The sequence below is a fragment of the Niallia sp. M35 genome, from assembly GCF_050971705.1.
Lineage (GTDB): Bacteria > Bacillota > Bacilli > Bacillales > Cytobacillaceae > Niallia > Niallia circulans_A.
In genome coordinates this window covers 57,672-115,342 of record NZ_JBPCEP010000012.1, presented here as the reverse complement: position 1 = coordinate 115,342, position 57,671 = coordinate 57,672, and the positions used below count along the sequence as shown (strand labels likewise).

At 34.7% G+C, this 57,671-nt stretch carries 57 protein-coding genes (2 of these 57 cut by a window edge); 15 read left to right on the top strand and 42 right to left on the bottom strand.

Annotated elements, in window-relative coordinates; all coding sequences use genetic code 11:
• From NiCM35_RS17625 to NiCM35_RS17550, 16 genes are all read right to left on the bottom strand, one after another.
• On the bottom strand, positions 1-972 hold the 5' portion of the coding sequence (locus tag NiCM35_RS17625; protein WP_123258876.1) for a Ger(x)C family spore germination protein. It extends 225 nt beyond the left edge of the window; 972 of the gene's 1,197 nt are visible here — the first part of the coding sequence; it begins with the start codon at positions 970-972; its stop codon lies off the left edge, out of view.
• Complete coding sequence (locus tag NiCM35_RS17620; RefSeq protein WP_433780323.1) at positions 969-2,561, bottom strand: spore germination protein; 1,593 nt, start codon at positions 2,559-2,561, stop codon at positions 969-971. Before NiCM35_RS17620 ends, NiCM35_RS17625 begins: the two co-directional genes overlap by 4 nt.
• Positions 2,558-3,676 carry a GerAB/ArcD/ProY family transporter gene (locus NiCM35_RS17615; protein ID WP_123258874.1) on the bottom strand — a complete coding sequence of 373 codons (1,119 nt, stop codon included), beginning with the start codon at positions 3,674-3,676 and terminating at the stop codon, positions 2,558-2,560. The genes NiCM35_RS17620 and NiCM35_RS17615 overlap by 4 nt, the downstream gene beginning before the upstream one ends.
• Before the next feature lie 61 nt (positions 3,677-3,737).
• The gene (locus tag NiCM35_RS17610; protein WP_123258873.1) at positions 3,738-4,871 is read right to left on the bottom strand and encodes a GerAB/ArcD/ProY family transporter; all 1,134 of its coding nucleotides are present in this window, start codon (positions 4,869-4,871) and stop codon (positions 3,738-3,740) included.
• A 105-nt stretch (positions 4,872-4,976) separates the two neighbouring features.
• Positions 4,977-5,216 (bottom strand): hypothetical protein, encoded by a 240-nt coding sequence (locus NiCM35_RS17605; protein ID WP_095330663.1) that lies wholly within the window; start codon positions 5,214-5,216, stop codon positions 4,977-4,979.
• Positions 5,217-5,369: 153 nt separating this feature from the next.
• Complete coding sequence (locus NiCM35_RS17600; protein ID WP_095330661.1) at positions 5,370-6,527, bottom strand: DEAD/DEAH box helicase; 1,158 nt, start codon at positions 6,525-6,527, stop codon at positions 5,370-5,372.
• Positions 6,528-6,742: 215 nt separating this feature from the next.
• Positions 6,743-7,411 (bottom strand): GTP pyrophosphokinase, encoded by a 669-nt coding sequence (locus tag NiCM35_RS17595; protein ID WP_433780381.1) that lies wholly within the window; start codon positions 7,409-7,411, stop codon positions 6,743-6,745.
• Between the two features lie 371 nt (positions 7,412-7,782).
• Positions 7,783-9,612, bottom strand: a complete 1,830-nt coding sequence (locus tag NiCM35_RS17590; RefSeq protein WP_433780319.1) for an ABC transporter ATP-binding protein — start codon at positions 9,610-9,612, stop codon at positions 7,783-7,785.
• Positions 9,575-11,332: an ABC transporter ATP-binding protein gene (locus tag NiCM35_RS17585; RefSeq protein WP_433780318.1), complete on the bottom strand. Its 1,758-nt coding sequence runs from the start codon at positions 11,330-11,332 to the stop codon at positions 9,575-9,577. The genes NiCM35_RS17590 and NiCM35_RS17585 overlap by 38 nt, the downstream gene beginning before the upstream one ends.
• A 301-nt stretch (positions 11,333-11,633) precedes the next feature.
• Positions 11,634-13,253, bottom strand: a complete 1,620-nt coding sequence (locus NiCM35_RS17580; protein ID WP_433780316.1) for an ABC transporter substrate-binding protein — start codon at positions 13,251-13,253, stop codon at positions 11,634-11,636.
• 51 nt (positions 13,254-13,304) lie between these two features.
• Positions 13,305-14,228 carry an oligopeptide ABC transporter permease gene (gene opp4C / locus NiCM35_RS17575; RefSeq protein ID WP_047941760.1) on the bottom strand — a complete coding sequence of 308 codons (924 nt, stop codon included), beginning with the start codon at positions 14,226-14,228 and terminating at the stop codon, positions 13,305-13,307.
• A 12-nt stretch (positions 14,229-14,240) separates the two neighbouring features.
• Positions 14,241-15,191: an ABC transporter permease gene (locus NiCM35_RS17570; RefSeq protein WP_095330655.1), complete on the bottom strand. Its 951-nt coding sequence runs from the start codon at positions 15,189-15,191 to the stop codon at positions 14,241-14,243.
• A 15-nt stretch (positions 15,192-15,206) separates the two neighbouring features.
• Positions 15,207-16,220 (bottom strand): ABC transporter ATP-binding protein, encoded by a 1,014-nt coding sequence (locus NiCM35_RS17565; RefSeq protein ID WP_095330653.1) that lies wholly within the window; start codon positions 16,218-16,220, stop codon positions 15,207-15,209.
• Positions 16,217-17,239, bottom strand: a complete 1,023-nt coding sequence (locus tag NiCM35_RS17560; protein WP_275068567.1) for an ABC transporter ATP-binding protein — start codon at positions 17,237-17,239, stop codon at positions 16,217-16,219. Before NiCM35_RS17560 ends, NiCM35_RS17565 begins: the two co-directional genes overlap by 4 nt.
• A gap of 236 nt (positions 17,240-17,475) precedes the next feature.
• Positions 17,476-18,690: a M20 family metallopeptidase gene (locus tag NiCM35_RS17555; protein ID WP_371472895.1), complete on the bottom strand. Its 1,215-nt coding sequence runs from the start codon at positions 18,688-18,690 to the stop codon at positions 17,476-17,478.
• 46 nt (positions 18,691-18,736) lie between these two features.
• Positions 18,737-19,942, bottom strand: coding sequence for an amidohydrolase (locus NiCM35_RS17550; protein WP_433780313.1), 1,206 nt, complete (start codon positions 19,940-19,942; stop codon positions 18,737-18,739).
• A 605-nt stretch (positions 19,943-20,547) separates the two neighbouring features.
• On the opposite strand from NiCM35_RS17550, the gene NiCM35_RS17545 reads away from it, so the two are divergent.
• Positions 20,548-21,309, top strand: coding sequence for a class I SAM-dependent methyltransferase (locus NiCM35_RS17545; RefSeq protein WP_433780311.1), 762 nt, complete (start codon positions 20,548-20,550; stop codon positions 21,307-21,309).
• A gap of 97 nt (positions 21,310-21,406) precedes the next feature.
• On the opposite strand, the gene NiCM35_RS17540 is transcribed toward NiCM35_RS17545, so the two are convergent.
• From NiCM35_RS17540 to NiCM35_RS17525, 4 genes are all read right to left on the bottom strand, one after another.
• A complete protein-coding gene (locus NiCM35_RS17540) occupies positions 21,407-22,129 on the bottom strand; it encodes an amino acid ABC transporter ATP-binding protein (protein WP_433780309.1) in 723 nt (240 codons plus the stop codon).
• Positions 22,126-22,782, bottom strand: a complete 657-nt coding sequence (locus tag NiCM35_RS17535; RefSeq protein WP_172859163.1) for an amino acid ABC transporter permease — start codon at positions 22,780-22,782, stop codon at positions 22,126-22,128. Before NiCM35_RS17535 ends, NiCM35_RS17540 begins: the two co-directional genes overlap by 4 nt.
• A 163-nt stretch (positions 22,783-22,945) precedes the next feature.
• Positions 22,946-23,755, bottom strand: coding sequence for a transporter substrate-binding domain-containing protein (locus NiCM35_RS17530; protein WP_095330644.1), 810 nt, complete (start codon positions 23,753-23,755; stop codon positions 22,946-22,948).
• 230 nt (positions 23,756-23,985) lie between these two features.
• Positions 23,986-25,335, bottom strand: coding sequence for an aspartate kinase (locus NiCM35_RS17525; RefSeq protein ID WP_433780306.1), 1,350 nt, complete (start codon positions 25,333-25,335; stop codon positions 23,986-23,988).
• Between the two features lie 460 nt (positions 25,336-25,795).
• Here NiCM35_RS17525 and NiCM35_RS17520 point away from each other — a divergent pair, with 460 nt between their 5' ends.
• From NiCM35_RS17520 to NiCM35_RS17505, 4 genes are all read left to right on the top strand, one after another.
• Positions 25,796-27,013 (top strand): MFS transporter, encoded by a 1,218-nt coding sequence (locus tag NiCM35_RS17520; protein WP_095330640.1) that lies wholly within the window; start codon positions 25,796-25,798, stop codon positions 27,011-27,013.
• A 91-nt stretch (positions 27,014-27,104) separates the two neighbouring features.
• A complete protein-coding gene (gene brfA, locus NiCM35_RS17515; protein ID WP_095330638.1) occupies positions 27,105-27,314 on the top strand; it encodes a ribosome rescue factor BrfA in 210 nt (69 codons plus the stop codon).
• 268 nt (positions 27,315-27,582) lie between these two features.
• Positions 27,583-28,308, top strand: a complete 726-nt coding sequence (locus NiCM35_RS17510) for an AzlC family ABC transporter permease (protein ID WP_249879256.1) — start codon at positions 27,583-27,585, stop codon at positions 28,306-28,308.
• Positions 28,305-28,631: an AzlD domain-containing protein gene (locus NiCM35_RS17505; RefSeq protein ID WP_303985099.1), complete on the top strand. Its 327-nt coding sequence runs from the start codon at positions 28,305-28,307 to the stop codon at positions 28,629-28,631. Before NiCM35_RS17510 ends, NiCM35_RS17505 begins: the two co-directional genes overlap by 4 nt.
• An 82-nt stretch (positions 28,632-28,713) precedes the next feature.
• Here the strand turns inward: NiCM35_RS17505 and NiCM35_RS17500 are convergent, their stop codons facing one another.
• Entirely contained in the window at positions 28,714-28,845 is a 132-nt protein-coding gene (locus NiCM35_RS17500) for a hypothetical protein (protein ID WP_433780303.1), read from the bottom strand.
• 60 nt (positions 28,846-28,905) lie between these two features.
• Positions 28,906-29,154 (bottom strand): hypothetical protein, encoded by a 249-nt coding sequence (locus NiCM35_RS17495; RefSeq protein WP_433780301.1) that lies wholly within the window; start codon positions 29,152-29,154, stop codon positions 28,906-28,908.
• A gap of 559 nt (positions 29,155-29,713) precedes the next feature.
• Between NiCM35_RS17495 and NiCM35_RS17490 the strand changes: the two genes are divergently transcribed.
• Entirely contained in the window at positions 29,714-31,363 is a 1,650-nt protein-coding gene (locus NiCM35_RS17490; RefSeq protein WP_341123692.1) for a glutamine--tRNA ligase/YqeY domain fusion protein, read from the top strand.
• A gap of 65 nt (positions 31,364-31,428) precedes the next feature.
• Here the strand turns inward: NiCM35_RS17490 and NiCM35_RS17485 are convergent, their stop codons facing one another.
• The 13 genes from NiCM35_RS17485 to NiCM35_RS17425 form a co-directional block, all read right to left on the bottom strand.
• The gene (locus NiCM35_RS17485; RefSeq protein ID WP_433780299.1) at positions 31,429-34,140 is read right to left on the bottom strand and encodes a tetratricopeptide repeat protein; all 2,712 of its coding nucleotides are present in this window, start codon (positions 34,138-34,140) and stop codon (positions 31,429-31,431) included.
• 863 nt (positions 34,141-35,003) lie between these two features.
• Entirely contained in the window at positions 35,004-36,713 is a 1,710-nt protein-coding gene (locus NiCM35_RS17480) for an ABC transporter ATP-binding protein (RefSeq protein ID WP_095330626.1), read from the bottom strand.
• Between the two features lie 81 nt (positions 36,714-36,794).
• Positions 36,795-36,914, bottom strand: coding sequence for a class III lanthipeptide (locus tag NiCM35_RS17475; RefSeq protein WP_204259897.1), 120 nt, complete (start codon positions 36,912-36,914; stop codon positions 36,795-36,797).
• 36 nt (positions 36,915-36,950) lie between these two features.
• A complete protein-coding gene (locus NiCM35_RS17470) occupies positions 36,951-37,070 on the bottom strand; it encodes a class III lanthipeptide (RefSeq protein ID WP_201781389.1) in 120 nt (39 codons plus the stop codon).
• Between the two features lie 36 nt (positions 37,071-37,106).
• Positions 37,107-37,226: a class III lanthipeptide gene (locus tag NiCM35_RS17465; RefSeq protein WP_201781389.1), complete on the bottom strand. Its 120-nt coding sequence runs from the start codon at positions 37,224-37,226 to the stop codon at positions 37,107-37,109.
• Between the two features lie 36 nt (positions 37,227-37,262).
• Entirely contained in the window at positions 37,263-37,382 is a 120-nt protein-coding gene (locus NiCM35_RS17460; RefSeq protein WP_204259898.1) for a class III lanthipeptide, read from the bottom strand.
• A gap of 37 nt (positions 37,383-37,419) precedes the next feature.
• Complete coding sequence (locus tag NiCM35_RS17455) at positions 37,420-37,542, bottom strand: class III lanthipeptide (protein ID WP_206426424.1); 123 nt, start codon at positions 37,540-37,542, stop codon at positions 37,420-37,422.
• A gap of 91 nt (positions 37,543-37,633) precedes the next feature.
• Positions 37,634-40,237, bottom strand: a complete 2,604-nt coding sequence (lanKC, locus tag NiCM35_RS17450) for a class III lanthionine synthetase LanKC (protein ID WP_123260003.1) — start codon at positions 40,235-40,237, stop codon at positions 37,634-37,636.
• Between the two features lie 62 nt (positions 40,238-40,299).
• Positions 40,300-40,437: a class III lanthipeptide gene (locus NiCM35_RS17445; RefSeq protein ID WP_123258863.1), complete on the bottom strand. Its 138-nt coding sequence runs from the start codon at positions 40,435-40,437 to the stop codon at positions 40,300-40,302.
• Positions 40,438-40,458: 21 nt separating this feature from the next.
• Positions 40,459-41,085: a trypsin-like serine peptidase gene (locus NiCM35_RS17440; RefSeq protein WP_433780295.1), complete on the bottom strand. Its 627-nt coding sequence runs from the start codon at positions 41,083-41,085 to the stop codon at positions 40,459-40,461.
• A gap of 354 nt (positions 41,086-41,439) precedes the next feature.
• A complete protein-coding gene (locus NiCM35_RS17435) occupies positions 41,440-42,060 on the bottom strand; it encodes an NDxxF motif lipoprotein (RefSeq protein WP_095333333.1) in 621 nt (206 codons plus the stop codon).
• On the bottom strand, positions 42,057-42,632 hold the full coding sequence (locus NiCM35_RS17430) for an HAAS signaling domain-containing protein (protein ID WP_095333336.1): 576 nt from the start codon (positions 42,630-42,632) through the stop codon (positions 42,057-42,059). Before NiCM35_RS17430 ends, NiCM35_RS17435 begins: the two co-directional genes overlap by 4 nt.
• Positions 42,610-42,939 carry a PadR family transcriptional regulator gene (locus tag NiCM35_RS17425; protein ID WP_047941782.1) on the bottom strand — a complete coding sequence of 110 codons (330 nt, stop codon included), beginning with the start codon at positions 42,937-42,939 and terminating at the stop codon, positions 42,610-42,612. Before NiCM35_RS17425 ends, NiCM35_RS17430 begins: the two co-directional genes overlap by 23 nt.
• 596 nt (positions 42,940-43,535) lie before the next feature.
• On the opposite strand from NiCM35_RS17425, the gene NiCM35_RS17420 reads away from it, so the two are divergent.
• The 4 genes from NiCM35_RS17420 to NiCM35_RS17405 are packed head-to-tail and all read left to right on the top strand — an operon-like array spanning position 43,536 to position 46,275.
• On the top strand, positions 43,536-44,801 hold the full coding sequence (locus NiCM35_RS17420) for a sensor histidine kinase (RefSeq protein WP_171509286.1): 1,266 nt from the start codon (positions 43,536-43,538) through the stop codon (positions 44,799-44,801).
• A 3-nt stretch (positions 44,802-44,804) separates the two neighbouring features.
• Positions 44,805-45,422, top strand: a complete 618-nt coding sequence (locus NiCM35_RS17415; RefSeq protein WP_095333340.1) for an accessory gene regulator ArgB-like protein — start codon at positions 44,805-44,807, stop codon at positions 45,420-45,422.
• Complete coding sequence (locus NiCM35_RS17410; RefSeq protein ID WP_095333342.1) at positions 45,419-45,556, top strand: cyclic lactone autoinducer peptide; 138 nt, start codon at positions 45,419-45,421, stop codon at positions 45,554-45,556. The genes NiCM35_RS17415 and NiCM35_RS17410 overlap by 4 nt, the downstream gene beginning before the upstream one ends.
• 2 nt (positions 45,557-45,558) lie before the next feature.
• Positions 45,559-46,275 (top strand): LytR/AlgR family response regulator transcription factor, encoded by a 717-nt coding sequence (locus NiCM35_RS17405; protein ID WP_095333344.1) that lies wholly within the window; start codon positions 45,559-45,561, stop codon positions 46,273-46,275.
• Between the two features lie 160 nt (positions 46,276-46,435).
• Here NiCM35_RS17405 and NiCM35_RS17400 read toward each other — a convergent pair whose 3' ends face one another.
• The 3 genes from NiCM35_RS17400 to pdxR form a co-directional block, all read right to left on the bottom strand.
• On the bottom strand, positions 46,436-46,624 hold the full coding sequence (locus NiCM35_RS17400) for a hypothetical protein (protein ID WP_095333346.1): 189 nt from the start codon (positions 46,622-46,624) through the stop codon (positions 46,436-46,438).
• A gap of 177 nt (positions 46,625-46,801) precedes the next feature.
• Entirely contained in the window at positions 46,802-47,842 is a 1,041-nt protein-coding gene (locus NiCM35_RS17395; protein WP_095333348.1) for a SepM family pheromone-processing serine protease, read from the bottom strand.
• A 102-nt stretch (positions 47,843-47,944) separates the two neighbouring features.
• The gene (gene pdxR, locus NiCM35_RS17390; protein ID WP_123258860.1) at positions 47,945-49,339 is read right to left on the bottom strand and encodes a MocR-like pyridoxine biosynthesis transcription factor PdxR; all 1,395 of its coding nucleotides are present in this window, start codon (positions 49,337-49,339) and stop codon (positions 47,945-47,947) included.
• 99 nt (positions 49,340-49,438) lie between these two features.
• Here pdxR and NiCM35_RS17385 point away from each other — a divergent pair, with 99 nt between their 5' ends.
• The 3 genes from NiCM35_RS17385 (at position 49,439) to NiCM35_RS17375 (ending at position 52,671) form a co-directional block, all read left to right on the top strand.
• Positions 49,439-50,146 carry an aspartate/glutamate racemase family protein gene (locus NiCM35_RS17385; protein WP_095333353.1) on the top strand — a complete coding sequence of 236 codons (708 nt, stop codon included), beginning with the start codon at positions 49,439-49,441 and terminating at the stop codon, positions 50,144-50,146.
• A 164-nt stretch (positions 50,147-50,310) separates the two neighbouring features.
• Positions 50,311-51,696 (top strand): alkaline phosphatase family protein, encoded by a 1,386-nt coding sequence (locus NiCM35_RS17380; RefSeq protein WP_303985079.1) that lies wholly within the window; start codon positions 50,311-50,313, stop codon positions 51,694-51,696.
• 309 nt (positions 51,697-52,005) lie between these two features.
• Complete coding sequence (locus tag NiCM35_RS17375) at positions 52,006-52,671, top strand: DUF4352 domain-containing protein (protein ID WP_095333358.1); 666 nt, start codon at positions 52,006-52,008, stop codon at positions 52,669-52,671.
• A gap of 271 nt (positions 52,672-52,942) precedes the next feature.
• On the opposite strand, the gene NiCM35_RS17370 is transcribed toward NiCM35_RS17375, so the two are convergent.
• Both NiCM35_RS17370 and NiCM35_RS17365 read right to left on the bottom strand, forming a co-directional pair.
• Positions 52,943-53,782, bottom strand: a complete 840-nt coding sequence (locus NiCM35_RS17370) for an STAS domain-containing protein (RefSeq protein WP_095333360.1) — start codon at positions 53,780-53,782, stop codon at positions 52,943-52,945.
• A gap of 106 nt (positions 53,783-53,888) precedes the next feature.
• The gene (locus NiCM35_RS17365) at positions 53,889-54,743 is read right to left on the bottom strand and encodes a VOC family protein (protein ID WP_123258857.1); all 855 of its coding nucleotides are present in this window, start codon (positions 54,741-54,743) and stop codon (positions 53,889-53,891) included.
• Between the two features lie 143 nt (positions 54,744-54,886).
• On the opposite strand from NiCM35_RS17365, the gene NiCM35_RS17360 reads away from it, so the two are divergent.
• Complete coding sequence (locus NiCM35_RS17360; protein ID WP_047941794.1) at positions 54,887-55,198, top strand: winged helix-turn-helix transcriptional regulator; 312 nt, start codon at positions 54,887-54,889, stop codon at positions 55,196-55,198.
• A gap of 219 nt (positions 55,199-55,417) precedes the next feature.
• Here the strand turns inward: NiCM35_RS17360 and NiCM35_RS17355 are convergent, their stop codons facing one another.
• The gene (locus tag NiCM35_RS17355; protein ID WP_095333364.1) at positions 55,418-55,648 is read right to left on the bottom strand and encodes an excisionase family DNA-binding protein; all 231 of its coding nucleotides are present in this window, start codon (positions 55,646-55,648) and stop codon (positions 55,418-55,420) included.
• Positions 55,649-55,782: 134 nt separating this feature from the next.
• Here NiCM35_RS17355 and NiCM35_RS17350 point away from each other — a divergent pair, with 134 nt between their 5' ends.
• Complete coding sequence (locus NiCM35_RS17350; RefSeq protein WP_095333366.1) at positions 55,783-55,977, top strand: hypothetical protein; 195 nt, start codon at positions 55,783-55,785, stop codon at positions 55,975-55,977.
• A gap of 117 nt (positions 55,978-56,094) precedes the next feature.
• On the opposite strand, the gene NiCM35_RS17345 is transcribed toward NiCM35_RS17350, so the two are convergent.
• Positions 56,095-57,671, bottom strand: partial view of a bifunctional diguanylate cyclase/phosphodiesterase gene (locus tag NiCM35_RS17345; RefSeq protein ID WP_433780288.1) — the 3' portion only. Its footprint extends 460 nt past the window's final position; only the last 1,577 of its 2,037 coding nucleotides appear in the window; its start codon lies beyond the right edge, outside the window; it ends in the stop codon at positions 56,095-56,097.

The following is a 57,671-nucleotide window of genomic DNA, read 5'->3' as shown; positions in this document are numbered from 1 at the left end:
TAAAGCTTTATTCACTAGTTTTTCATATTTTTCAATGGTCCCCAGCTTATCCACACTTTTATAGCATTGCGTACCCTCAAGATATCCTTCCGCTTTTATCCCAACATGAATTACAGGCTTATTATTCTTCCATTTAGAAGTTGTTTCTGTTTGCGATTCTGTTACACGAATAGCACTATAGTCTCCCTGTCTGCATTTAATGGTAAAAGAAGTAGTTTTTAATTCATTCCGAACCCACAAATAATTTCTCGAATCTTCCATGCTCAGAAAATCGATCAATTTACCCTTTTTAAATATCGCCAGAGAATCAACGACTATTATTGCATCCGGAGTTACCTTCATGATATTTTCCATACTATTTCCTTTTTCTACATCTCCTTTTAAACGGACAGTTGCTAATACTGGTTCTTTTCCTTCTAGGTTCAGTTCGGAGATAAACTCAATAATACTCATTCCCGGGTCTCCTCCCCAATCCTCTAATAAATGATCCAATTGTGGAGATAACTTTAAGGAGGATGCCTTTCTATAATGGGCAACTACTTTTAAGATATCTTCTGCCTTTCCATCTTTTGCAATAATAATTTTAAAGTCATCCCGTATCTCCCTATTTCTTTCCAAAAAGTCAATAAAATCAAGCATTCCCGACCTAGCTATTTCCTCACTGATTACCAGTATCTTCATATGAGAGAAAACTAGAAACTGTGCATAGTACTCATTTAAGTGATGCGTAATTTCAGAAATAGTATTTCCCTCAATGCCCTCTACTATTGTGGGCGCATTTCCGGCAGCCGTTTGGGTATTTAATTCTACTGCATTCAATGCCTCTACTGTCAATTTATATTTTGCATTTTCGCCTTTATCAATGGCCATCCCTGATACTAATTTAATTTCTGATAATTCTTTTCGATCCCAACAACCAGTTAATAGAAACAAACAGTTTAGTATACATAGAAAGACACAAATTTTCTTCACTTTTCCTTCCCACTTTCCGGTTTAGGCGGAGATGGGGACCCTTGTGGCTTTTGCCTATTCTTTACATTTGGACTTAAATAGGAAGAACGCTTATTAATGGACCATAGCGGAAAACGAACAAATACGTCCTTTTGATCTTCAATAATAAATGGAGCAACAGGTGCTAAATACGGAACTCCAAAGGAACGAAGAGAACTTAAGTGTGCAACCATAAATACAAGTATTAAAAGAACACCATATAACCCTAAAATAGAGGCAACAATGATAAGAACAAATCGAATAAGTCTAGATGCGTTCGCGAAGCTATAATTGGGAAAAACGAAATTAGCAATCGCAGTGATCGCCACGATGATAACCATAATATTGGAAATAATTCCTGCTTCAGCGGCTGCCTGTCCAATTACTAAAGCCCCTACAATCGAAACCGTCTGACCAACGGCCCGGGGCATCCTTACTCCTGCTTCCCTTAAAATTTCAAAGGTAATTTCCATGATAAATACTTCTACTACAGCTGGAAAAGGTACATCCTCCCGCTGTGCAATAACACTCAGTAATAAAGTGGTTGGCAGCAGCTCTGGGTGAAAAGTCAAAACTCCTACATATGCGGAAGGCATGATTAAACCAATCATAAAAGATAGATAGCGAATTAAACGTACGAAACTACTCATAAAATAGTTTTGATAGTTATCTTCAGGAGAAGTGAAAAAATCAGTCAGTACTGCTGGAACAATTAATACAAATGGTGATCCATCAATGATGATGACAATTTTTGCATCCATTAAATAGGTAGCTACTGCATCCGGACGCTCTGTATTCATCGCTAATGGAAAAACAGTCAAGCTTTTATCTACAATTAATTCCTCAACATTCGCTGACTCAAATACAGCTGAAATATCAATTTTATTTAATCGATTCCTTACTTCTGTTACTATTTTTTCGTTTGCAATCGAATACATATACCCCATGTATACATTCGTACGCGTTTCGTTTCCTATCATAAATTTTTCAAAACGTAATTGGTGATTTCTTATTCTTTTTCTTATTAAATTGATATTTGTGGAAGCATCTTCTACAAAAGAATCCTTTGGTCCCCGTACGACTGTCTGTGTAGTAGGCTCGGCTACTGATCTGCCTTCACTATTTAAATAATTTAAACTAAGTGCCTGCCCGACTCCTCTAAAAGCAATAACGATACGTCCTTCCAAGAGAGAAGAAACGATTTCATTAACCTTTTTTAATAATTTATATCCAGAAACACCAAAACTTTTTTTACTTAAACGCTGTAGATCTTCAATTGTATCAACAACAATATCTTTATCGGCTGAATTCTCTAACGTATTTCCTAACATCTCTTTTAACATTTCTGTATTAACTACTGTTTCTAAATAATAAATACAGCCTTCACTTTTTCCAACTCGAATCACATCTGACTGCAGATCAGCTGTATTTCCAAAGGTTAAACTTATCACCTCTCTCAATGCCTCAAAGGTAAGTTCATCAATCCCTATTTCTTTCGCTTCGGTCGGTACGACTTTAGAGGGTATTTCTTTTTTGCTATTTATAGACATCAGTTTTTTAAAATAATTCATATTTTCAACCCCCTTTTTTCATCCCTTTGTTCTTTCCATTTTTTCATTAACAACACAAATGTAATCAAAATAGGTACCATAAATTCCAGTGGAACATGAATAAGAAATAAGTCTACATTTAATCCTTCCACGATATGGTCCGAAAAATCGGAAGAAATGAAGATGGTAAACATCGTTGTGATACAGGCAACTGGCATAGCAAAATATCGGTAAGGTATCCGAAAAATATACTCCATTCCTTTTAAGCCGCCATATAGAAACACAGAACCTTTAATTAATATTCCTAACATCATAATAAATACTACGAGCACGTCGATCCTTTCCAAAAACTCTCCTATACTGACAAGTCTTGCCGCTATCAATAATGGAAAATTGGCTCGCGCTGCTGTATTTTCCCCTAGTGTGGCTATAATGATGAAAACCGATGATAGTAAGATAATACTTGCGACAACAACACTAACTAAAGCTACCTTCTTCGTTGCTTTAAAATCTCCAATATGAGCGAAAATAACCGTAAATGCTATCAACTCTCCATATGGGAAGGCAACGATGGATGGAATAGCTGCTTTCATTATTGGCTTCATACCATTACTTAAAACTGGCTGCACATTAGTAAGGTTTATTTTTTCACCAGCATATAAAAAGATAAACAGCAGGATGATAAATAAAAACATATAGGGACTAAATATTTCAGCTGTTCTTCCTAATACTTCAATTCCTAAATATAAGATATAGCCAATTACTAACATAAGCGCTAATATTGTAAATTCGATAGGTGTCACAGGCAGAATGGCAGATGTGATTAGTTCCCCAAAGTCTCTAATTACTCTTGCAGACACATAGAGGAAATAACTTAAGTATACGAGAGCTAATACGATAGCAACTTTTCTAGAAAAGCAATATTCCATCATCTCATATAAGTTTTTCCCAGGAAGCAATGACATTAAATAAAGATAAAAACTTATTATAATTACGCCGACAATCATACCAATTAAAACAACTATCCATGCGTCTCTTTTGGCATCAATTCCTATACCAATTACGATAGAACTTCCCAAGAGGAAATTTATAATCATCGTAAATATTTGGGTTAAAGATAGTTTTTCTGTCAACATAATCACTCAGCACCTTATCGGTTTTAATTTAATGTAATCAGAATTAGATCGTCGCTACTTCCTAAAACACATTCTGTCCTCTACTTTTTACGTTTTTCTTGGAGTTAAATTTATTCCAATGTTTTATTAACATGATAAATACCATTAATGCCGGCAGGCCAAATTGTAAAGGAATATGTAAAAGAAAAGGATTAGACTGTAATCCCTCCTCCATATGATCGGTATAATTTCGAGCAATTAATGTGGTAAATACCCCTACAATACAGATCATCGGAATCGAAAAATACCGAAATGATTGATCAAAAATGTACTCGATTGCTTTTAATCCGCCATATATATAAATACAGCCTTTTACAAGTGTTCCGAGCATCATACAGAAAACAACAATAGCATCGATTCGTTGTAAAAAATTCCCTATAGAAACTAGTCGAGCTGAGCTTAATAAGGGAAAATTGGAACGTAATCCAAGCTCGTGTCCTAAAGACAAAATAATCATGACGGAGGTTACTAACAATAATAAACTTGAAATCAAAACACTATAAATAATAATTTTTTTACTGTACTTAGCATTTGAAACATTGCTCATTATGAAAGTTAAAACGAGTAATTGTCCATACGGTCGTACAATTTCATAGGGAAACACAGCAGTCCATAAAGGCTTAAATCCGCCAGCTAATACCGGTTTTATATTTGAAAAATCAAGGTTTTTACCAGCATATAAGAAAATAAATAAAAGCAGGATAAAGATAAATGCATAAGGCGTGAATATCTCTGCTGTTCTCGCAAGAACCTCCACACCCATATACAATATGTATCCCATTACGAACACCAGCATAATGGTGGAAATCTCAATTGGCGTTAAGGGAAGCACTGTACTTGCTATCAACTCTCCAAAATCACGTATTATTCGACAGCTATAATAAAAAAAATAAGCTGCATAAACGAGACTGAGCCCCTTTGCAATTGGCCGATTAAAGCAATATTCGAACATCTCAAATAAGTTTTTCTCTGGAGCTAAAGAAATCATATAGATAAAAAATAAGGAGATGATAATTCCTAATCCTAAAGCAATCAGAAGTACAATCCATGCATCCTCTTTTGCTTTTAATCCAAGACCTATTACAATCGTACTTCCAATTTGGAAATTAAAAACAACTGCCGCCAATTGAGTTAACGAAATGCTTTCTTTTAACATGGCTGTAACACACTTCCTTTTAGAAAAGCGCAAGCGCCTCATCTTTTGCTTTAATATTATCCTCCAACCCTGATATACTATATGCAACTGTTATTAAATAGAGGATTATCCTTGGGTTTTCTGCTTGCTTTGTTTTTTATTTTTCCATAATCGAATATCAACTACGACTGACCAGACAAAGCCTAATATTGCAGTAAATACAATCGTAATGGCTCCTGCACCAACTTCCGCTTCGTATATTCTTTTTATACATTTCATAAATCCCTCATGAAACACAAAAATATCTAGACCAACTGTTAAAATGCCCATAGATGTAAATATTAATAGATAAGCAAAAGTTACCATTTAACCCTTCCTTTTAGGTGCTTTGTTTATTTATGGTATTATCTTGTGAAATTTCTCCATTTTTATGCTTATATTTTCATTTATGAATATTAATTCAAATTAAAAAAGCTGGCATCAACCTACTACTACGGTTGATGCCAGCTTTTAAAAAGATTATTTATTATTTTTTTGTCTCACTTTATAATCCACCACTTCTCCATGGTAGAAGCTTTTTCTCGTTAACGGAAGATTTAGCTTCTTAGCTGTTTGTTTCAGTTCTCTTTCTTCTCGTTCCGTAACTAAACTAATAACTACTCCCGCTGCACCAAATCTTCCCGTCCTGCCAGAACGATGGATATATTGGGTCTGGTCTGTAGCTAAATCATAATGAACAACATGTGTAATATTTTGAATATCAAGCCCTCTTGCGGCTACATCTGTTGCTAGAAGCATGTTTCTCTTTCCATCTCGAAAATCATTTAATGACTTTTGACGCTCCATTTTATTTAGATCAGAATGCAAAATACTTGTCTGAATTTTTTTAAATGCTAATTTTTCATGGATCACACTTAAATTTCCAATATCCTTTACAAACACAAGAATCTTCGCATTCTTTAGACGAGAGATCGGTTCTAATAGCTTTACTTTATCTCGATATTCCGCTTGGAAATAAATATGCTCTACTTCAGCTGCTTCGATCACCTTATCTTTTTTGATGCGAATAATTTCTGCCTCTTGGACAAGTTCAGCTGCAATATTTTCTGTTTGCTTTGGTAATGTTGCAGAAAATAAAACGACTTGTCTGTCTTTTAAAGTGGCTTTGATAATTTGGCGAACAGATTCTAGATGCTCCGGTACTAACAATTGATCTGCTTCATCTAAAATAACTGTTTTTACTGCATGCATTTTTAATTTTTTTTGTTTAATCAATTCTAATGCTCTTCCAGGTGTACAAATGACAAGATGAGGATGCTTTTTCAGTTTTTCTAACTGCCTTTTAACATTTGCTCCTCCAATAAAAGAAGCCGCCCGAACTCCGCTGCCCTCTCCCCATTTTTGAACTTCTCCCAAAATTTGCATAACCAGCTCTTGAGAGGAAGCAAGACAGATTGCCTGAATATTCTTCGATTCTGTATCCAAGTTATTTAAGACTGGTAATAGATATGCCAATGTTTTTCCTGTGCCAGTTGGGGATTCAGCAATTACATCTTTTCCCTCTAATATTAGTGGGATAGATTGTTCTTGAATAGAAGTTGCTTGTTTAAAATGTGCCTTTTCCCAATTTTCCTGTATAAACGGTTTAAATGTACTCCAAAATAGCTGTTCTTTCATTTCGTTCTCCTTTTTCATCAAAGTCAGACAAATAGCATCTAACCTTAAAATATATCTTCTTATTATAAATTATTTACGAAAAAATAGATATGAAACCTTATTCATTAGGGGGAGATTATATTTTTCGCTGAACATAAGTTAAAAATGCTGGATTCCGAGGATTTCTTTGTTTCCGCAAAAAAGAAGCTCCGTTTCCTGCGAAGCTCCTTTTCATACTATATGAATAGCTGATTCTTCCCTACTGTATGAACGATATCGACACCATCTTTGATTCGCTTCATTTTTACGTCTAATTCATGAGCTGCATCTGCTGCTTCCTTTAATTCACTAAGTAAATGTGCAGGAACATCTTTATCGAATTTATAATAAATTTTATGTTCTAAGCTTGCCCAAAAGTCCATCGCAATCGTTCTTATTTGAATTTCGACAACCACTTCTTGCATGCCTGTACTTAGGAAAACAGGAATACTGATAATTAAATGTAAGCTTTTATAGCCATTTGGTTTGGGATTTTTAATATAATCTTTTACCTGCATTACCTTAATATCAGCTTGTTTTTCAATGATATTATAAATTTCGTAAATATCCGAAATAAAGGAACAAGTAATTCGAACTCCTGCAATATCATGTATATATTTTTTGGCATTTTCAATTGTTATAGCATGCCCTTTTCGATGCAGCTTTTGCATAATACCTTTTGGATCTTTAATTCGTGATTTAATGTGCTCGATTGGATTATGATCATGAATAAATTGAAATTCCTCATTTAATATTTTTAATTTCGTATTTATTTCATCTAAAGCGAAGTTATAAATAATTAAGCTATTTTTCCATTCATTAAGCTCATTTGATAATTCATGTAAATTGAAGTTATTATCTTCCATGTATGTCTTGAGTTGTTTTACGCTTTCCATAAACTAGTAAGTCTCCTTTGGATTCCTATAAACCTTTTCTGCGTCTACTCCGATACTCTTCAAAAATTCAATAATTTGGTCAATTGTTTTCACTTTCAACATCCACCTTTGTATATAACGAGCTATTTTCGGATGGTTGACATGCACCGAATCTATCTTTATTGTAAACAAAAATGACCGGTCAGTCAAATATCATTTCAAACAAATATCTTTTATTTATAAAATAAGAAACAGCACTTCCCTTATTCCTTTAATATCAGCTCTAAGGAGAGAAGTGCTGTTCTTTATATATCTACTTTCTACACTGACCAACCGGTGCATCCCCATTTTATTTTTATAATCTAATCAACTGTCTCTGAGAATTGGTTTTGATGTAGTTCATAATAAAAGCCTTTTCTCTTCAATAATTCTTCGTGAGACCCCTTTTCGGCTATCATCCCTTTATCCAATACTAGAATCAGATCCGCATGTTTAATGGTGTTTAATCGGTGAGCAACAACAAAGCTCGTTTTCCCTTTCATCAACCGTTTTAAAGCATCTTGAATTTTCACCTCTGTGATTGTATCAATGCTACTTGTTGCTTCATCCAGAATAAGAATAGATGGATCTGCTAAAATTGCTCGAGAAATGGATAACAGCTGCTTTTGTCCTTGACTAATTCCGTTTCCATTAGCAGAAAGAATCGTATCATAACCTTCTGGAAGATGTTCAATAAAGCCATGAGCATTGGCTTGCTTTGCTGCATACTCCACTTCCTCATCCGTAGCATTCAACCTACCATACCGGATATTTTCCCGGATGGTCCCTTCGAATAGATAGCTATCCTGAAGAACAAATCCCATATGCGAACGGAGGCTCTCTCTTTTTACTTTTGTAATCTCCTGGCCATCCACTAATATACTTCCTGCGGTTGCATCATAAAATCTCGTGATAAGCTGGATAATAGTCGTTTTTCCAGCTCCAGTTGGCCCAACTAAAGCAATCGTTTCACCAGGGTTTGCCTTAAAATCAATATCCTTTAATATTTCTTTATTTACCTCATAAGAAAAAGATACATGCTTAAACTGAACTTCTCCTTTCATTTCGTTCATCACGGCTGCTTCCTTCTCATCTACTTCTTCTCTTTCTTCATCTAACACTTCAAATACTCTCTCTGCACCTGCAATGGCAGATAACAATGTATTAAATTGATTCGATAAATCATTTAAGGGTCTAGTGAACTGTCGGGAATATTCAACAAAGATTACAATAACCCCAATAGATACAGTACCGGATTTGAGAGCTAATAGCCCGCCAACCCCTACAATTACTGCATAGCTAGCATTGTTTAACATATTCATGAGCTTTGGAATAAAGCCTGAATAGACTTGTGCCCAATACGCAGAATTCTTAAGCCTATCACTTTTTTCTTTCATATCATAAATCATTTTTTCTTCTAGAGAAAAAGTTTTTACAATTTTTTGTCCTGAAATAGATTCCTCAATAAATCCATTTAACTCCCCTAAATTCTTTTGTTGTTCCTTAAACAATATACTTGTTCTACTCGTAATCCACTTCATTCCAATAAACATAACTGGCACGATCGTTAACGTCAATACTGTTAATAACGGACTGAGTAAAAACATGACAACTATTGTCCCAACTAAAGTGATAATACTAGAGAAGATTTGGATAACAGAGCTATTTAAAGTAGAACTGACATTTTCAATATCATTTGTAACACGACTCATCAATTCCCCATGCTGCTTTTTGTCAAAATAACTTATCGGCAGCTCATGAAATTGATGGAACAAATCCGCTCTTAAGCGAAAAACAGTTGTTTGTGAAATACCAACCATCCAATAGCTTTGCAAAAATAATGCAACAGAATAAAAAAAGTAAATACCACCAAGCTCTATAAGCATTCCTGTAAAACCATCTAAATTTCTATTGACAATAAAACGATCAATAGACATTCCTAAAACATATGGTCCCAATAATCCTAATGCACAGCTCATTGCTACCATCACTAAAACAAGAAATAATAATCCCTTTTTTTGTGCAAGATAGCTCCATAATCGGTATAAGGTCTTTCCCATATTTTTTGGTTTTTTCCCTTTTTTAACAACTGTGAGATCTGGCTTTAATTTAGGTTTAGGATAGCGAAATGGATCGGTTAGTTCCCTTTGCATACTCCCACTCTCCTTCCCCTAGTTGTGATTCTACTATTTTTTGATAAAGGTTGTTTGTCTTCCATAACTCATCATGGGAAGCAAAACTTACAATCTTTCCATCTTCAATCAGCATTATTCTATCTGCCTTCATCGCGGTAGATACTTTCTGCGTAATGAGCAGAAGGGTACATTGATAATCAGCAACTGCATCCAGCAGCTTTTTTTCTGTTTTTAAATCTAATGCACTTGTACTATCATCTAGCAGGAGAATACTTGGCTTTCTGACGAGTGCTCTTGCAATGGAAAGGCGTTGCTTTTGTCCTCCGGATAAATTAACTCCCTTTTGTCCAATTCTCGTATCATATGTATTAGGCATTAACATAATGGTATCGTGAATTTGGGCATCTTTTGCAGCTTGCACTACTTCATCAAAGGTCGCATCAGGATTTCCCCATCTAATATTTTCTTGAATGGTACCCGTAAAGAGCATCGATTCCTGTGGCACATATCCAATTTGCTTTCTTAGCGTATTTAATGAATATGAATCCACTCGTTTATCGTCGATCAAAACGCTTCCTTCTGTTGGCTCATAAAGACGTGGAATTAATTGGAAGAGTGTTGTTTTTCCTGAACCTGTTGCTCCTAATATAGCAATTGTTTCTTTAGGGTGGATAGTAAAGTGCAAATTCTCTATTGTATTCCTTCTATTAGATGGATAACGAAAGGATACATGCTGGAACTTCATTTTCCCTTTCAGTTTTGAGTCCATACTTTCATCTGGATTATCCTTATCCTGTTCTTTCCTATCAATAATCTCTTGGATTCGATCAGCTGAAGCTTTTGAACGAGAAATAACCATTACTAACATACTTACTACAGAAATCGATGTAGTGATTCTTAATGTATAATTGATAACGGCAACTACTTCACCAATCTGTGCCTCACCTGTGTTTATTTGTCCAGAGCCAATCCAAAGTATGGCAATAATACATAGATTCATAGCGAATAATAAGAGCGGCACAGTAGTTTCCATAATTCGGAGCGCCTTTTGGGTAAGATTTTTTAAATCCTCGCTTGTATACATAAAACGATTTCTTTCAAACTGCTTGCGGATATATGCTCGGATAAGCCTAACTGCTGTTAAATTCTCCAACATCACACTGTTTACCTGATCAAGTTTCTTTTGAACAGATTGAAACAGACTTCTTCCTATTTTAATAACCCAAATAAACATAACCACAATAAGAGGAATCGTAATCGCCAATATAAACGCTAGTTTCATATTAACTAAGAAGGACATAACGATTCCACCAACAATTAAAAGCGGTGCCCTTAATAGAAATCGCAATCCCATAAATATCGTGTTTTGTAATTGTGTAATATCATTCGTTAATCTAGTGATCAAAGACGAACTTGCAAAAACATTACTGCTTGAAAACGTAAAATACTGAATGATTTGATATAACTCATTCCGAAGACTATAGCCAAAATTCTGACAAACATGGGAAGAATAGAATGTATTAATAATTCCAGCAGCAAAGGCTACAAGCGAAAATAATATCAACAATCCTCCCCAAATTAACACAACTTTTGTATCTTGATGAGCCAAGCCATCATCAATTATCTTTGCCATAATCAATGGCTGAACCAGTTCTACCGCAAGTTCGGTTAACATTAGTATAAGGGCTATTGTAATACTTAGTTTATATACTCGAAGTCGACCAAATATTTTTGACATTATTCCCTCCAGCCTTTACTCTAATTGAATTTACTACTTAATATCCAATCATCGATGTAATTTATTTAGATTTGCTAAACATTATTTTTATCATACCTCTTTTTAGTAAGTTAGAAAACATCATTCAGAATAAAATTAATTCAGTATTATTTTCTTGCATGTACACATGCCCATTCCTTACCACAAACCTTCTTTCTTAAAATCAAAAAAACCGAACAATTATACGAAAATTCCAGATTAGAATCTCTGTATAATTTGTTCAGGTTTAAATTTGTTGGAAATACTTATGCTCGAGCCGCTTTTAGTTTACACCAGCTAACGACCATTTATATAATTCATGATGGAAACCAAATACCTTTGGTGATCCCACAGCTACATCTTTAGAAACTGCTCCAAAGTCATAGTCAGAATACAATGTAAAGATCGGCAGTTCATCGCTCCAAATTGCTTGAAGCTCATTATAAATCTCTTTACGTTTTTCTGTATTTGGTTCTTGTTTACCTTTTACTAATAGCTCATCTACCTTTGGATTGTTATAATTTGTATAGTTACTTGATCCCGTAGAACCATAGATCGTTGTTAAATCTGGATCAATGGTATTAGTGAAGCCCATTAGCATTAAATCGTAGTCTCCTGCTCTCGCTTTCGACATAATCGTTGGGAAATCATACGTAGTTGTATTTAGTTTTAATCCAACCGCTTTTAAATTTTCGGCAATAATATTGGCTGATTGTTCTCGCACTTTATTTCCAATCGGAACAACAAATTCTATTGTCTTATTGAAATCCCAGCCTGCTTCTTCTAATAACTGCTTCGATTTCTCTGGATCATATGTGTATGCTTCTAATTCTTTATCAAGATAGGGGCTGATGGATGTATACGGACCGTCTACAATTTCTCCTTCTCCCTTTAGTAATTGATCGACAATTTTTTGACGATCAATGGCATAAGCGATTGCTTGTCTTACTTTCTTATCTGTGATGGTTTCCATGTTAAAACTCATATTCTGATATCCATATGTTTTATCTGTTGTGGTTGTTACATTGTCAAATCCTTTTACTGTCTCAAAGTCTTGCACTGCAATTTTTCCAATCCCTCCTGCAGCATTCATTTGAATTTCTCCTGTCTGCAATTGTGCGACAAGGTTTGCTGCTGGCATGATTTTCACAAATAGTTTATCCAGTTCTACATCCCCTAAATAATAGTCATCATTCTTAGCATATTCTACATATTGATCTTTTGCATATTTAACAAACTTAAAAGGACCATTCGTTACGGTCGGCTTCATCATAAAAGGATCCTTTTGGAGATTTTCCGGAGCAATATTCTTTAACTTATGTTCTGGAAGAATCATAAATTTTGAACCTAATTGTTCTTTCACCATATTTGGATCAACTGGGGCCTTTGTTTTAAATTGAATTGTTTTCTCATCAACAATGGTTATAGATGGTATTTCTGTTTCTCCTTCTGGAAGCTTGCCATTGTCTGTTAATCCATCTAATACAGTTAAATAGGCTCCAACAGCTGTTTCCGTCTTTGGATTAGCAACTAAATTTAGCGTAAAAGCAACATCCGCAGACGTAACAGGTGTTCCATCTGTCCAATTTGCACCCTTATTAATTTTGATTGTAAATGTCTGATTATCCTCTGTTTCAAAGGACTCAGCTAGCTTTGGTGTAAACTCCAAAGGACCAGTCATCTCTAAAAAAGTATCAAACATAAATTTTTCTAACCAAGATGCCGCAATATCTGAAGAATTAATGGGATTAAAACTAACTGGAGCATTTACAAGCCCCAAATACATCGTATTTTCTTTTGCACCACCACCAGTTGAAGCTGGATTATTTACACCCGAGCATGCTGAAAGTAATACTAAAATGAAAATGGAAAATAGACCAAATATCTTTTTAAATTTCTTCATTGAATGTTCCCCCATCTATTGTTCTAGAATAGTAATAAATGCATCTCCTCATCATTTATGGCTCTTGGGATCCATTGCATCTCGCAAACCGTCCCCCATAAAATTTATGGATAATACAGCAAGTAATATCATGACTCCAGGCGGGATCCATAACCAAGGCTGTGTTGCCAATACAGTAATGGATTGAGCTTCATTAAGCATATTCCCCCAGCTTGCTGTAGGAGGCTGAACACCCATCCCTAAAAAGCTCAAGGATGCTTCCATAATAATGGCAGATGCAATGCCAAATGTAGCATTAACAAGAATCGGCGCAATACAATTCGGAAGAATATGTTGAAAAACAATTTTTGGCGTGGAATACCCTAAAGCGACACCTGCTTTAACATAATCCATTTCTTTAATTGTTAATACACACCCTCTTACTAATCTTGCAATCGATGGCCATCCGAGCAAACCTAATACTAAAATAACGTTAAATAGACTTGGCCCCATTATACTTACAAGAACCAAAATTACCATTAAATACGGAAATGACATGAATACATCTGTAATACGCATGATAACCATGTCCACCCATTTCCCAAAATACCCCGCAATCGCTCCTAGTATAGTACCAATAGCAACATAAATTGCCACTGCTCCAACTCCTACTGATAAAGAGACTCTAGCAGCATATAATAGTCGGCTAAACAAGTCCCTCCCCACTTCATCTGTACCAAGAATATTATTAGCAGAAGGAGCAGACGCAAATTCGCCATCGACAGAATATGGATTATGCGGTGCAATTACTGGAGCAAAGATTGCAATTAGAACCATTAATGAAAAAATAATGAGACCAACAACGGCCAACTTATGTTTAAAAAAACGTTTTGTTATTAGTTTTAGATAGCTTTCTTCATTCCCCAATTGATTTTGAACAGGAATCACCACATTAACTTGTAATTCCGTATCCACTTTCACATTAGGAATACTCATATGCACTCCTCCTTAGTTATACTTTATTCGCGGATCTACTACGGCATATAAAATATCAGCAAGTAAATTCGAAAATAGGACAGCAAGTGCTGCAATAAAATTTATCGCCATTAACGTAGGATAGTCACGAGAGGAAATCGACTGGATTGTTAGTTGTCCTAAGCCTGGCCATTGAAAAATTTGCTCCGTTACTACTGCGCCTCCTATTAAAATTGGTATTTCCATTCCAATAATTGTAATAATAGGAATTAATGCATTCTTTAATCCATGCTTATTGGTAACGATAAACTCTTTTAATCCTTTTGCTCTTGCTGTCCGCAAATAATCTTGCCCCATTACTTCCAACATGCTGCTTCTGACATAGCGAACCGTACTGCCTGCAATCCCGGTTCCTAATATAGCGGCTGGCATAATGAGGTGAAACAATGTATCCATAAATCCTCCACTGCTTCCCAACGTAAACATGCCACCTGTCGGTAAGATATTTAAAACAAGTGCAAATACGTAAATACTTCCTAATCCTAAGAAAAAGTTAGGAATGGATACACCTAAAAATGAAAAAGTAGTAGTTAAATAATCAATCCAAGAATACTGCTTTGTCGCACTCAAAATTCCTATTGGAATGGCAATAATATAAGCAATAATTAAGGCAGTGCTCATAAGGAGCAACGTGGGACCAACACGATTTAGCACTAAATCTAATACAGGTTCATATGTTGTATAGGAAAATCCAAAATCTCCTTGCAAAAGATTTCCAAGCCATCTAAAGTATTGAATATAAATAGGATCATTAAGACCTAATGCTTCTTTCTTTGCGTCAATATCAGCCTGAGTAGTATCTGGATTAATATACATATCCACCGGGTTACCAGGAGCTAAGTTAATAATAATAAAGTTAAATACCGTTACCCCCAACAACACTGGAATAGCAATCAATAATCTCCTGATAATATATTGGAACAAATGAATCTCCCTCCTTTAACTTAGTGGAAAATGACAGGCAACTGAATGATTTGCTCCATCTAATAGCGGCTCCTTCTCCTTACACATAGCTTGTGCCATAGGACATCTAGTATGGAACCTGCAGCCATTTGGTGGATTTGCCGGACTTGGAACATCCCCTTCTACCACAATCCGCTCTCTATTTCGAAGATGAGGATTAGGAATCGGATAGGCACTCAGCAACACTTGTGTATAAGGATGCTTTGGATTCCTAAAAATTTCTTCGGTCTTTCCAATTTCCACAATTTTGCCTAAATACATGACGGCAATTCGATCACTAATATACTTAACTGCTCCTAGACCATGGGCAATAAATAAATAGGTTAAATTAAATTCTTTTTGTAAATCCTTTAATAAATTTAGTACTTGCGCTTGAATAGAAACATCCAATGCTGATACCGGTTCATCGCAAACAATCAATTTTGGGTTTAGCATAAGGGCTCTAGCAATCCCTACCCTTTGTCTTTGACCGCCAGAAAATTCATGAGGATATCTGCTTTTATGAAATTTAGTTAATCCTACTATTTCAAGCATTCGATCTACCTTTTTACTTGCTTCTTCTTTTGACGCAAGTCTGTGGGCAATTAGAGGCTCTGCCAATAAATCACCGATTCGCTTTCGCGGATTGAGAGAAGAATAGGGATCCTGAAAGATGATTTGCATATCTGTGCGAATTTTTCTTAATTCCTTGTTTTGAATGGCAGCCATATCCCTTCCTTCAAATAAAACTTTCCCATCTGTCGGAGGATCTAGCTTCACAATAGCTCTTCCAGTAGTGGATTTCCCACACCCTGATTCACCAACAAGGGAAATTGTTTCCCCAGAATAAATGGAAAAATCAAGACCGTCTACTGCTTTTACATGGCCAACGGTTTTCGATAATATCCCTTTTTTAATCGGATAATATTTTTTTAAATTTTGGATTTCTACTAATGGCTGCATTTGTTCTTTGAATATTCTGTCTTTTTTAGACAAGATTTCTACACTCATATCTTAACCTCCCTTTCCTCTTCCAGCATGTTTCCTTGTTGCTGTGTCTCATACAACCAACAACGAACCTTGTGATCTGCTTGATTGTCTATGCTAATATGGGGAGGCTTTTCGGCAATGCATTTTTCAGTGACATGAGGGCAGCGAGTATGAAATCTACAGCCTTTTGGCATTTGCTGTAATGTCGGAACAGAGCCTGGAATAGAATATAATTTTTCTTGGGAATCATACTCTAAATGTGGAATAGATTCGATTAAGCCTTTGGTATAAGGATGCTTTGGCTCATCAAAAAGAGTGAAGACATCTGCCTCTTCTACCACCTGCCCGGCATACATGACGATAACCTTATCAGCCATTTCCGCAATAACTCCTAAATCATGGGTAATCATCATAATCGCTGTCTCTGATTCGTTTTTTAAACTTTTCATCAATTCAAGAATCTGTGCTTGAATGGTTACATCTAATGCTGTTGTTGGTTCATCTGCAATTAGAAGCTTCGGTTTACAAGATAGAGCCATCGCTATCATTACCCTTTGCCGCATTCCTCCAGAAAGAGCATGTGGATATTCATCAATAATTACCTCTGCTCTTGGAATTCCTACTTTTTTCAGCATTTTTACCGCATAGCTCTTTGCTTTTTTGGCATTTAAGCCCATATGTAGACGAATTAATTCCACCATTTGATTTCCGATTGTAAAAACCGGATTTAAAGAAGTCATTGGTTCTTGAAAGATCATCGAAATTTCATTTCCTCTAACTTTTCGCATCTCTGCTTCCGTTAGTGTCGTTAATTCTTTTCCTTTCAGATTTATCGTTCCTTTTTTGATATAACCATGTTTTCCTAATAGTCTCATAATCGATAGGGAAGTAACACTCTTACCACAGCCTGACTCTCCTACAATACCAATAGTCTCTCCTGGCTTAAGCTGAAAAGTAACCTCCTCTACCGAAATAACCTCCCCCTTATCCGTCCGAAAAGCTGTTTGCAATTTCTCCACCTCTAAAATATTCCGCACCATACTTCCCCTCCTTCAAGTAAAGCGTAAGCGCCTTGCTCATCAGCGTACAAACTGGTCGACTAACTACGCAACGTCCTGTTGCAACGTCGACACTAGTACATCCCTGTACGTCGAAGATCACCGACTAAGATAAAGGAAACACAGTGATCGCTAGTGAACTGATGTTGACTACGCAACAGAGATGATTGGAAGTTTGCTAGCTAATAGGCGCTTATCGCTTGTTAGAATACTAGACTTTATATTGTAGAGCTGTTCACCAAAGCCTCTTTCCTTTCTGTATTCGTGTAGTAATCTACTAGACTCAAAAATATCTTAGCTGTATGGAGCATGGCCCTTTCATCAAAAGTAAACTTTGGATGATGATGAGGATAAATTGCCTCTATATCTTCGTTTCTAGCCCCTACTGAAAAGAAACATCCAGGTCGATTTTGTAGATAATAAGAGAAATCTTCTCCACCCATTCCTGGTTTTTCTATTATGACAGGCTTGCTTTCTGGCAAGGTATTTATCAAACATTTTTCGAGTATATTTGTTTCATCCGCTGTATTTACAGTAGAGGGATAGCCTTTTGTATAATTAAATTCATAAGTTGCATGGAATGCTTTACATACCCCTTTAATTAGCTGCTCCATTTCTTCTATGATCAATGATCGTACATCTTCATCAAATGTACGAACGGTCCCAGTTAATTCAGCTGTATCTGAAATGACATTTCCTGCATTTCCTGCATGGAACGATCCAATGGAAATAACTGCGGGCTTCTGTGGGTTTACTCTTCTGCTTACAATATGCTTTAGTTGATTGGCAATTTGGACGCCAACTGCAACAGCGTCAATTGTTTGATGAGGAGATGCACCATGTCCACCTTTCCCTTGAATTTTCAATTCAAATGCATCACTTGCAGCGGATACTGGTCCAATCCTATAAAGGACACTCCCTAGGTCACTGCCAGAGGCTAAATGGGCACCATAGACAACATCTACATCCTCTAAGCAGCCATCTTCAATCATGGCAATGGCTCCCCCTGGCGGTGATTCCTCCGCATGCTGGTGTAATAGAACTACATTCCCAGCCAGTTCTTCCGCATTATTCTGGAGAACCTTTGCTACTGCCAGCAATGTAGCTGTATGCCCATCATGTCCACATGCATGCATCACACCTGGAACTTTCGATTTAAAAGCTACATTCTTTTCATCCTGAATCGGTAAGGCATCAAAGTCTGCTCGTAAGGCAATCGTTTTTCCAGGCTTAGCACCGTAAATCTTACCTACAATCCCATTTCCACCAACATTTCGTCTTACTTCAATTCCGAAGCTTTCCAACAGATCACCAATCATCTTACTTGTATTAATTTCTTGAAAAGATAGCTCTGGATTTTCGTGTAAATATCGTCTCCACTCTACCATTTGCTCATACATAGCTTCAATTTCTTCATACCATTTCTCTAGCATCTCAATCGCTCCCATCCCATTACATTAATTTTCGAAAAGCTCTTTCTTATAGAACTGGTTCAGCAAGGTTTTCTTTTACTTGGATCGATACATAATTATCGACAATACTCAAAAATGCTTTTCCAGCATAAATCATTGCTCTTTCGTCAAAATCGAACATTGGATGATGATGAGGATAAGCTTTTCCCTCTGAGGCTTTTGCTCCTGTATGAAAAAACATGCCCGGCTTTTCAAGCAAATAATAAGAAAAATCCTCTGCTCCCATGATTGGTACGGAACGAACTAACATATTCTTATCTAATGAATTTTCTATAACCTTTTCAAAAACTTCTACTTCTTCCTCATGATTATATACAGCTGGATATCCCTTTATATAATTAATTTCAGCAGTAGCCTGCATGCTCTCACAAATCTCATTTACCATTAATTTGATCTCTTCTTCCATAAATAAACGCAGATCTTTATCTAGTGTTCGGACGGTTCCTGTCATCACAGCAGTATCAGCAATGACATTTTGCGCCTTTCCTCCATGAAAGGATCCTACAGATAGTACAACGGGATTTAATGGATCTACACGTCTGCTCGCAATATATTGTAGCTGGCTGACTAGCGCCGTTCCGACCGCAATCGCATCCACTGTTTCATGAGGAGCGGAACCATGTCCACCCTTTCCTTTAATGGTAATTTCAAATGCATCTGCTGCTGCTTGCGAGTATCCGGGTTTATAATAATATTTTCCGAGTTCATTTAATGAGGAAAGATGCGCCCCATAAACGACATCTACATCTTTTAAACAATCGTCTTCAATCATTGCTTTTGCTCCACCAGGGGATAATTCTTCAGCATGCTGATGAAGCAGTACAATATTCCCAGCAATACTATCCCTATTATCTTGAAGTACTTTCGCCACTGCTAAAAGAGTAGCTGTATGTCCATCATGTCCACATGCATGCATAACTCCTGGCACCTTCGATTTATACGGTACATCCTTTCCATCTTGAATTGGCAATGCATCAAAGTCTGCTCGCAGCGCAATCGTTTTGCCAGGTTTGGCTCCATATATTTTCCCAACTACTCCTCTTCCACCAACATTTCTCCTTACTTCAATACCGAATCCTTCTAAAATTTCAGCAATCATTCTTGGTGTTTCCACCTCTTGGAAAGATAGTTCTGGGTACTGATGAAAATGTCTTCTCCACTCAACCATTTGATCAAACATCTCGGCTAATTCACTATGCCATTTTTTTAACATACTACCCCTCCTAATAAATTTGCTTATGAATAAGGAATACTTCTTGAAAAGTTAGAAAAAATGCAGCTTAACCATATCCCTTAATTTTGATTTCTTTTATATTAACGGTAATTTCAAGCAATGTATAATAAGTTTTTTTAATCATCAAAATATTCAGATTAAATCAACAACCTTTTATTTTTCCTATCATCCCTATTTATTAGGGTTGTTATCGTTTACATCATTTATTTTTCTCCTACTAAATTAATTCCTTTCTCCTAATGGTGTTCTACCACATGCCCATCAAGTAAAAAATGCTTGTTCCCCAAAACGATAAAAATATTACTTTTCTCTATTACAAATAAATTTTATCCAAGTTCGATGATACTGGGGCGACACCTCATTTAGAGATGATTTAAGAATGTATATATACCTTTATTCAGCATAAATAAAAAAATTATCAAAATATTGTGTTATATTTTTATTATCTCTTATTGAAAGCGAGTGATTTACTATGACAGTCCGTTCTTTCCAACTATCAATTAAATACAGGGTACGGAGGGGTTAATATTAGAAGTTTCTTTTATTAAAAATCTTCCGTATACAAAAATGGAGGAAAATACTATATGTTTAGTTATTATAGCGAACTTTGTACCGAGCTCTACGATTTAACAAAGCCTGTGGGGTACTCTTTAAATGGGGATATTGAATATTACCAAGAACGGTTAAAAAATTGTCAGGGGCGTATTCTAGAAGCTGCTGTTGGCTCAGGACGTTTTATTATTCCACTTCTTGAGGCGGGATATATAATTGATGGAATTGATTATTCTCCTGAAATGTTGAACTCTTGTCGGAAACGTTGTGAAGAAAGAGGATTAAGCCCTAATTTATATGAAGATAAATTACAGGGATTTTCATTGCCATTTAATTATAAGGCAATTATTATTCCTACAGGTTCCTTTTGTTTAATAGAAAAACGAGAAGACTCTCTAAACGCATTGAAGTGCTTTTATAAACATCTTGTTCCAGGAGGACGTTTGATTGTTGATCTTCTATTACCTCATGATTGGAAAACAGGAGAGATTTCTACTTCAACTTTTTCCCTACCTAACGGGAATGGGATTACGCTGGAAAACAAATCGATTGAATTGGATTGGCTCAATCAATTTACTATTTCCTACTTGAAATATGAGAAATGGCGTAAAGGAAAGTTGATTCAAACCGAGTTACAACGTTTTGCTTTGCGTTGGTATGGAATCGAAGAATTTAAGCTTATTTTGGAAAATATCGGTTTCTCTGATATTACGTGCTCTGCTGATTATGTTTACGAGAAGCAACCATCAAATGCAAGTCAAATCATTACTTTTGAAGCTGTAAGAAAACAATAATGGTAAGATTAACCTTATAAAAACATGTGATAGCACACCTATACCAAAAGACAAGTGAATCTCCTTCAATAGAAGTTTCACTTGTCTTCTTGCCACTTTATAAGATCTTACTTAAGAAAGAGATGGTACGTTCTTCTTGTGGATGTGTAAATAACTTTACTGGTGTATTTTCTTCGACTACATATCCACCGTCCATGAAAATCACACGATCTCCAACTTCTCTTGCAAATCCCATTTCATGCGTTACTACAATCATCGTCATTCCTTCCTTGGCAAGTTCCTTCATCACTTCCAATACCTCTCCTACCATCTCTGGATCTAACGCAGACGTCGGCTCATCAAATAACATAATACTTGGTTCCATTGCGAGTGCTCTCGCGATGGCGACACGCTGTTTTTGTCCACCAGAGAGTGAATCAGGATATACATTCGCTTTATCCTCTAAGCCCACTTTTTTCAATAATTCTAATGCCTTTATCCGAGCATTTTCTTTTGAGACCTTCTTTACTTTCATGGGTGAAAGCATAATATTTTGAAGAACTGACTTATGCGGGAATAAATTAAACTGTTGAAACACCATCCCTACATCCTTACGTACTTCATTAATATTTGTGGACTTATCCGTAATATTCTTCCCTTTAATATGAATCGTTCCATCCGATATACTTTCTAGTAAATTGATGCAGCGCAAAAAAGTTGATTTTCCCGATCCAGAAGGACCAATAATTACGACGACCTCCTTCTGATTAATAGTCATACTTATATTCTTTAATACTTCATTATCTCCGAAGGACTTTTTTAATTTTTCAACAACAATCATTCTGTTTTCAACCTTCTTTCCAAACGAGTTAAGAAGAAGCTTAATGTTAAGGTTAAGACAAGATAAATAACAGCTACTGTTAAATATGGCTCCCAAACTCGGTTATACTGTCCCATCATCAGCCTTGCATAGTACATTAACTCTGGAGCAGCAATAACAGCTGCTAAAGAAGAATCTTTAATTAATACAATAAATTCATTGCCTAACGGGGGAATCATTCGTTTAAAGGACTGAGGAAGTACTATGTATCGCATTGCCTGTATATGCGTCATCCCTAAGGATCTGCCTGCTTCCATCTGACCACGGTCAATTGATTCAATTCCAGCTCTAAAAATCTCTGCAATATAAGCAGCTGCGTTAAGCGATAATGCAACAATTGCTGCTATCGTGGCATTGGTTGTATTTAAAAATAATGGGATAAATCCAAAATGAATAATTAGGATTTGTACAAAAAGAGGGGTGCCGCGGAAAATAGCAATATAGCAACGGAAAGGAAAAGCAACCAATTGATTCTTTGCTATTTTTCCAAGGCCGATTAATAAACCTAAAACCGTACCAAATACTATTGCATACAAGGATAATTGAATGGTCACTAATATCCCCTTTTTAAATAAGTCAGCATACTCTAAAATAATCGTAAAATTAAAATCCATTACCTCTTCTCCTCCAAAGACCACAAAATGACTGATATTCATCAGCATAGGCACTCAGAAGGAACATTCCCTCACTAAGATACAATCTAGAAGAAGTATTGTGCTCCCTCCTTGTCAAAGCGGGTAATGTCCATCCTGAGTACCTTCCTCATTTGCGACTCTTCTATTGTTGTGCTTTTAAATTTTCAATATCTGGATCTTGCCCAAACCATTCTTTATATATCTCTGCATATTTACCATTATCAAAAATAGCATTAAGACCTTTGCTTAAATCAGCTTCCATCTCACTATCTTTCGGGAACATGAATCCATAGTATTCTGATTCAAATCCTTCTTTATCCTCAATCACGATAAAGTTATCTTGCGGATTATTTTTCGCATATGCTTCTAATACTGCATTATCTGCCACAACAGCAGCTGCACCCTGATTCTTCATTTCCAAAATAGCTAAATTATTATTTTCAAACTTTTTTACTTTTTCATTGCCATTTCCTAGGAGCGCATCGACTGCATCTGCACCTGTTGTTCCTGATTGAACAGCAACAGTCTTATCCGTTAGATCAGCCGCTTTCTTAATATCAGTACCTTCTGGTGCCAAAATTTTATTCGTACTTTCAAAATATGGAACAGAGAAATCATAGGATTTAAGTCGGTCATCGTTTATTGTAATGGCTGATAAACCAACATCCGCTGTGCCATTTTCTAATTCTGCAAAGAGTGGGTCCCATCCAACGTTGACAATTTCAAAGTCATAGCCAGCTTCCTCTGCCGCCGCTGTGAAAATATCGACATCGAAGCCAATAATCTTGTCTTTATCCATATACTCAAATGGTGCATAAGCCGCATCTGTAACGACTCTTAATTTCTTTTTGCCGTCTCCATCACTATTTGCTTTTTCTGAACCTGTCCCACATGCTGCTAAAACAAGAACAATCGATATAAATAAAGCAAATAAAATGCCGTTTTTCCTCATTGTAAATCCCCCTCTTTTGATTGATTGAAAACTGTATATTAAAATAATATAGAATTTTCAATCAATTTAAAATAAAAATTTTTCCGTTTGCTTTATCACTATCTTGTATAATGCATTCATTATAACTTTTTGTTTATTTATATACAAGAAAACTTTTTTGAATTTTCATAAAATTTAAGAGTTAAAAAGAAGTCCCTCTTTCTAATTTTAAAAAGGAACTTCTTTTTTCTCTACTCCACAAAAAACTCTTCATATAAAGCTTTTACAGCCTTTTTGACAACTGTTTCTTTTACTCCAAACATCATGCTTACTTCAGAAGAACCTTGGTTAATCATTTCAATATTCACTTCCGCTTTCGCAAGTGCTTTGGATGCACGGGCATTTGTACCGATATTACGTCGCATCCCTTCCCCTACAAGCATGATAAGCGCTAAATCGTGTTCCACTTTTATTTCTTCCACTTGTAGTTCCTCTGATATTCTAGCCAATATCTCTTGTTCGCTTTTCCCTGTCAATTGATCTTGGCGTAAAACAATTGTTAAATCATCAATTCCAGAAGGCATATGTTCATACGAAATATGATAATCCTCTAATATCGATAGAACTTTTCTGGCAAACCCTACTTCACGATTCATTAAATATTTACTAATATAAATAGAACAAAATCCCTTATCATTAGCAATGCCAATTACAGGACCATTCGTATTATTTCTAGAAGCGACTATTCTTGTTCCTTGTGCGGATGGATTATTTGTATTTCTTACTTGAACTGGAATACCTGCACGATACGCTGGAATTAAAGCTTCCGCATGAAATACAGAGAAACCGGCATATGATAATTCACGCATTTCCCGATAAGTAAGTTCCTTAATTTCTTTCGGCTGCGTTACAATGGAAGGATTTACAGAGTAAACAGCATCCACATCTGTAAAGTTTTCATACAACTCCGCTTTCACGCCATTGGCGAGAATCGCTCCCGTAATATCTGATCCACTTCTTGAAAATGTCACTACATCTCCCGCTTCACTGTAACCAAAAAAACCTGGAAATACAATTATTCGCTTCTCTTCTCTTAAGGAATATAACCGATCATAAGATTCAGAAAGTACTTGAGCATTTCCGGGATCATCACTAACAATCAAGCCCGCTTCCTTTGGACTAATATAAATGGCATCTAATCCTCTAGCTTTAAAGAAATGTGCAACTAATTTAGCATTATTATCCTCTCCGCTAGCCTTCATTGCTTCCATAAAAGCATCTATATTAGAAGATGTATTTATTAAATCCAATAAGTCGCTTTTAATATTCGTTATAATATCACTCGATAAATCCAATTCTTTAGCAATACTAGCATATCTATCTAACACTTCCTCTAAATAAGAAGAAGAACCACTTCCATTTACCACAGCTTGCGCACATTGAATTAATAAATCCGTTACCTTCGTATCTGAATCATATCTTTTTCCAGGAGCAGACACGACGACAATCCTTCTCTCCTTATCCGCCTTTACTATTTGTAACACTTTTTCCAATTGCTTCCCTGTAGCTAGAGAACTACCCCCAAATTTGACAACCTTCATTTCGCCAACTCCCACTGATTGTTAAATAGTAACAATTTTCTAAATTGTTCACTATGGCTATTATCACTATTTCATGATAAATAATCAAGTCATTTCCTCTCTAAAAATACATTTGTTTTTATAGAGTAAACAAATGTATTTTTCCACTTGGCTTCTACTCCTTAAATCTTAAAATAAAACTGGTAATTAATGTGATTTTCATTTTGAGTTAATCACTATAAATACCTATAACAAAGACTTTCATCCAAAAATTTGAGCGTCACTTAACGTTGTTTATTGGAAATAATAATCCAAAATACTTTCATTTATGTAAATTTTACGTTAAACTAATATTTAGTTAAACGAAATTTATTGTGCAATTACTAACAATCTCCTCATCCCTCCTTTTGTACTCCATCCATTTCAGATGGAGGAACCTTAATAAAATTTCTACTATATTTAGAAAGAAGTGTTTTACAAAATGGAAAACCAAAAATATTCAAAACGAAACTTAGGAATCATGTGGTTCGCTAACTTCTTTATTAGTGCCTGCATGACTATGGTTCTCCCATTTTTATCGCTTTATATTGAATCATTTGGTCAATATTCACCTGAATTTGTGCAGCATTGGTCGGGGCTTTGTTTCTCTGTGACCTTTGTAGCAGCTTTCTTGTTTTCACCGATATGGGGAAAAATTGGCGATAAATTTGGAAGAAAAACGATTCTTATCATTTTAGCAATCGGATTAGGCATTTCCATATTTCTAATGAGTTTTGCCGATTCTGTTTGGGAAGTCTTTATTCTTCGCTTTTTCACAGGATTTTTCACAGGCTTTATCCCAATGTCACAAGCGTTTATCTCCACACAAACTCCCAAAAAAGTTGCTGGTAAAGTATTAGGAACCTTACAGACAGGAAGTATTACTGGATCTTTGATTGGTCCTTTACTTGGAGGCGTATTAGCGGATAGTTTCGGCTATGCGGCGACTTTCCGATTTACTTCACTTGCCATCTTTATATCTGCTATTCTAGTATTTACAACTAAAGAATTTGTTCTGCCTGCTCAAAAGGGTACAAAAAGTAGCTATACAAGCAAAGAGGTATTGGCCTATATTCTTAAAAACCCTGTATTCATTACCGTTCTGCTTATCTCAGCCTTTATACAAATTGCCCATTTCAGCATCCAGCCTATTCTGTCTTTATATGTCAGTAAATTGCATGGTCCGGAAAATATCGCCTTTTTCGCTGGCTTAGCTTTCTCAGCTGCAGGTTTAGGGAATTTACTAATGGCACGGAAATGGGGAGAAATGGGGGATCGCTCTGGTCACCTCAAAGTACTTGTTATTCTCCTGTTTATTGCCGGAATTATCTATTTCCCAGGAGGATTTGTTAATCAATACTGGCAATTGCTGATTATCCGCTTTATTCTCGGTGTTGCAATTGGGGGCATGGTTCCTGTACGTATTGCTTATATTCGACAAGAAGTACCTATTGCTATGCAAGGAGAAGTAATGGGATATGAAACAAGTCTTCGTTTTCTCGGAAATATAATCGGTCCTGCCCTTGGTGGACTAATCGCAGGTAACTTTGGTTTCTCTATGGTATTCTTTTCCACTAGTATTCTCTTATTAGCAAGCGGTATTTTCCTATTTACTATGATGCACCGCCATCCTAAGCTAGCTAAACATTCGATTTCCTAAAGATTTAGCTGCTGTGTAAATAATAACCATTTTCCTCCTTTATGATGTATAATAAAATGGAAAAATAATTGTCATCATAAGGAGGATAACTATGGCTAAATCAAAGGCTAGAAAGAAACGCGACAAAGTGCTGCGTGAAAATGGATTTGATACAACGATGCGCAGAGGTTCCTGGGGCAGCATTGTACCAATCACGAAAATAACGAAAACAAAGAAAGAACGATTAACGCGAAATGAAAAGAAATATAAACAAAACCATTCTTCTAGATATGATGAGAATGGTTTTTATTTTTTAATTTAATATTTTTCTTGGATATCCTTCTCTACACCCCTTTCTAAAATTGTCTACCCTTACCGGGATTGTTTCATTTTTTCGCGTACATATGGCTATTTTATTTGATACGCTAATATCCTCTACATATACTCTTGCTAACTATTTATTCTTTATGTAATCTTAATCTTTCAGCTGCATTCTCTCCCTCTTACCCCTATACAATAAGACATTGCCTAAAACATTACGTCCTTATATAATATATGCAATTACTAATTTGCGATAAAGGGGATTGACTGTGGAAAGTATTAAAGTAGTAGAACAAGAACAACAACACACACTCTCCTATTTGGATGGAGTAAAAGACTGTATTCCAACCTTGCTTGGTTATATCAGCATCGGTCTTGCAATGGGAGTAGTCGGTGTATCATCCGGCTTATCTATCCTGCATGTTTTCCTGCTTGCTACATTTGTTTATGCTGGTGCCTCCCAGTTTATTATTTGTGCGATGATTGCAGCTGCAAGTCCTATCAGTGCGATTATTCTTACAACATTCATTGTAAATTTACGTCACTTATTATTAAGCTCCGCCCTAGCACCTAAATTTACCCAATATTCTATACAGAAAAATATTGGCATTGCCAGTCTTGTAACAGATGAATCATTTGGAGTAGCTATTACCAAAATTGCTAGAAAAGAGCCAATCAATGATAGATGGATGAACGGATTAAATCTTACTGCCTACCTTGTTTGGATTGCAGCTTGTACTGGCGGAGGATATATTGGAGGCTGGTTTCCTGATCCTGAACAATTCGGATTAGATTATGCCTTGCCAGCTATGTTTATTGCTTTGCTTATTCTCCAGCTGCAAACAATTGAACCTACTAAACTGAAACACTATTTATTGTTAATCACATTGATGATTGTCTGCATGCTTATTTTCTCGACTTTTTTATCAAGCAGCTTAAGTGTTATTATATCGACTATCGTCGTTGCTACAATTGGGGTGGTGACAGATAAATGATGAGCAATATGACCTTTTTTCTTTTATTAATCGGTTGTACACTTGTAACGTTTATTCCGAGAGTAATCCCCTTTTTAGTGGCACGTAATTTTACTATTTCTCCATCTGTCGAAAAGTGGCTTTCTTATCTTCCTGTATGCATTTTTACCGGTTTAATCGTAGAAAGTCTTTTAGAAACTGGCGGAAGCAATAGTATTAGCATTAATTGGGAAGCGCTTCTTGCGACGATTCCTACTCTTATTGTTGCCTTTCTTAGTAAAAGTTTATTAACTACCGTATTATTCGGAGTTGTGTGTATGGCTGTCGTAAGATTGGTATTGTAGCTATGTTGTAAAAAGCTTCTTTTTGTTTATATAAAGAGGCTTTTTATTTTGATGAACACTTTTTCTTCTAGCTCTTTCCTTATCAGTTTTCATCTTGTTTATGAACACCACTTTTCCCTCTACCTCCTTCTTTTCGGTTTTCATCCGCCTTATGAACACCACTTTTCCCTCTACCTCCTTCTTTTTCGGTTTTCATCTGTCTTATGAACACCACTTTTCCCTCTACCTCCTTCTTTTTCGGTTTTCATCCGCCTTATGAACACCACTTTTCCCTCTACCTCCTTCTTTTTCGGTTTTCATCCGCCTTATGAACACCACTTTTCCCTCTACCTCCTTCTTTTTCGGTTTTCATCTGTCTTATGAACACCACTTTTCCCTCTACCTCCTTCTTTTCGGTTTTCATCCGCCTTATGAACACCACTTTTCCCTCTACCTCCTTCTTTTTCGGTTTTTTATCTGTCTTATGAACACTACTTTTTCCTCTACCTCCTTCTTTTTCGGTTTTCATCTGTCTTATGAACACTACTTTTTCCTCTACCTCCTCCTTTTTCGGTTTTCATCCGCCTTATGAACACCACTTTTCCCTCTACCTCCTTCTTTTTCAGCTTTCATCCGCCTTATGAACACCACTTTTCCCTCTACCTCCTTCTTTTTCGGTTTTCATCTGTCTTATGAACACTACTTTTTCCTCTACCTCCTTCTTTTTCGGTTTTCATCTGTCTTATGAACACTACTTTTTCCTCTACCTCCTTCTTTTTCGGTTTTCATCTGTCTTATGAACACCACTTTTTCCCCTACCTCCTTCTTTTTCGGTTTTCATCCGCCTTATGAACAATCACCACTTAATAAATGGATAATACTAGCAAAAACCCCATAACTTGTAAAGAAACCATCCAAATCCATAAAAATTAACAAATTTATTGTACTTTCGTTTCCTTTCTGTGAAGTTTATAATAAAATATTGGTTATATTATTGATATAATCATACTAAGATCGTTTGGATATTTTCGATATAGACGAATGGCTAAGCTAAATATTTTATTCTAAAAGTATTCATACATATTAGAAAGGTGGCTATAATCTTGGAGATGGGCTCTAATTTTATAAAAAACATCATGAAAGAAGATTTAGAAACTGGGAAGCATGATACGGTTATCACGCGTTTTCCGCCAGAACCAAATGGATATCTGCACATTGGTCATGCAAAGTCTATTTTTATTAACTTTGGACTAGCAGATGAATTTGGAGGTAAGACCAACCTACGCTTTGACGATACAAACCCTTTAAAAGAGGACATTGAATATGTAAACTCTATTAAGGAAGATGTAGAATGGCTCGGATATGAATGGGAAAATTTATTATTTGCATCTGACTATTTCGAGGAAATGTACAACCGTGCAGTCTTATTAATAAAAAAAGGACTCGCTTATGTTGATGATTTATCAGCCGATGAAATTCGCGAATACCGCGGAACGTTAACAGAGCCAGGAAAGGAAAGTCCTTATCGTAATCGCGCAGTTGAAGAAAATCTTCAATTATTTGAAGCAATGCGCAATGGCGAATTCGGTAATGGCGAGAAGGTTCTTCGTGCAAAAATTGATATGACTTCCCCTAATATTAACTTAAGGGATCCTGTTATCTATCGTATTGCCCATGCTACTCACCACAATACAGGCGATAAATGGTGTATTTATCCAATGTACGCATTCGCTCATCCAATAGAGGATGCAATTGAGGGCGTAACACACTCACTTTGTACAACAGAATTCGAAGATCAACGTCCTCTATATGATTGGGTTGTTCGCGAATGTGAGATGGAAAGCACGCCACAACAAATCGAATTTGGCCGTTTAAATATTACGAATACCGTAATGAGCAAACGTAAATTAAAGCTTCTTGTGGACGAGAAATATGTAGATGGTTGGGATGATCCACGCATGCCTACTATTTCTGGCTTAAGAAGAAAAGGCGTTACACCTGAAGCAATCCGTAATTTCTGTATGGAATTAGGAATTTCAAAAGGCTCTGGTGCCGTTGACTCTGCCATGCTTGACCACTTTGTACGGGAAGATTTAAAGTTAAAAGCACCTCGTACAATGGGTGTCCTAAATCCGTTAAAAGTAGTTATTACTAACTATCCGGAAGGTCAAGTAGAAATGCTAGAAGCGGAAAACAATCCGGAAAATCCCGAGATGGGAACTAGACAAATTCCATTCTCTCGTGAAATTTATATTGAACAAGAAGACTTTATGGAGAATCCTCCCAAAAAATATTTCCGCTTGTTCCCTGGTAATGAAGTGCGCTTGAAGCATGCTTACTTTATTAAGTGCGAAGAAGTAATTAAAGATGAAGAAGGCAATGTAATCGAGCTTCATTGTACGTATGATAAAGAAACAAAAAGTGGAAGTGGATTTACTGGTAGAAAAGTAAAAGGAACATTGCATTGGGTCGAAGCATCTCAGGCTATCCCTGCGGAGTTCCGTTTATTTGAACCACTAATTACAGATGAAGATGAGGAAATGGAAGAAGGAAAAACGTTCTTAGACTATGTTAATCCAAATTCTCTAGAAATAATTCAAGGATTTATTGAGCCAAATATGAAGGATGTTAAACCACAAGATAAATTCCAATTTTTCCGTCACGGATACTTCAATGTGGATCCTAAATATTCCACTCCAGAAAAGCCGGTATTTAACCGTATCGTTTCCTTGAAAAGTTCCTTTAAACTATAAGCAATACAATAAAAGGAGGAGAATAATCGAAAAAGTCGACTATTCTCCTCCTTTTTTATATTGACTTACATCCATGTGGTTGCTGGCTTGGTTGTATTGGCAAGCCAGTCATACTGCAAGAGCCGTAGTTCGAATAACTTCAATGGGTCATGGAACAATTCTGGATTATTCTTTAATCGTTCTAATAAATTCTTATATTCTACTATATCTTTTGATTTTTCCTCAGCAAATTGCTCTAATGTTACTTTTGGACGAACAAAGAACATTTTAATATCATTTTCCAATCCCTTTTCATAGAAATCAAAATGCTGTAAAACAGCTGTCGAAACAGATGCTGCCACTTCAGAAAAATCCTCTGTTTCCAGATACTTTTGGTATCTTGATTGAAGCATTTTATTATTTTGCTGAATTGCACCAAGTAACTTTCCAGCACTCTTCAGAAATACTTGAGATGCATTAAAACGGTTGAAAATATTTAATGGTTCGATGCGAAGTCCGCTTGATAACCGGCGTGCATCTCTTTTCCAATCTTCTATAATCACAAAATCACAAGATAACTCTATTGGATGCTCGTTGTAAATTCCATTAAAGCCTTGGCTTAGCTCATTAAGGAATAGTTGGCCATCCTCTAATTGTTTATGAGCTGCTTGAATCCAATCTTCAATGCTTCGATGGATTTTCGGTGATAAGGTTTCATTTAAATACTCGTTTACTCGTCTATTCATCTCTTTATTTAGAGAAATATGCATTTTACTATAATCACTATCTTCTTTTATAAAATCCTTACATCCTTTTAAAATGGCTGGAATTTCTTTTTTTATTGCCTCATGCGTTTCTGTTTTAATTTCATCAAACTGCTTTGTTATGATCTCACTTTTAGAGGCTTCCATATCAATCAGTTGATTTTTTGCCCCAGTCAGCTTGCTTACCATTTCCTCATAAAGCTGGAGTGATGCTTTTAAACTATCTTCCATATCCAATCGTTTATCCAATAGATTAGTAATTAAATCTTGAATAATAGAAATACAGCTTTGCAATCGTTCTTCATTCATCTTTCTGGCTGCAAAATGGTGGTAATAATAACGGCTAATTTCATCTAGCTGAACTTCTCTCTCCTCTTGCTTGGAATAAATAAAGATCTTGCTATCTGGAAAATAATGCTGAATTGCAGACATCGCCTTTTGCAAACGCTTGGATGCTACTTTTTCATTATCTAAATCATCGATATAAATTAAAAATTGCAGTGTTAAAAATGGCGACTTTTCCTTCCATTGCTTTAATTGTTCATATTCCGTATAAGAAAAAACAGACCGCTCATTAATAACAAATAAGAGACTGTCAGCAAGCATAGCATAAGATGCATTTTCTACAAATGGAGCAGTGGTAACTGTCCATCTATTTTGGTTTAAATAATGAGAAGGAGTGTCTAATTGAAATACTCTCGGGCTTTCCTGTTGAACAAGCAATTCCTTATAAAAATTTGTGAGTGTATCAATTGATTCTAAACCAGAATTGGTTACTTCGTTTATTTCAAGATAGTCATTATCCTTTATCGTCAAAATAGCATTTGTATCTTCTGCTAAAATAGTCTCTCCTACTAGCTCGTTAATATAGGCATTTACACCACTTCCAGCAGATCCCACCATTAATAACTGATAATGATCTGATGGAAGAAAATCATGTACCTTTTGTGTAAACTTCTTGTCTAATGGAATATCATGCTTATCTGCCCACTCGATAATAGATTCAAATAAATTCATAAATTGCTGGAATGATACATTTGTTTCTGTTGTTTCATTAATCACCATCTCTGCTTTTGATACAACAGATTGTTCCATCGAGTGTTTATACATTTCATTCCAAGCTAGAACTGCCGATGCTGCCGATACAATCTGTTGTCCAGTTGAAGATAAGAAGTAATTGGATAAAAGAGTCGGAACGATTTCTTCCACTTCCTTAATCGAATAACTGCCATCAATTAAATGAGCGTACGCACTTTCCAAAATATGCGCTAATCCTTCTTCTCCCTCGCAAGGAACAGATTCATAAATGCTATTAAATGCCGTTACCCATGTTAGATAATAGGCTGTGTCTTCATAGTTTTTCCATAATGAGATAGATAATCTCTCAAAAGTAGCAAAGTCTAATTCTTGAAGATTTTTTAAGCTCTCTATAAAGTACGCAGGCTCAAACTGCTGAATCACTCCTAAGTTGCTGTAATGAATTAATGCTTCATACCACTTTAATCCATCCGTTCTTTTACCTTCGTTAACAGCAAGCTCTACTGCCTTCTCCCAATTTTGCTGTTCTTCATAATAAGACTTCGCAATAGTTGGTATATTGGCATAGTCTGGATTGGTAAGGACCAGATTATTGATAATCCCTAATGCCATTTCATGATTCTCTTTTTGGAAATACAATGAAAACAGTTGCAGAGATATTTCTGTTTGTAAAAGCTCTGAATCTGTCACAACGGATTTATAAAAGCTTTCTGCTGTTGAATATTCCTCTAATTCCAAGTATGCGTCTGCTAGGTTCTTCTTTGCCCATGGCTCTAATTCATTGCCAATATTCTCCCATTTAAAAATTGCCGCTTCATAGTCATGGTATTGAAAATATAATTCACCTTGTGCGAAACGGATGGAAGTTAGATCTGGAACATTCTTTCTTTGTTCCGCTATATATAATTGGCCTAAAACTTCAATTGGCGACTCGTCTCTATCCTGTAAGTATCCTTCATAATACGTTTTTTCAATTAGTTTTTTTTCTAATGTCATAACTTCCCCCTGCTATTCATTTAGAGTGGTTTTTTATCATTCTAAATAATATATTTATGCTCATCCGTCATCATTATGTCTTATGTAGGCTATCCTTCATTGTAGCAAATCAGATTATTTCATGGATTTCGAAACCGATTCAATCTCTTTACAATATAATAACAGGCTAAGTAATCGTTCTAGAATGTTGGTATTCCTTCATATATTTAGTGCTATTTTATAAGTACTATTATATTTAGATTACTGATTATTACCCCCATCCTCTAGTGTCCATCGTACCTTTCTTCCCTGTTTTTTATTTATCCTCTCCGTCTTTTTACCTAGTTCACTTTCGCATTTAACAGAGTGTGGATTATTCAAGGGAAAATAGCAATAGACCTTTAAATTATAAAGGAACATACTCTTTGGAAAATAATCGCTTTTGGCCCATCCTATTCCTCCATCTATCTCCAAGTAGAAGAAACTCCCCATTCAAATAAGAAATTATTCTCTAGAAACTAACTTATGGAAGTGAATGGCGTGATTTATCTAGACATCATGAAGATTGTCGTTGGTTATGAGGATTACGACTTCAGGAGAAAAAAGAGTCCGATAGTAACTCTGCTAATGTTGATGCTTTTTTATATTGTTCCAAATGGAATGGGCAATATCTATGGCAGAACGAAAAAGACAGTGTTAATATGCCAATAACGGTGATATGGCAGGTGAGTAATCTCTTAGAAGTTTAAGGAATAAGCAAAAATCACTTAAGAAGAAGGAAGAATAGATCGTGGAAAAAATGTTCGAATTTGCACAAAATCAACATTAAAAAACAGTAAGTAGATAAACATTTAATCTACTTACTGTTACCCCAAAACTACAAACTACACCGCAGCTGTAGAAATAAACTCTTTGTATCTTTTATTCATCTCACTCATTCTTTCATGGGAACCTTCACATACAATTTCTCCATCTTCAATGAATAATACATTGTCCCCTGGTTTTACTTCTTCTAGGTTATGAGTTACTTTAATCACTGTCTTATCTTTAGTAAGTTTGTTTATTGATTCCAATACTAAATTTCTAGATTCTATATCTAAGTTTGAGGTAGGTTCATCCAATAAAATTATATCCGGGTTCTTCAAAAATAGCCTAGCTATATTTAATCTTTGTTTTTCTCCCCCTGATAATTTGTCGCCACTCTCCCCTATATTCGTATTAAGTTTGTCCTTCTGTCTATCAACAAACTCTTGTAAATTCGCATATTTTAAGGCCTCTCTTATTTTGGATTCATCAATTTGGTCCTCATCAAGCCCATATAGCAAATTATCTAAAATGGTACCGCTAATTAAAGATGAACCCTGGCTTACTATCCCAATGTTTTTTCGAAGTTCATATGTGTTCAAATGACTGATATTGATATTGTCTATTGTTATGGAACCACTTTCTGGGTGATAAAACTTCTCCAATAGGTTAATTAAAGTTGTTTTCCCAGATCCTGAAGGACCAACAATCGTTAGAGACTCCCCTCGTTTAATAGTAAAGCTGATATCACTAAGCATAGGTTTATCTTTGTACCCAAAAGTAATTTGATTAAAGGATAATTCATGTAGAAATTTATACTCGATATTGCCAGTAAATTCCACTTCATTATTATTCATTATATTATTTAAACTTTTAATTGCACCATTAGCTTTATGGTACTCTCCAATAAATCCACTAATGGAACTCATTGGGGTCATCATTTGAAAGGCATAGATTACAAACGCAATTAATGTACTTATAGTTAATGTTCCTACTGAGATTCTATATGCTCCATACCCTACCACTATTAATAAGCCTAGAATAAGTAAAAAATTTACTAAAGGAGCTACTATAGCAAAAACTTTACTTTCATATAAGTTAGCATTATATAATCTATCAATACACTTATACATTAATGATTTTTCCTGTTTTTCAGCCGTTGAAGCCTTCACCATCTTTATATTTTTAAAAGTCTCTTGCGTTTTTGAAATAAAAACAGAAGTTTCTTTTTGTTGTCTATCCCCAGTGTTCTCCATTCTCCTCATCAGAGGAAATATAATCCCAAATATAAATGGGGCAATTATTAGTACCACAACCGTTAGTTTCCAATCAAGGATAATTGTTAATGCTAATCCACCAAGTATCATTATAATTCCCGTAACTAATTTAGGGATGTGATATGTGATTAAATCTTTAACAATTTCTGTATCATTTACGATTCTACTTGATAATTCTCCGCTGTGGTAATCATCAAAAAAATCAACTTTAAAATAAATAACCTTATTGTAGATATTTTTTTGTAAATCACGAATTACCATGTTACCAAATTTAGATATTATGTACTGATTAACTGCTTCAATTATAGATTTTATTACTAAGAATAAAACTAAACCTCCAACCATCCATAGGCTAATCTCATTCATTGAAAATTCATCAACAATATCCTTTACCAAAAGTGGGAAAAATAAAGTTGCTGCTGTAAATAAAATAGATGCAATTATAATTGTGAACAAAAGTATTTTCTTCTTTGTATCATTAATTGCTAATAGGAGCATTTTATACGCATTCAATTAAGATTCACCTCATTAATTAAGACAATAAAGCTTGATTGACCAAACTTTATTGTCTTTTACAGAAATCATTTACTAGCCTTAACAGAAGAACCAGCTTGCGTTGCTACTTCCTTTACATTGAATACTCGCTAGTGATTTTGCTTTTAGTTGTACATCTTTTGATATAGCTTCTTTTTGTAATGATAATACCTTGTTCATTTCTCATTCCTTCTTTCTTAATAGTATTTTTAAGAATTAACAGAAGAACCAGCTTGCGTGACTACTTCCTTTGCATTGAATGCTTTTAGAGGATTTTGCTTTTAGTTGTACATCTTTTGATACAGCTTCTTTTTGTAATGATAATACCTTGTTCATTTCTCATTCCTTCTTTCTTAATAGTATTTTTAAGAATTAACAGAAGAACCAGCTTGCGTGACTACTTCCTTTGCATTGAATACTTTTAGAGGATTTTGCTTTTAGTTGTACATCTTTTGATACAGCTTCTTTTTGTAATGATAATACCTTGTTCATTTCTCATTCCTTCTTTCTTAATAGTATTTTTAAGAATTAGCAGAAGAACCAGCTTGCGTTGCTACTTCCTTTACATTGAATACTTGCAAGTGATTTCGCTTTTAATTGAACGTCTTTTGATACAGCTTCTTTTTGTAATGACAATACTTTGTTCATTTTTCATTCCTTCTTTCTAAATAGTATTTTTTAAGAATTAACAAAAGAACCAGCTAGTATTACTTGATGGAGAACAGCCTAAACTCACAGATGACTTTAATATATCTCCATTTTTCCGTTCTTTCTTATCTATTTTTTGTAAACCAAGAACGTTTTTCATTTTTATCACCTCCTATAATAAATAATTTTTCTCATCATCTTTTAATCCTTTTTTTTACATAAAATGATATATTTTACATATAGAGAGTCAATTAATTACCAGAGAAGGATAGTTCTACCTTCCTTTGCGAATTTCCCCCTTTTAAGATGGAGGAATTAAATACCTTTTCTAAGTTGAGTATTGGTAACCAGGAGTAGTTTCTATTCTCTAAAATATCGTTTATTACTAACAGTAGGCCAGCAGAACCAGACATAATATCGCCAGAAAGTCTAAAGCATGAATCCCCAGGAACGAATATACAGTCATCATTCTCTAATAAATGTAGATTAAGGGTAAATAAAGCTGAGCTGACTAAACTGTTTTTATTGGTATATAGCTCTAAGAGATTTGCAATAGCTAAAATACCAGTAGTTCCCTGAAATAACCCAGCGTTATAAAAACATTTACTTTTCGAAATTTTGCAAATTCCATCGATTTCTTTATCCCATTTCTTTATGTCTGCATTCAGCTCTAATTCAATTATAGGAATAGCCAGTCCACTTCCTCCACCAGCGAGATATGGTAAAATTCTAAAATCATCATCTATATGATACAAGCCATCGTCATCAAATACCCCTAACTTCAAGTCCTTTTCTAATGCCTTTTCTGATAATTCCAGCCACTTTTGATCCTTTGTTTTTTTATATAATGCAGTAAAATACAGGGAAACTCCTGACCAACTTGTCATGACTCCCTTATCAACCACATCGTAATCAAAAGTAATGATAGGTGCATTAGAATTTAATTTATCTATTAATATCTCTCCAATAGAGAGACAAATATCTAGATATCTAGGATTATCATATTCGTAGCTAAGTCCTAAGTATGCCAATCCAATCCCACTTAAACCTGCTGCAAGAGAAATATCTTCCATGTTTTTAATATCAATATCTGAATCAAATAGGGCTTTTGCCTTTTCTTGATAACCTAATTCCCATAAAACTGCAGCAATCCCCATTTTTCCAGTATATAAGCCATTTTCTAAATGAAGTAATTGATTGATTTCTTGTTTTTCAATCCAATCTTTTACTGTTTGATTTATTCCACCGGTTCTATGTAAAGCCATTGCCGTACCAAAGCCGCCGGTCAATACATTTATTATTCCTGCTTCCATTTCATATTGACGAATATCTCCCGGTAAAAGTCTATCTTCCATTTTAACGTCTTTTAATATGGAATTACGTAATTTTAATTTTAAGATAGATAAATCAAAATCTTGTTTTAACTGGCCATTTGTACTCAATAACTCGTCCATAGGACGTGATTGATAGAAGTCACACAGCGATTTAACTTTGTCAATTATTTTAGTCGCTTTTTCTCCAAATACAACATGCACCCATTTACTATGAATGGTATCCAAATTCCAGGAAATATCTTGAACACTTCCAATTGGTACAAATAACTGTTTTGCTATCCTTAGTAATGCAAACCAATCACTTTGTTCCTTATTCATTTCTTGATGGCCTATATAACCAGGAGTCATTAATCCAGAAAGAGAATCATTTGTTGTACTTGCTGTTTCAAAATCTATTAATCTTACTTTCTCTTCGGGAGTGACTATAACATTTGCAGGTTGTAAATCGCCCATTCCTACATTATGCTCATGAATTTCATGTATAGCCTCAATAAGTTGATTAATAATATTTATACATGCTTCAGTGTAAGACTCATTTTTTAGGGTAGAGCTGAAAGGGTAGTTCTTAACTAGCCACTCAGACAGTGAATCGCCTTCGATATACTCTTCTTCGATAAAATAATGCTCCCACGCACGAAAGGAACTTATTTTTTTAACTGGGAATGTTGTTTTTTCTAATTTATCAAGTATCTCACTTTCATTTACAATCCTAGAAAATGCATCACGCCCTTGTGCATCTACAGCGGCATGTGGTCTTCCCTCCTTTAGAATAACCTTTGTATTGTTTTTTAATTTATTCTCACATATATATACGCCCCCGCCATTACTAAAATGTAGAGCCTCTTTAATATCATAATTTTCAAGGGGTGAATAAGTATCATTTTGATCCATTGCTTTATCCATGGCTATAATTTCTGGAGGCTCTTCTACAAAGTCAGGCAGATAATAATAAGGAACCCTTTTATCTTCAATAAGTTCACCCTGTAAATTTTCTATAGCATCGACTTTTACTCCATCTATAAATGTAAATCTTGGCGCGAAGGCACCATATCTAAAATAGACGTTAGAATCATACCATCTTTTATCATTTAGTATATACGGGCCAGGTTTTAAATGAGATAAGCTATTCTCTAGTAAACTTAATAACTCGATAAATTGATTAGTATTTACAGGATATATTGTAATAAACTTCCCTGAAGAACCTCTATCGCCATATTTGGAATCTTTCATTAGTAGCTCTGTCATACTTTTTACGTACTTAAATGATATATTTCTTTCTATCATTAACTTAGATACAATATCTAAAGTTGTTTGCGCCTCTTTCATGTTCGTACTAATATGAATCTTCCAGCCCTGATTAGGTAGTTTAATGTTTCTTTCCAAAACATTTATCCAATGTTCTCCATCAATTACTATGTAGTTATCTGGTGGGCAGTCTAAATGGAGCAATCTTTGATTGTTTTCACTAGCAACATTATAATAATAGCCTTCATTTATGTACTTTATATATCTATTATCCATTAGTTCACCTCATTATAAGCACAAATTAACCAAGTTAATTTGTGCTTAATTTTTTGAATTTCTTATCTAGGAACTACACAGAAAAAAAGGCTTAAACCACTATGTGTTTTGCAGTTAACGCTAACATTTGAACCAATTGGCGGCTCATCGTTCTTTTTATATCTTAAACTTTGCAGAGATAAAACATCCGTTCTAGACATAGTCACACCTCCTTTCTAGTTTTATAATTTATAGGTTTTAATACTTTCTAAGTTGTTCCCTTTTTTATTTGCATGTAGATATAAATTTTCTATATGTTCCCCCCAATAAGGGCCCCACACTATATCTTTAACACTATTAAAAGATAAACTTGTATTTGAAAATTGGAAGTAATCACGATCTTTTTCTAGTAGCCAAGGGCTGCCTGAGCTACCTACTCCAGCTTTTCCTTTTACTCCTAACAAGGATGAATTGTGTATATGGTCCTCAAAAGTTATGTTTTTTATTATTTCAATTTTATTTTTCCGGAAAAATTTTTTCTGTATGTAAGGTATTAATGCATGCTGTTTTTTCGAGGTGTTATTAAATATAGGCTTAATTATATTGTCTGTTTCTAAAGGCGGTTTTTTTAAAGTGAGAAAAGCAGTATCATAATCAACTATTCCATTTTGAACCCACTCCTTACTGACGTAGACTTCCTCCACTTCATATTCTTGGTTATCATAAGTTATAAAGGTTATCTCATTCGCATTTGTTTGCTTATACCAATCAAAAACACAATGTGCAGCAGTACAAACTAATGGATATTTCCATCCCATAATTAGTGAAGCATTACTTATAAATTTGGTTTTATTTTGTTTTATTTTCAATATTCCTGTGTTCATTATTTGATTTTCATTCATAGATAATTTGAACATTATTCTTCATTCCTTTGACTGGTATAAAAAAACAATACTACCAAAATATAAGAGATTCAATATTTTATTTTCATAGTAATGTTTTAAGGATAATATCATTCTATGTATAATACTAAATAAGAAATAACTGGACTGGGTCCCAGCAGCACACTTCCTAGAACATCTAAAAAAACCCGGACATTACACGCATTTCCCTTTGGAATTACCGTATAAATATCGAGGTTAATCTTAAGCTAGAATACTTCTCATGCAAAAAAAGATGTACCTAAAAATAAATTCGGTACACCTTTTTTTATATCTATAAAGTTATTCTGTTTTTCCTTGTGAATTCTTCCCGAATGCTTTAGTATCAATATTCTTCCTCTCAAGAAACTCTTCTATTTTTTTCTGTTCTCTTCCATTCACTACATCACTTTTTTTATTTATTGAATCAAAGTTTACTGTCGGAATAACTTCTTTCTCGATGTCGTCTGTAAGTTGATTAAGCATTGTATCTATTTCGTAAATAATCTCATTTACACCTGTAATATATCTACTAATTCTTTCAGACTCCTCTAGATATCCTTCAGGTAATGTATTTTGTGAAATATAATTAGAGAAATTTTCATCATTTTCTTTTGTTAGTCTGTAAATTTGGTCTAATTTCTCCAATTCACTTTTAGTCAATTCCTTTTCTTCATCGATCATTTCTTGAAATGGATAGCTAGCAAGCTGTAATGCTTCATAAGTGTCTAGGTACGTTTTTATACTTGATTTCATTTCCTTTTCATCAATTACACTGTTTTGTTTGTCAGAAGAAAAAATAATACTAGGGATTTCTACATTCTTTGTATCGGGTATTTGGTTTTCAGAGGTGCTAATATTTTCTTCATTTGAACACGCGCTTAATATAAAGAGAAATAGGATACTTAAAAAAATTTTTTTCATAATCCATTTTTCCCCCTTGCTATTGATGCGTTCCATTTTAGATATTTAATAAATAATTTAATAAATGACTTCCCAATATAATACCCTAGGATGGCTAAAATAGCTCCTATAATAACTCCTTTTATAGACTCGAGAATTTCCCCAATTCCAATGGTAGAACCATCTACAAACCCCATTACGATTAAAATAATGGGAGATAGGATCATTATAGGCACACCAATGACATAAGCCAATATAAATGGAGTTAATAATAACATAAAGAATAAACTCACTATTATAATAATGCAATTCATTAAACTTAAACCCATAATGGACATCATTGCTGTAAGCATACTTCTTATACTTTTCTTTTCTTCGACCTTATTAATCGCATAAACAGCGTTTAATTCCTTAGCGATTTCTTCAGGATTTCCTAATTCTTTAGAAATTTCCTCTTCACTTTTATTTTCACTTAATCCCTCCGTAAAATGCATGCTATACTCTTCTAATATATCTTTCTTTTCTTTTTCAGACATAAACTTCAAACTATTTTTGAGTAGTTTCAAAAAATTATTTTTGTTCAAGTTTATCATTCTCCTCGACAAAACGATTTATTGTTAGGAAAAACTCATTCCATTCCATCTTTAAGGATTCAAGTTTAGCTATACCTTCCTTTGTAATTCTGTAGTATTTCCTAAATGGTCCTTCTTTTGATTCTTCATGATATGTCGTGACATACTTTTCTTTAACTAATCTTCTTAAAATCGGATAAACAGTACCTTCCGATATAACGATCTTATTCGAGATCTTCTTTATTAGTGAATAACCGTATTCATCCTCTTTGTTTATTATTATTAAGACTATTAATTCTAGTACACCTTTTTTAAACTGTGCATTCATAATTTATCACCAGCGTTTATAATTTATTTAATACTATCTGTGTATTAAAAGGTACTAAACTTAACACTGTATCCTAATATCAGAATATTAAGAATTAATTATCAGCAATTAATTCCTTGGAATCATATGGATTATAACAGTACTAATATATTTACATAAGGTCATCGAGTATCCGAGAACATTATTTACTATTTGTGTAAAAAAATTGATTTATTTTAAATTTGATGTTACATTGTTATTTAAGGAATAGGAAAATAAATCCAATCCATACAACCTTTTTTCAGAGGTTATTTGTTCCTTACATTTTTAAATTTCTTTATTCAGTAATAAATAGAAATGTATTTTAGTATTTAAACCACCACCCTTTTATCCTATATTTTCCATTATAAAATGAAACAGGTTTATAAATACCTCGAAAATTATAAAAGGGATAAAAAGCTGCATATTAGGACATTTACAGTACATAAAAGGGTATATTTAAAATGGGTAACGCTTAATTGTTTGAATCATCATAAAAATAGGCTCGAATACTTTCGTTATTTGATTTTTAAATTTTCCAACTTTTTTATACTTAATTATAGGAGTGTAAGAAGACCTTGATTTTTATTGATTTTTTTGGAGCTCTGTTTGAAACAATCCCAATGCTTTTAATAACCCTACAATTATTAAATAAATTTCATTTTAGTAAAATACAGATACTTTATTTATTTTCTATAAGTCTAGGAACAGCCATATTTTTAACACTATCACTAAGTTATCCCTTTATTAAATTGCCTTTAGCTGTAGTAATTCTAGCTATTTTTATATCCAAGCTCTATAAAGTGAAATTCACTTTTTCAATATTATCCCTATTATTAAGTATGACTCTTCTTTTGATTGTACAATTGATAAATATTATTATTTTTGATCTACTTTTTGCAGGCTCTTCAACATTTAATCAAATACGATTTATCTCTGGATTAGTTAACGGTTCATTATTAACTCTACTATTATTATTTCTAAGAGCATTTAGGAGGAGTCTTATACCTAACCATGACATTTCTCAAGCTAAGACCCCAAAGTTTTGGTGGATTTTCCCCCTATTTGTTGTGTTATTCATGTTAATTGTAATTAAAGTCATTCAAGATGACGGTATATCGATTACCTCTGCCTATTTAATAATTACCTCGAGTATTGCATTTATTTACCTTACAAGGTACTTAGTTTATCTAAACACTATTAAAGCAGAAAAAAAATTATTAACTGAGCAAGAGAAAAGTGCTAAATTCTATCTAAGAAGTATACGAGCACAAAGGCATGACTTTATCTTTCAACTTAACACTATCAATTCTCTAGTCCATCTAAATAGAATAAATGATTTAAAAGCTTATCTGAGTGAACTCACGGAAGAGTTTCAGACAACCTCTGAAACTCTACCTTTACATTACATGTCAATAGCCGGTTTACTTATTCAATACAAACAGGTTTTAAAAAAAGACGGTATTAATTTTAATATTTTTATCTCCGATACATTTGAACTCATTCCTATGCCAGTTTATGAATTTAACAATGTTATCGGAAACTTAATTTCTAATGCATATGAATTTATAAAATCAAACGAAACAGCTTCTAGAGAAATAGTCATTAAATTTTACAAAAATCAGTATTTAATAGTCGAAGTGTTAAATGAAGTGAATCCAGAGCTGCTAGATTTGGAAAACATATTTCAAGATGGTTATAGTACAAAAACTACTTATGAAAATGGATTAGGACTAAGCAATATTATGATGACTTTAGAGAGATATAACGGATACATATATCCAGAACTTAATAATCGAACTTTAAGTATGTTTGTCCTCATACCACCTAAAGAAAGGAAATAATTTATGGTTAATCCTAATATAATTAGTAATGAAGTAACTAATTTTGTTATCAAACATGCCCCAGAATACAAAGATAATAAAGAGTATATACGATACGGACTAGAGTGGATAATCTCATTAACTATTCAAATTTCAGTTATTCTAATACTATCGGCTTTATTTGGAGTTTTTATTGAAGCCACCGTATCTCTTTTTACAGGAGCTTTTCTAAGAACTTTTGGTGGAGGAGCACACTTTAAAAGTTATTTAAAATGTGTGGTCTACAGTACTATTTTAATCCTTATACTTTCGATAGCAACCAAGCATTTTCTAGCTCTTAATATGATCGCTGTCCTTATAATTTATTTAATTTCTATGTTTATTTATAATAAAAAAGCTCCTGTCTTACATAAAACTAGAGCTTTATTTAATAACAATAAGAAAATGTTATTCAAACATATTTCATTATTTTTTATTACAACACTGTTCATCCTCACGATATTATCACCTATAGGTAAATCAAGTATTATCTCAAGTATTTGGCTATCTGTTCTCTTCCAATCGATTTCACTTACAAAATGGCATCATGACATGACCGATTGGTTAGATAAAAAAACTACAAGAAAGGTGGATTATTTATGAACTTATTTACGAAAGTACTAGCAAAAATTATAGGTAAGGTTGGTTTTATGGCCTCAAAGGGTACTCTAGCATCGTACTGGTTTACATACGAACCTGAGCTTCCTAGTAAAGACCAAAAGAATGATTCTAAATAAAAATGTCTAAATTAAGTATCATAGCTATAGACGATGACCCGATACAATTAGAACTATATAAAGATATTTTCAAAGAATCACCATATAATTTAGTATATACCTCTACAAATGGTGATTCTCTTCCAATTTTTTTAAGTGAGAATAAAGTAGATATTGCATTATTAGATATAGAAATTGCATCTCAATCTGGATTTAAACTAGCAGAACATATCAATCAGTATTACAAAAATATAAAAATTGTTTTCATCAGTAATCACAAATCCTTTGCATTGGATGCATATAATTTTTATCCCTTAGATTATATAGTAAAGCCTGTTGATGTATTTAGATTATTCCAAACACTAACTCGAGTTAATTATGTAAATAAAGACGACCTTCGGGTAGGGGTTAAGACATCAACTGGTTACTTATTAATTAAAAAGGATGAGATCAACTTTATTGGTAAAACTATTCGAAAAACCACAATACATCTTACAACCGGAGAACTTATTGAAAGTAACGAGAAACTTGAAATTCTTGAAGCAAAATTAGCAAAGCACGGATTTTACCGTATCCATAAATCCTATTTAGTCAACCTAGAAAGAGTTAAAAAAATTCAAAAAGATGAATTTATGAATTCATATAATCTGGTTCTAATTGACTCTAAAGAAACTTTACCAGTGAGCAAACATCGGATAAAAGGTCTTAAAGATTTAATATTCAGTGAGTTCAGTTTCTAGCTTTATTGATAACAGCCTTTTTTGGCAACAAACTTTAAATAACAACCTACAAAACCTGAACAAGTATCCAGATTGCAAAAATGGATACTTGTTCAGGTTCTTCTTATACTTGAATTTTATGGACAAATTTTCTTCATCTAAAGGAAGGAAAATGTTATTACTACTTCTCCTTATTATCTTTTTCGATTTTCTCTACTGACGAATGCCCCATCCAGTCTTCTTGCTTCATTTTCTTTTTTCGTCTTCTTTGTGAAACAACGATAACAAGAATAATAAGAACGATTAAAAGTAGAGGAACTCCGAAAGCTCCATAAAGAATATTAAAAAAACCACTGAAAAATTCTGACATCGTGAACCTCCTTATAAATGCCGTTTTACCGACTATACGTGCTTTTCATTTCTTATATATAACTTTCCCATTTCAGGCTTTTCTAAACGCTAGAATTTTACAGAAATCTCCCTGTCTCCTTTCTTATAAAAAGAAAAATCTCCCTACTATGTATGGAGACTTCTCTTAACCATAAATTTATTTCTTCTCTGGAAGTTTTTCTAAATAATCAATAGCTTCTTGCAGCGTGCTTACTGGTACGATCTTAATGTCTGTATACCCCTCTTCTTTTACTTGCTCTTTAATTTCCTTTTCATTCGTATCATATTCTGTTATATCACGTGGATAGAAGAATATATCCACATCTTCTTTATGTGCCGCAACGATTTTATGCTTAATTCCACCGATTTGCCCCACATTTCCTTCGGCATCCATCGTTCCGGTACCGGCTATTTTGTAGCCTCTTGTTAAATCTTCTTTGACAATTTGATTATAGACTTCTAATGAAAACATAAATCCAGCGGAAGGACCTCCGATATTTTCACTATTAATTTCTACATCAACAGAAGGGTGGATAGTCATATTATCTTCTGGAGCAATCCCAATGCCCACCTGCCCTGTCCTTTTGTCTAATTCAATTACTTCTACATCTGCTTCTTTCTTTTCCTTGCCATGTAAAAATTCAAGATGGACTATATCTCCTGCTTGCTTTTCCTTTAAATAAGCAATTAACTTCTCGCTTTTTGCAAACGACTTTCCATCCACTTTTTTGATAATATCTCCAACTTGAATAATTGATTTTGCCTTAGAGTTATCTAATACTTGTGCAACGAAAATACCGTTATAAGTAAACTCTACTTTTTTCCCTGCTGCATGCAGACTGGCAACAATCGCATTTTGCTTCGATGTAGCCATCATATGAAGCATCAGTTTGTTGTACTCCTCATCACTTAAATTCCCTTTAACTTCTTCTTCTTTTCGAATTTCCGTATGTGGTGCGACCAATCCGTATAGGTAAATATAGGGATTATTTACTTTAATCGAATAAACAGTTGTTAGATTGAGACTTCCCTTTTCCGACTTCGTACCATCCTCTACCGTCACTTTAGATGCAAGTGCTTCAATCGATCCTGGTTGATTTAAATAATATGGGGTCGGAATAAATAAGAGAATAATGAGTACCCCAAAAAGTATGGCTAACCACTTTTTTGAAAAGATGCTTTTTCTTGATTTATTCATATCTACATACTCCTTAGGATATTAATTTTACTTATATAAACTATATTTACATACATCATATTAAAAAAGAATGAATTTCAGATAGTTTTTCCATTAAAAAGGCTATTTATCTCTCTCAAGAATTTCTCGCAATAATTGCACCCCTTTTTCAATCTGTTCGAGAGATAATCCCCCATAGCCCATTACAATTCTACTCTTATGCTTTCCTTTAACTAAACTATACTGTTCAATCGGATATACCTTTACTCCATATTCCTCGATTTTATGTATGAATGTGGAATGAAAATCTGTATCTGGAATTTCCACAACTAAATGCATTCCTGCCGATTTACCAATGATGGTAGCATGTTTAAAATTTTGCTGAATAGCTAAGACTAACCGTTCTCGTTTTTCTTTATATATTTTTTTCATTTTGCGAACATGCCGATCTAGATAGCCTTCCCTGATAAAACGGGCTAATACTAATTGTTCGAGGGAGGAAGTATGTCTGTCTGAAAACCACTTAATTTGTTCAAAATCACTTATTAATTCCTCTGGTAAAATGACATATCCAATCCGTAAACCTGGTGAAAGAATTTTGCTAAATGTGCCTACATATATAACGCGGTTAGGTGCAATTCCTTGGATAGATGGTACTGGAGCCCCTTCATAGGTAAATTCGCTATCATAATCATCTTCTACAATATAGCAATCCATCTTTTTCGCATACTCGATTAATTGCAGCCTTCTTTGAATAGAAAGAATACCACCTAAAGGAAATTGATGGGAAGGAATAACAAAAACAAAGCTTGGCGATTGCGTCGGTAATTCCTTTGGATCGATCCCATTTTCATCTACAGGAACAGGAATGATTTGTCCATTGCTAAAAGTAAAAATATTTCTCATTTCATCTGTTACAGGATCCTCAACTGCTATCGTTTTATTTCCTTTCCCAAGCATTTCTGTGATTAGCTTCAATCCTTGTGTAGCGCCAGATGTAATAAAAATTTGCTCTGCACTGCATTGTACCCCTCTAACTCTTTTTAAATAGTCAACAAGAGCATTCTTTAATTCTTTCATTCCCGAGGCTTCTCCATATCCAAAGACTGCTTCAGGGGAATGCAAACAAATTTCCTTTGTCAATTGTGCCCATTTCTTCCTTGGAAAATAATCGATTGCTGGATTCCCTGCTTTAAAATCAATGTACATCTTTTTATTTGCATCGCTTTTTTTAGGAGTTTCTTTCCTTCTTGTATTCTCTGTAAACGACAGAGAAGTCCCACTTGCTACAAAGGTTCCAGATTTTGGTTTCACTTCTAAATATCCTTCTGCAATTAAACGCTCATACGCCTCCAGTACAATATTTCGCGAAACTCCAATTGAGTTTGCTAATTCTCTTGAAGAAGCCAGCCTATCCCCCTCTTTTAATCGCTTTTCCAATATTCCATTACGAACTTGTTCATAAATTTGCTGTGTTAAAGAAATAGAATGGGATCGGTCAATCGTAATAAAGATCATGCAGAATCCTCCTAAAAAGACAAACTGGTAATTACTGGCTCTACTCTATACCAGTATACCATGTTATGATGTGAAAAAATGGAGATAAAGGAGTACACAATGAAAACAATTGGACTAATTGGCGGGTTAAGCTGGGAATCAACAGCTGATTATTATCGCTATATAAATACATTCGTAAAAGAACAAATGGGTGGATTACACTCTGCTAAATCGCTTCTATATTCCTTTGACTTTGAAGAAATTGTTGCTCTGCAAAAAGCTGGACATTGGAATGAGGCCACTGTATTAATGATAAATGCCGCGAAAACATTGGAAGCAGGCGGTGCTGATATCGTAATTATCTGTACCAATACTATGCATAAAATGGCAAAAGAAGTACAAGCAGCTATCAATATTCCTCTGCTGCATATCGCAGATGTTACTGGAAATGAAATAAAAAAAACTGCCTTAAAAAAGGTCGGCTTATTAGGAACGATGTTTACAATGGAGCAGTCTTTTTATAAAGACGCACTTTTTCAGCAAGAAATTGAAACCATTATTCCTGACAAAGAGGATAGAGAAGCAGTTCATCAAATTATATTTGATGAACTATGCAAAGGGATAATTCTCCCAGAATCAAAGGCTATCTATTTGCGTATTATAGAGAAACTTCAAGCTCAAGGCGCTGAAGGGATAATCTTAGGATGTACCGAGATTCCCTTACTTATAAAACAAGAAGACAGTTCTATTCCATTATTTGATACAACTTTTTTACATGCTAAAGCAGCCGTTTCCTATGCACTCGGTCAAAACTTTGTTTTAAAGTAAAAAACTTTCTTTTCCTTAGCCATAGGCAAACAATCTATATCGTTACTATCGAACTAGGGTACATTTATCCTAGTTTTTTTTACTTTTTTTCTAAACTACTGTAAAACAAGCTTAACTTTTTTCCGTGATAATAAAGCGAGTCTAAATAATGGAGGGGAAAAAATTTGAACTTAAAATCATGGAAAAAAAAGCTGCTGCCTATCGCTGTAATCTCTTCTTTAACTGTTGCTGGATTAGCAACTGTACTAACAGGAACAGATGCAGAAGCAAAAAACAAGGGAAACAATAACGGAAAACCGAAAAATGTTATCTTTCTGATAGGAGATGGAATGGGTGTTTCATACACTTCCGCCTATCGCTATTTAAAAGATAATCCGAAAACAAAAACGGCAGAAAGTACATATTTTGATCCTTATTTAGTAGGACAGCAAATGACATACCCAGAAGATCCCGAACAAAATGTCACAGACTCTGCATCAGCCGCGACCGCAATGTCTGCTGGTATTAAAACATACAATAATGCTATTGCTGTAGACAATGACCATTCGGAAGTGAAAACCGTCTTAGAAGCTGCAAAAGAAAAAGGCAAATCCACAGGTCTTGTTGCCACTTCTGAAATTACCCATGCAACCCCAGCATCTTTTGGGTCACATGATATCAATCGTAAAAACATGAATGCTATTGCAGATGATTATTTTGATGAGATGATAAATGGTAAGCATAAAGTGGATGTTCTCTTAGGTGGAGGAACAGACCTTTTCGTTCGTCAAGATCGAGACTTAACGAAGGAATTTAAGAAGGCTGGCTACAATTATGTAAAGAATCGTAAAGATTTACTGAAGAATAAAGATACACAATTGCTCGGTCTATTTGCGGAGGCAGGAATGCCGAAAATGATAGATAGAGACAAGGATACACCTTCATTAGAGGAAATGACAAAAACTGCGATCAATAGTTTAAATAAAAATAAAAAAGGATTTTTCCTTATGGTGGAAGGTAGTCAAATTGACTGGGCGGGCCATGATAATGACATTGTCGCTGCAATGAGTGAGATGGAGGATTTTGAAAAGGCATATAAAGCAGCAATTGACTTTGCTAAAAAGGATAAAAATACTTTAGTTGTTGCTACAGCAGACCATTCAACTGGCGGATTCTCTATTGCAGCGAATGGGGATTATAACTGGTATGGCGAGCCAATCAAAGCAGCAAAGAAAACACCTGATTTTATGGCAGAATTAATTGTAAATGGCGCGAATGTAGAGTCGACCTTAAAGGATAATATTCAGTTATCATTAACTTCAGAGGAAATTCAGGCCGTTCAAAAAGCTGCTGATACAAAGGATCTCACTAGTATCGACAATGCTATTGAAGATATCTTCAATAAACGTACCAATACAGGCTGGACAACTGGAGGACATACAGGTGAAGACGTTCCTGTCTATGCCTACGGACCATCTAGCAACCTTTTTGCAGGGCAAAAGGATAATACAGATCATGCAAAAATTATCTTCAACCTACTAAACACAAAAATAAAAATAACGGATAAATAGAAAAGCACAGGGTACCTGTTTTGGAGCGTGGGGGCTGGAGCGACATTTCCCGAGATATAGGAAACACGGAGAACGTTAGTGAACCGATGTTGACTTATCGTAGGGACTTGGCGCGAAGCACCGCAGCTCCTAGGTACCCGGAGCTAGACAAATAGAAAGGCACAGGGTACCTGTTTTGGAGCGTGGGGGCTGGAGCGACATTTCCCGTGGGGACTGCTGCCTTCTATAAACTTGTACTTTCTTTATTGTAATAAAAGAAGTGCTTCCCTCCAATTTAGAAGGGAAGCTTTTCCATTAGGAGGAACACCATTGAAACAAATTATGATCTATTTATTCATCTTCCTTTTATTAGCAGGCTGTAGCAGTAAGGAGACAAACACCAGTACAAATAAGCATAATTTAAAGAAAGAAGCAATGAGCACGGAGACTGATGATATAAGAACTGTATCAACAGACATTTATGCTCCCAATCCGCAAGTAATTGATGATGCCACTTTACTAACTGCTGGTGACTTTTACCGTGATAGAAAAGGAGAAGCTACATTAAAAGCCATTATGAAAGAAGCAAAAAACGTTCAGGTTGATTCCATAAGGCTAACTATAAAAGACGTCAAACTTATCGATTATCGACCCGCATATAGTTTAATAGACTTTTATCATACTTATACACATGATGAACAATTCACCTTCATCAAGTTTTTTGTGGAAATAGAAAATCTCTCGGATGAAAGAAAGAAATTCTCTCCAGTTGCTTTCATTCAAACAAATAAGGATGAAATGATTACTTGGGAAAAGGATATCTACTTAGAAGAGCTTAATGGAGTATTAAAACCAGGAGAACGAAAAAAAGGGAATATAGGTTTTATTGTAAAAGATTCTGCCATTAATAAAGTCCAGTTAACTACTAGTGATGCCTATACTGAACAAGACAAAATATTAGGAGAAGCAAAAACGATTGATTTTCACTTTAAATAATATGTACATTCTTTACTAATTCTAAATCGATGAAAGAGATCAAGTACGTCAGGTAAACCTTTTTACGGCGAGCTGGAATTTGCGTAAGCCAGCTAGGTAATCCTGGCGTAAAATTTCCTCTACCAATATACATGAACGATAATGTTAAGACAAAAGTTGCTTGTCCCCTCGATAGGATAACCTGCATACAAGTCGACAATTTTGGGCAACAGCGATTAGCGGCACCATAAATACGGCACTCGTCCCTTCCATTGATTCATAATCTTACTACTTATTTTTCGAAATTACCATCTTGCTCAATTGCTTTAGAAAGCGTGGAAGCAATTGAAATATCTGCAAAGGATAATCCTAACTGTATTGCGGTTGTTGCTATTTCTGGGCGAATACCTGATAATGTCGTATTCACTCCAATTAAGCTTAAACCATGAATCAGTTGGAATATTTGATGGGCAACCATTGTATCAATAATAATTACACCAGATAAATCAATAAATAATCTGAATACTTTCTTCTCTGCACATTGCTTAATCGTATTTTCTAATATAAAAGCAGCACGTGCTGTATCAATATCTCCAACAAGAGGCAAGAGTGCACTTGTTTTGCTTAAAGAAATGACTGGTGAACTTAATTCATTAATCATTTCCTGTTGTGCTATAAGTTGCCTATTAGAATAATTATGATGTTCCTCGGTATATTTCAAGATAATTTTATCGAGAACCTTTACAACAGAATGGCTCCATTCCGTGACACGTTCCTGCTCAACATGATGTTTGACTGCATATTCTTCAATCAACTGAAAATATTGCTCCCTTGTTCGAATAAATTCACGAATAATAAAATGAATAGGTGTATCTAAATGCGCCTGATCGGTTGCAATTTGATAAATCCATTCCTTAATGTCTTCGAGGAACTCTTCCCTATCTTTAATGAAGAGACCAGCAAGTCGAAGATGAAAATCATTATTTTGCTTTTTCATTGTCTCAATCGCATATGTATCAGTTGTTGCATACACACCTTTTGGATCATTTTTTGTCAAATCTTTATACCATTCTGCTGTTAATCTTTCTGTATTGTCGATGAAATATTGATAAACACCTTGATTATAGTGCAACTAATTCCTCACCCCTAATAAATGTTGATTATCGTTCAACTCTGAAATGGCGTACTCTAATTAAAAGTTTAATAAGAAAATAGAAATTAAGCATTGCTTTATATATTCAAATAACTGTTAAATGAATCGCATTTCCAGAGGGATCCCATGTATACCATTTACCCTCTTTTTCTTTCACTAATGCCCCTATCTGCACAATTCTATGTTTTATTTCTTCTAGTTTTTCGTGATCAGGTATTTTCAAATCAAAGTAAGCTAAACCAACATGATTCTTTTCTGGAGCAGGAGCCCCTATCCCATTCCAAACATTTAAGCCGATATGATGGTGATATTGTGCTGTTGAAAGAAAGAATGCTTGGGAACCATATTTTTGAACAACATCAAACCCTAATCCCTTCACATAAAAATCGACTGTCTCCGTTAAATCCGCAACATGTAAGTGGATATGACCAAGGATAGTTTGCTCGGGAAGTCCTTTCCACTGGCGATTTCCGGCAGATGCAAGCACTCCTTTTGTATCCATATAAGCTGTATCCATCTTCACAAATCCATCTTCCCACTCCCACTCTGTCGCCTTTCTATCTCGATAGATTTCAATACCATTTCCATCTGGATCTGCTAGATAGATCGCTTCGCTAACATAATGATCAGAAGCTCCTTGTAGTGGATAACCTGTTTCTAGCAAATGGTTCAATATTATCCCTAATTCTTCTCTTGATGGCACCAAGATAGCAAAATGATAGAGTCCTGTTGTTCGTACCATTTTAGGCTCCACTTCTTTTAATTCTTCTAAAAATAAAAAAGGTACCCCTTTTCCCGCACGTAAAGATGCCGTCATTTTATCTTGACTCACAACTGAAAAACCAATTATTTTCGTATAAAACAAAAGAGACTTTTCTAGATTAGATACTTTTAAAGTTATTGATTTTGCATAAATAGTTGACTCGTTATGAAATGTCATTCTTTTTCCTCCTTCAATAAGTTACTTTATGTAAGTAATTTTATTTTAATAAACAACAGTTGTAAAGTAATCAAGTTATGATTCATAATATTTTTACTTAAAATAATAATTATTGTATAATTATTACGAGGGGGGGATGTAAGATGAACCATTCAACGATTTGTCCACGGTTTGAAAAAGCAATGAGTATTTTAAGCCAACGCTGGACTGGTTTAATTATTTATCAGCTGTTAAACGGTCCTCAACGTTTCTGTTCTATAGAATCCTCCATTGGAATAAGCGGAAGACTTTTATCGGAGAGATTAAAGGATTTAGAGCAAGCAGATATTGTGGTACGAGAGGTATATCCTGAAACGCCGGTTAGAATTGAATATTCTCTAACAGAAAAAGGGCGCTCATTAGAACCAATTATGAAAGAAATCGAAAATTGGTCTCATTCGTGGCTAGAAGTATAACCATATAGAGATACCGGGACAAAAGTTTTCCGGTCGTGGATAACCCAAATAATTATAGAACAAAATAAAAGTGGAGTGGAGATAAAGACACTCCACTCCTACGATAAGGATAGACGCTCTAAACCTCTCAACAGCACGCCCTGGCGAACAGAGTGTCAGCAACGCAATAATGTAAATTTGTTGTTTCTCAGCCTTATTATTAGACAATCTAAATAAGCACTAATCCTCATCTTTAATGTCTAAATCCTCAGGAATCGGCTCACTTAATACTTCTTCTACAAACGTTTTATATTTTTCCACTTGCTTGAAATGCGTATTAAATTGCTCCTTGTTAATAAGATAATCCGTCCCATCATAAATGGCTCTGATCTGGTTTTGTAAAATCAAGTTTTTCACTTTTATTTCTGAAATCGACAGCAGTTCTGCGGTTTCTTGCACGGATAAATACATAAAAACGCCTCTCTTCATCTATTTGCTATGCATCTTTACACTGACTCCATTTAAACTTAACTCTTTCTTTATACTCCCTTCATCAATAAACGGTATAGTTACCATATCGGCCCCATCAAAAGGAGGATAAATAAATGAGTTTCGTTCTAAACAGCTTATTTTTAGTAATGATCTTTTGTTGTTTCTCTTTCATATTTTATCAGTCTTTCTTCGCTAAAACTAGAAAGGCAAGTGCTCCCATTTCACCAACTATTAAATTAGAAAATGATTCTTGTAAATTAGAAAATACAGGAGTCTTCTCTAAAGATATTAAATTATCTGCAGAATAGTCACGTATATTAACCACAGATTTCACTTATCATTTCTATTCATCTCAAAGATAACACGAAAAGAAAAGGATCATCCTTTCTTTTAACATATAAGCGGATGATCTTATTTTTCTACTTCTATCCTGTTTTTTCTTCTGCAAACATATAAAGCCACTCTTCTAAAGCAAGGTTATTCATTGGTTTAGCATAGTAGTATCCTTGTATAATCGGCCATTTATTTATGGAAGATAAATATTCAATCTGTTCTTCTCTTTCTACTCCCTCTATTACAATGCTTAAATGCAAAGAACTTGCCAAGGCAATAATAGCTTTAATAATTTCTCCGTCTTTTTGCGATTCTGGAACCTCGTCAATAAAGGTTTTATCTATTTTCAATGTATTGACTGGAATTCTTTTTAAATAGGACAAGGAAGATACCCCAGTACCAAAATCGTCAAGAGCAACAGAAAAGCCTGCATTTCTATAGGCTTGTACGGATTGAATCGCTCCTTCCATATTACCAACGGCACTTGTTTCTGTAATCTCTAACTCGATTAATGACGGACTTAGCCTATATTTCTCCACATACGCTACTAAGTTTCTCATTAATCGTGGAGAAGTAACATAGGGACCAGGAATATTAAACGCAACAGGTAGTCTTCTATCTTGATTTTGCCATCTAGCCATTTGCTTGCAGATCTCTTCCATAATCCAGTCGGTAACTTCCCACATTTTTTCAGACGCTTCTAAGATAGGAATAAAAATCCCTGGAGAAAGCTCCCCATACTTAGGATGTTTCCATCTTAATAAAGCTTCCACTCCTGCTACTTCCTTTGAATGTAAAATTACTTTAGGTTGATAAACTAAGTATAATTGTTTTTTTATAAGGGCATCTTCTATCTCACTCACAAGGTGATTAGCAAATGTTCGTTTATGTTTATCTGAATCATACTTTATTATTTCATTTTCATAGCGAAGCGAATAATGGGCTAAAACTGCTACAGCATTTATATATATTTGTTTGGCAGAAACCTTTTTCTCATTAACAGACAATGCAATAGCTATCTCTATCTTGATTATTTGATCATCAATTATTACAGGACTAGATATGATGGCTGTTAGCTGATTAAGTTCTAAAATTAAATTTTCTAGATCCTCATTTGTCCTACTTAAGAACGCAAAACGATTTCCTTCTATTCGGAACAATTCTATATTATGGCCCACTAGCTTCCTACATAATTCGTCTATATAAATAATGATTTTATCACCAAAGCAGTAGCCATACTTACTATTCCATTTATTTATATTATGAATATGAAGAATTGCTATCCCACTTAAATAAGCAGCAGAATCTATCACTTTTTCAAACTGCCTGCGGTTTGGACGCTTCGTTAATGCATCAAAATGATTTAAACGATAGTCGACATAGCGATCCAGCAAGCTAGATAAAATAGAAAATAAAAAAAGAATAGCCATACTAATTGATACACCGAGAATGATTGATTTTATACTAAGATGATTTGTGTGGGAATGAATAAGATCTCTTTCTAAATCCACATAATACCTGACAGCATACATTCCAGTATAATGCATACTTGATATCGTAATTCCCATCAAAAGGGAGGTAATACACTTCACAATAAAGTTACTCATATATGGCTGTAACTTTAGAAAAATAAATAAGGAAGCAAAAGAAGCAAGCATGGCAATAACAA

Bases quoted from the DNA above. Each gene is read 5' to 3' on its own strand.
- NiCM35_RS17395 (WP_095333348.1), bottom strand. From the start codon at position 47,842: ATGAATAAATCAAGAAAAAGCATCTTTTCAAAAAAGTGGTTAGCCATA.
- NiCM35_RS17590 (WP_433780319.1), bottom strand. From the start codon at position 9,612: ATGCAAAGGGAACTAACCGATCCATTTCGCTATCCTAAACCTAAATTA.
- NiCM35_RS17545 (WP_433780311.1), top strand. From the start codon at position 20,548: ATGTTTAGTTATTATAGCGAACTTTGTACCGAGCTCTACGATTTAACA.
- NiCM35_RS17385 (WP_095333353.1), top strand. From the start codon at position 49,439: ATGAAAACAATTGGACTAATTGGCGGGTTAAGCTGGGAATCAACAGCT.
- NiCM35_RS17525 (WP_433780306.1), bottom strand. From the start codon at position 25,335: ATGAAGGTTGTCAAATTTGGGGGTAGTTCTCTAGCTACAGGGAAGCAA.
- NiCM35_RS17560 (WP_275068567.1), bottom strand. From the start codon at position 17,239: ATGGTGCGGAATATTTTAGAGGTGGAGAAATTGCAAACAGCTTTTCGG.
- NiCM35_RS17485 (WP_433780299.1), bottom strand. From the start codon at position 34,140: ATGACATTAGAAAAAAAACTAATTGAAAAAACGTATTATGAAGGATAC.
- NiCM35_RS17475 (WP_204259897.1), bottom strand. From the start codon at position 36,914: ATGAACAAGGTATTATCATTACAAAAAGAAGCTATATCAAAAGATGTA.
- NiCM35_RS17595 (WP_433780381.1), bottom strand. From the start codon at position 7,411: ATGGAAGATAATAACTTCAATTTACATGAATTATCAAATGAGCTTAAT.
- NiCM35_RS17455 (WP_206426424.1), bottom strand. From the start codon at position 37,542: ATGAAAAACGTTCTTGGTTTACAAAAAATAGATAAGAAAGAACGGAAA.
- NiCM35_RS17425 (WP_047941782.1), bottom strand. From the start codon at position 42,939: ATGAATGCACAGTTTAAAAAAGGTGTACTAGAATTAATAGTCTTAATA.
- NiCM35_RS17470 (WP_201781389.1), bottom strand. From the start codon at position 37,070: ATGAACAAGGTATTATCATTACAAAAAGAAGCTGTATCAAAAGATGTA.
- NiCM35_RS17400 (WP_095333346.1), bottom strand. From the start codon at position 46,624: ATGTCAGAATTTTTCAGTGGTTTTTTTAATATTCTTTATGGAGCTTTC.
- NiCM35_RS17405 (WP_095333344.1), top strand. From the start codon at position 45,559: ATGTCTAAATTAAGTATCATAGCTATAGACGATGACCCGATACAATTA.
- opp4C (WP_047941760.1), bottom strand. From the start codon at position 14,228: ATGAGTATTCCTAATGTGAAAGTGGATACGGAATTACAAGTTAATGTG.
- NiCM35_RS17445 (WP_123258863.1), bottom strand. From the start codon at position 40,437: ATGTCTAGAACGGATGTTTTATCTCTGCAAAGTTTAAGATATAAAAAG.
- NiCM35_RS17465 (WP_201781389.1), bottom strand. From the start codon at position 37,226: ATGAACAAGGTATTATCATTACAAAAAGAAGCTGTATCAAAAGATGTA.
- lanKC (WP_123260003.1), bottom strand. From the start codon at position 40,237: ATGGATAATAGATATATAAAGTACATAAATGAAGGCTATTATTATAAT.
- NiCM35_RS17540 (WP_433780309.1), bottom strand. From the start codon at position 22,129: ATGATTGTTGTTGAAAAATTAAAAAAGTCCTTCGGAGATAATGAAGTA.
- NiCM35_RS17435 (WP_095333333.1), bottom strand. From the start codon at position 42,060: ATGAAAAAAATTTTTTTAAGTATCCTATTTCTCTTTATATTAAGCGCG.
- NiCM35_RS17365 (WP_123258857.1), bottom strand. From the start codon at position 54,743: ATGACATTTCATAACGAGTCAACTATTTATGCAAAATCAATAACTTTA.
- NiCM35_RS17550 (WP_433780313.1), bottom strand. From the start codon at position 19,942: ATGTTAAAAAAATGGCATAGTGAATTAGCCGAGATGTTTGATCAAATG.
- NiCM35_RS17530 (WP_095330644.1), bottom strand. From the start codon at position 23,755: ATGAGGAAAAACGGCATTTTATTTGCTTTATTTATATCGATTGTTCTT.
- brfA (WP_095330638.1), top strand. From the start codon at position 27,105: ATGGCTAAATCAAAGGCTAGAAAGAAACGCGACAAAGTGCTGCGTGAA.
- NiCM35_RS17565 (WP_095330653.1), bottom strand. From the start codon at position 16,220: ATGAGTGTAGAAATCTTGTCTAAAAAAGACAGAATATTCAAAGAACAA.
- NiCM35_RS17355 (WP_095333364.1), bottom strand. From the start codon at position 55,648: ATGTATTTATCCGTGCAAGAAACCGCAGAACTGCTGTCGATTTCAGAA.
- NiCM35_RS17460 (WP_204259898.1), bottom strand. From the start codon at position 37,382: ATGAACAAAGTATTGTCATTACAAAAAGAAGCTGTATCAAAAGACGTT.
- NiCM35_RS17600 (WP_095330661.1), bottom strand. From the start codon at position 6,527: ATGAAAGAACAGCTATTTTGGAGTACATTTAAACCGTTTATACAGGAA.
- NiCM35_RS17415 (WP_095333340.1), top strand. From the start codon at position 44,805: ATGGTTAATCCTAATATAATTAGTAATGAAGTAACTAATTTTGTTATC.
- NiCM35_RS17615 (WP_123258874.1), bottom strand. From the start codon at position 3,676: ATGTTGACAGAAAAACTATCTTTAACCCAAATATTTACGATGATTATA.
- NiCM35_RS17430 (WP_095333336.1), bottom strand. From the start codon at position 42,632: ATGATAAACTTGAACAAAAATAATTTTTTGAAACTACTCAAAAATAGT.
- pdxR (WP_123258860.1), bottom strand. From the start codon at position 49,339: ATGATCTTTATTACGATTGACCGATCCCATTCTATTTCTTTAACACAG.
- NiCM35_RS17360 (WP_047941794.1), top strand. From the start codon at position 54,887: ATGAACCATTCAACGATTTGTCCACGGTTTGAAAAAGCAATGAGTATT.
- NiCM35_RS17535 (WP_172859163.1), bottom strand. From the start codon at position 22,782: ATGGATTTTAATTTTACGATTATTTTAGAGTATGCTGACTTATTTAAA.
- NiCM35_RS17505 (WP_303985099.1), top strand. From the start codon at position 28,305: ATGATGAGCAATATGACCTTTTTTCTTTTATTAATCGGTTGTACACTT.
- NiCM35_RS17520 (WP_095330640.1), top strand. From the start codon at position 25,796: ATGGAAAACCAAAAATATTCAAAACGAAACTTAGGAATCATGTGGTTC.
- NiCM35_RS17585 (WP_433780318.1), bottom strand. From the start codon at position 11,332: ATGTCAAAAATATTTGGTCGACTTCGAGTATATAAACTAAGTATTACA.
- NiCM35_RS17555 (WP_371472895.1), bottom strand. From the start codon at position 18,690: ATGCTAGAGAAATGGTATGAAGAAATTGAAGCTATGTATGAGCAAATG.
- NiCM35_RS17410 (WP_095333342.1), top strand. From the start codon at position 45,419: ATGAACTTATTTACGAAAGTACTAGCAAAAATTATAGGTAAGGTTGGT.
- NiCM35_RS17580 (WP_433780316.1), bottom strand. From the start codon at position 13,253: ATGAAGAAATTTAAAAAGATATTTGGTCTATTTTCCATTTTCATTTTA.
- NiCM35_RS17605 (WP_095330663.1), bottom strand. From the start codon at position 5,216: ATGGTAACTTTTGCTTATCTATTAATATTTACATCTATGGGCATTTTA.
- NiCM35_RS17350 (WP_095333366.1), top strand. From the start codon at position 55,783: ATGAGTTTCGTTCTAAACAGCTTATTTTTAGTAATGATCTTTTGTTGT.
- NiCM35_RS17610 (WP_123258873.1), bottom strand. From the start codon at position 4,871: ATGTTAAAAGAAAGCATTTCGTTAACTCAATTGGCGGCAGTTGTTTTT.
- NiCM35_RS17620 (WP_433780323.1), bottom strand. From the start codon at position 2,561: ATGAATTATTTTAAAAAACTGATGTCTATAAATAGCAAAAAAGAAATA.